Here is a 57671-nt window from a genome sequence, read left to right as displayed (position 1 = left end):
TAGATTCTGATATTCTGGTTTTAAATAGGGCTTAAGATTGGTAACACGGCTACGAATGGACTTGATACCCTTAGAAGCAATCTTATCAGCAGGCACATTCAGCGCTTCCGTTAGAACATCAAGATCCACATCATATGAAAGGGTTCCGTGACTGAAAGTCTTTCCGTTTTTAGTATACATGGCATTACCCGAAAACTTCTTATTATCGACCAAAATATCATTACGGCCACTGACTTCTGCACTAGTCGCACCCATTTCATGTAAGGCGTCAACAATGGGTTGGGTAAATGACTTGAAATCGCCAAACTCTTCGCTGTCAGCTTTGACTACAAAGCTGAAACAAAGATTTCCTAGATCTTGATAGACAGCACCGCCACCAGAAAGCCGGCGTGTGACTGTAATGTGATGATCTTCAACATATTTTTGATTGATTTCTTCAAATGTATTTTGATTCCGACCTACAATAATACAAGGACCTTCTATATAAAATAACAATAAAGGTTCGTCAAAATTTTTATTGTTCATTAAATAAGTTTCTGTTGCCAAATTTTCCCGAATATCATTAGACTTCATAATTACGTAACGCATTATAAAACCCCTTTCATCAATATATTCAAAGTATACAATTTATTTGTAAAAAAGGGAATCATTCCGATGAGATGAATTTGCCAAATAAACGTATAAAAACTATATTAGAAAGCGTAATATAGTTTTTATGAGGTGAGTGTAAGTGAAAAAGGAAAAAGAAGCTAAACATGAAGCAATTATTGATATGAATGAATTTTTGATCAAGTATGGTAATCAAAAATTGCCTGAAGATCGTAACGTTGTCCACACTATTTATGATGCAGCTAGCAAGGGTCTGGAAAACCTAGACGACTTATTCCAAGATAATGGGTTTGGCCGTACTGAAAATTTTCTTGATGTTGCTAAGGGATTCATTGTTGACTATTATGGCGAAGACCCAGCAAAGACCGATCGCAAAGCTAACGAGTTAGCAAAAGAAGCCATCAATTATCTTGGTAGACATCTTGATGACTTCGTCAAATGGGAAAAATAGGTTTTAATTAAAACTCTGCCAATCTCGCGCCCAAATCATGGCCATGGCACCTTGCCCTGTATGCACCCCAATTACCGGACCAATGATACTTTCATCGACAACAATATTGGGAAAGCTTTGCTGTAAGTCAGTTATCCATTGCTGCTTGACTGTTTCATCTGCCGCATCGAACACGGTTACTCGAACAGGGTAGTCTACTTGAGCTATGGCTTGACTAAAAGCTGTTTTAATATGTTCATAAGCTTTCTTAGCTTGTCGTTCTTTGGCGATGGCAGAAATTTTACCTTCATCCTGGATATCCATTGAAAGAATCGGTTTGATTTTGAGTAACCCCCCGATAAAGCTGGAGGCATTGCTCAAACGGCCGGTTCTTTTTAAATGGCTCAAATCATCAACCATAAAATAGACACCCATTGTTGCTTTTTCCTGATCTAGCGCCTGAATGATATCTGCTGGCGTTTTACCAGCTTGGGCCAATTTTCCTGCTAACAAGGCCATATCCGCTAAACCGGCACAAGTGATATGAGAATCATAGACATGGACCTTAATATTAGAAACTTCTTTAGCATAGGCCGCTAAATTGGGTACAAAAGAACTTATGCCGCTTGATAACAGAATACAAATCACATCTGTATACCCAGCTGCCGCTAAGCGGTCAAAGTATACTTGAACTTCCCCAAGAGCAGGTGTCGAAGTTGTCGGCAGCTCTTGATCTTTATCTAAGCGTGAGTAAAATTCGTCTGAAGTTATATCTTTCGTATCATAATACGTGTGATTACCCCAAATAATTGGAATTGGTACGACTTGTATTTGATATTTATCCTGTTGTGCTTGTGTAAGGTAAGCCGTACTATCCGTTAACACAGCTGTTTTCATAATGTTTCACTCCAAAATACATTTAGTTTGTTTTATTATAACGTAATTACACTGGATTCCAAATAATTTGAAAAAGTCCTTTACTAACGTAAAGTAAGTTGGTATACTTTTAAGCATGCAATAAATAATTAAAGGTGGTTAAAAACTTTATGTCTTCTCAATACTTGGATTTAGTCGAAAAACGTCGTACAATTTATGCTTTGGGTAAAAAGGTAACACAAACACCTGATGAAATCGTTGAATTAGCAGAGCGTGCAATTGAATTGTCACCATCTGCATTCAATAACCAAACGACGCGTGCCGTTTTCTTATTTAACGAAAACCACGATAAACTCTGGGATCTTACTTTGGAACGTCTTCGTCCTGAAGTACCTACTGAAGAAGCATTTAAGAGCACACAAGCTAAAATTGAAGGCTTCAAGGCTGCCTTTGGTACAATCTTATTCTACACGGATACTGATGTTGTTAAAGAATTTGAAAACAACTTTGCTTTGTATGCTGATAACTTTGCTGATTGGGCTGAACAAGGTCAAGGGAATGCACAATTCAACGTTTGGACTGCTTTTGCTAACGAAGGCATTGGTGCAAATTTACAGCATTATAACCCCTTGATTGACGATGAAGTTAAAGCCGCTTTCAACATTCCAGATAACTGGAAATTACGCGCACAATTGCCTTTTGGTTCAATTGAACAACCAGCTGGCGAAAAAGAATTTATGGATCGCGAAGATCGTTTCAAGGTCTTAAAATAATTAGTTTTTTCTAATTGATATTTAAAATAACGTGAGTTCCGAGACAGTTTCTTACATTGTCTTAGGGCCCACGTTATTTTTTAACAAAAGCCCATTGTTGACTGGCTTTTATCTTTACTTAATCAGTTAGTAATTTTGTAACTCGCTTAAAGCAAGGGAATGGGCGCCACCGTTTGCACGTTCGGGGATCCATTCATTCAAAACTAAGGTAAACTGGCTTTGCAGTACTAATAACTGTTTCAATACAGATGCAAAGTGCTTTGCATAATGTTTCGTCAAACTATCGATCAGTAGTTTGCTATCGGCATAAAACGCAACAACTTCATCGGTAGAGAAATTTTCTGTTAGATAAGTGAAAGCCCAAATTGCAGCCCTAAATTCGGCTTCATGGTTATTCATCGTGCCCAGGTAGGTTTTGAGTTGGATTTGCTTATGTGCCTGAATAATTAAAGCACCGCCCGTTGCCGGTCCTGGATTACCACGCACAGCGGCGTCGGTATATAATTTTAGCATGTGAACACCTCGAACAAATCAACATTGATTTAAAAGTTATGTTAACATATATTTCATGGAAATATAACCTTGGAGGCCTCTATATGGATCAACAACATAAATTTCGCGTCCAGCCAGCAATGACTAACACCATTATTTATTGGTGTATCATGTTAATTTTTTTGTTTTTAGGTCTGATTATTCAATTTGAAACGACGGGTTTCAGCTGGATAGGTATGATTTTTTGGCTAATTGCTATCGGTTTAACAATTTATGGTGTGCTAGGCTTCAAGATCGAGCTGCTATACACCAAAAAATCGTTAGTTGCCTTAAAGTATCATCGTGCGTTTGGACGAACGAAATTAGTTACTGTTAAAAATATTAAAAAAATTACAGTCCTGAACCACAATGTTCGGATTAAAATGATCAAACCCAGCTATTTACATTATGACATCCTAATGAGCCACAAAAAAATGAACAAATTCTTAGAAACAATGAATAAAAATCGTGTTACAATAGTGGACGTCGATAAAGTGTTAATTGACAACTAATTCTTTTTCAGGAGGCATTGCATGAAGCGCGATATTGAAATTGCACAAACGGTTGAAGCAACCACAATGAAACCAATTAATGAGATTGGTGCAAAAATAGGTCTACAAGCTAACGATTTAGAAAACTACGGTCAATATAAGGCTAAACTTACTTATAATGCAATCAAACAAGTTAAGAGCAAGTCCCAAGGGAAACTCGTTTTGGTTACCTCGATTAATCCAACACCAGCAGGTGAGGGAAAATCGACGATTTCAATTGGACTAGCAGATGCCCTAAACAAAATTGGTCAAAAAACAGTCATTGCTTTGCGTGAGCCTTCTTTAGGTCCTGTCATGGGTATGAAAGGTGGTGCAACTGGTGGCGGTCAAGCTCAAGTGATTCCAATGGAAGATATTAATTTGCACTTCACTGGCGATATGCATGCGCTGACGACGGCGAATGATACTTTAGCAGCTTTGATTGACAATCATATTCAACAAGGTAATGAACTAAACATTGATCCGCGCCGGATCCAATGGAAACGTGCTTTGGATATTAATGACCGTGCCTTACGTCAAATTGTGATTGGTCTAGGTGGTCCAACTTCAGGCACGCCACGTCAAGATGGGTTTGATATTACCGTGGCCAGTGAATTGATGGCTATTTTATGCCTTGCTGAAGATATTAGTGATTTGAAGCAGCGCATCGCTAACATTACCGTTGCTTATACTTACGACCGGCAACCAGTCACTGTGGCTGATTTAAAAGTCCAAGGTGCAATTACAATGTTGTTAAAAGATGCTTTAAAACCAAATTTGGTACAGACACTGGAACAAACACCCGCTTTTATCCATGGGGGACCATTTGCAAATATTGCACATGGCTGCAATAGCATTTTAGCCACTAAGATGGCCTTAGGTCTGGGAGACATTGCCGTAACCGAAGCTGGATTTGGTGCAGACCTTGGCGGTGAGAAGTTTATGGATATTGCCGCACCAGCTATTGGCCATACACCAGATGCTACCGTTATTGTTGCGACTGTACGTGCCTTAAAATATAACGGTGGCGTTCCCGTAGCTGAATTAACTAACGAAAATTTGACCGCTTTGAAGAAAGGCTTTGCAAATTTACGGCGGCATATTAAAAATATGCAACAGTATCACGTCCCGGTCGTTGTAGCCATCAATGCCTTTTCTGCAGATACGGCGGCTGAAATTAAATTACTTCAAGATTTATGTGCTGAGTTAGGTGTCCAAGCCATTAATACTGAAGTTTGGGCCAAGGGCAGTGCCGGTGGCATTGATTTAGCAAAGGCTGTTACTGAAGCTTTAAAACAGCCTGCTGAATTCACACCACTTTACGATCGCCAGGACTCAGTTGAAAATAAAATCAATGCAATCGTTCAAAAAATTTATGGCGGTAAACACGTTGAATTTTCCAACAAAGCATTACAAAACCTGAAATTAATCAACAAAAATCAATGGCAAGATTTAGCAATTTGTATGGCAAAGACGCAGTATTCATTTACCGATGATCAACATGTGCTAGGTGCGCCGGAAGACTTTACGATCCATGTTCGTGAAATCATCCCTAAAACGGGGTCAGGTTTCTTAGTCGTTTTAACAGGCTCTGTCTTAACAATGCCAGGATTACCTAAAAAACCGGCAGCATTAAATATGGACGTTGATGAGAATGGTGTTATTTCAGGTTTATTTTAAATAATAGTGAAGGTGAATTATGTTTTTTCTCTGGCTCGGCTTAGCGGCCATCATCGTAATTATTGACCAGCTTGTCAAACATTGGGTGCTCACAAATCTTACGCTTGGGGCAGGTCATGTACTTTTACCACATGTTTTTTCACTTTTCTACGTTCGTAATTATGGGGCTGCTTGGAGTATCTTGCAGGGAAAAACCTGGTTCTTTTATATTGTTACGACAGTTGCTAGTGTTGTGATCATCTATCTATTGTATCGAAAACAACATGATCACATCTTGTTAAAACTCGGGTTAAGTTTTATTTTGGGCGGCGCCATCGGTAACTTTATTGACCGACTTCATCTAACTTATGTTGTTGACATGTTTCGACTAGATTTCATCAATTTTCCCATCTTTAATGTGGCTGATACCTTTGTGACGGTTGGTGTTGTTTTATTGTTTATTTATTTACTATTTTTTGATAAGGATGATGTCAAAGCATGAGTGAAGTTATCAGCTACCAATCTGAAGTTGAAAAACAACGAATCGATCGAGCTATCAGTGCCCATTTTACGAAATACTCTCGGTCCCGAGTACAGCATTGGTTAAAAAATGATCGCATAACCGTCAATGGTCAAGTTGTTAAAGCAAACTATCAAGTCCAAATTGGCGATCATATTCAGATTGACATTCCTGAACCGACCCCATTAGAGGCTATTCCTGAAAAGATACCTTTGGACATTATTTTTGAAGATCAAGACGTCATGGTCGTTAACAAACCTCAAGGTATGGTCGTGCATCCTTCCCCAGGACATCCTGATCATACATTGGTTAATGCTTTGTTGTACCATACTCATTTCAAAGGAATCAATGACAAACTTCGCCCTGGTATTGTACATCGAATTGACAAGGATACTTCAGGCTTATTAATGATTGCCAAAAATGAAATGGCAGTTCAATCGCTGACGGCCCAACTCAAAGCTAAAACCAATGAACGCGCATATTTAGCCATCGTCCACGGCATTATTCAAGAACCAGCGGGTACGATCAATGCCCCAATTGGCCGTGACCCTAAAGACCGTAAACGCCAAGCAATTGTCCGCGATGGGCGGCCGGCCGTCACCCATTTTACAATATTGGAGCGTTTCCCTAAGAGCCAATATACATTGATCAAATGCGTCTTAGAAACAGGGCGAACACATCAAATTCGTGTCCATCTGAAATATATCGGTCATCCTTTGGCCGGAGATCCGGTGTATGGGCCTAAAAAGACACTTCCGGGAAATGGACAATTTTTACATGCCGAGACCTTAGGCTTCAAACATCCACGTACCAATGAGGAATTGCAGTTCAGTATTGAGCCACCTAAGATTTTTCAACAAACACTCAAAAAACTTAGAACAATTGGTTGACAGTTACAGTGTTATTCGATATAGTTTAATCAATCAAATAAAAGCACCTTTAAATTTAGTCCAGAGAGGCTAAGAAGGTATACACGTTAAAACATAACCACTTTCAAGCAGTGATTAACTGCATTGAATTAAGTTGGTAGTTTAGGCATTATGTGTTGTCTTGTATAGCGCTCTATCCACTCTGGATCGGGCGCTTTTTTTATGCATTAATACATATCTATAAAGGAGCGAATCATTATGACCAAGGAAGTAGTTGACAGCGCAACAATGAAAAGAGCCCTGACACGAATCACTTATGAAATTATTGAACAAAATAAGGGTGTCGAAAACATTGCCCTTGTTGGCATTAAAACTCGTGGTATCTATGTTGCGAAAAGAATCGCAAGTCGTTTACAACAGCTTGAAGACATCAGCGTTCCAGTAGGTGCTTTAGATATTACCCTCTATCGTGACGATATCCACGACGCTTCTAAAAAAAGAGAACCTGAGGTTAATAGTACTGAAATTGACTTTTCGATTGATGATAAGAACATTATTTTAGTGGATGACGTGTTGTTCACAGGGCGTACCATTCGTGCCGCTTTAGATGCCTTAATGGATATTGGCCGGCCTAAAAAGATTTCATTAGCTGTGCTAGTTGACCGCGGTCACCGCGAACTACCGATCCGTCCAGATTTTGTTGGCAAGAATATACCAACGGCCTTAGATGAACAGATCCATGTTAATGTTGAAGAAATCGACGGTCGGGATGGTATTGATATTTCCGATTTACAAACCAAAGCATAATATTTGATATAAGGAAGGGTGTCCGGCTTGTCAGATCAAAAGCCATTTCGCAATAAAGAAGCTATTTTAGATATTCAAGATCGACCAACCTTTGGTCACTGGTTGGGATTGTCGATTCAGCATCTATTCGCCATGTTTGGTTCTACTGTATTGGTTCCAATTTTAGTAGGTTTGAATCCGGGAATCGCTTTATTCAGTTCCGGCGTTGGCACATTGATGTATATCTTGATCACCAATCGACGTATTCCCGCTTATATGGGTTCCAGTTTTTCTTTCATCGTACCTATGTTGGCCCTCATGAAAACGACGGGTTATCCTGGCATCGCTCAAGGAACGGTTGGCGTTGGTATTGTTTATCTGATTGTGAGTTTGATCGTTGCAAAGATCGGTTACAGCTGGATTGACAAAGCATTACCACCAATTGTGGTTGGGCCAATCGTAATGGTCATTGGATTATCTTTAGCTGGAACTGCGGCTAAAGATGCAACAATGAATGGTACACACTATGATATTCGTTTCTTTATCGTTGCCATGGCTACCGTATTGATCGCAATTTTTCTAAATATGTTCCTTAAAGGATTTTTAAGTCAAATCGCGATCTTACTAGGCATCATCGCTGGATACTTGTTGGCTGTTTTAGTTGGTATCGTAAATTTCAAACCCGTTATAGCAGCGGCTTGGCTACAACTGCCAAATTTCCAGGTACCTTTTCTTTCTTACCACCCACACTTATACTGGGGTGCGATTTTAAGTATGGTTCCGATTGCCTTTGTGACCATGACCGAACATATGGGCCATATCATGGTTCTAAATGGTTTAACCCATCGAAACTTTTTCAAAAAGCCAGGATTAAACCGGACCTTAGCTGGCGATGGGACAGCTTCAATCATTGCCGGTTTCGTTGGTGGCCCACCAGTCACTTCTTATGGTGAAAATATTGGTGTATTGGCAATTACAAAGGTTCATAGTGTTTATGTACTCATGGGTGCTGGCCTGTTTGCTGTATTATTCAGTTTTGTAGGTAAACTGAGTGCCTTGATTCAAAGTATTCCATCACCAGTCATTGGTGGTATCAGCTTTCTACTTTTTGGCGTAATTGCTTCAAGTGGGTTACGTGTATTAATTGATAACCACATTGATTTCAACAAAAAGCGTAACTTAATGATTGGTTCATCGATCTTAGTAATTGGTATCGGCAATGCTTATCTACAACTTGGTGAATTTCAGTTTTCTGGCTTAGCAATTGCAACTGTACTAGGTATTGTTTTGAATCTCGTTTTACCAGAGCAAGCAGCAAGTGAAAGGGAAGTGGCGTAAGTGATACGCAAACATGATTTTGTCACGGTGGCGGATTTATCTAACGATCAAGTTTTAGAATTAGTTCAACGAGCAGAGGCATTCAAGCATGGCGCTAGCATTCAGCTAAAACGGCCTGTTTATGCCATCAACTTATTCTTTGAAAATTCAACCCGGACTCATACAAGTTTTGAAATGGCTGAACGTAAATTAGGTATGCAAGTTTTGAACTTTGAAGCCCAAACAAGCTCCATCCAAAAGGGTGAAACGCTTTATGACACCGTTAAAACAGTCAGTTCGATTGGTGCTGATATTGCCGTGATTCGTCATCCAAAAGATGCGTACTATCAACCGTTGTTACAAGCAAATTTACCGATTAGTATCGCCAATGCGGGGGATGGTGCCGGCCAACATCCATCTCAATGTTTGTTAGATATGATGACAATTTATGAAGAATTTCATCATTTTGCAGGTTTGAAAGTTGCTATTGTTGGTGATTTGCTACATTCTCGTGTCGCAAAATCCAATATGATGTTGCTCAAAGATTTAGGTGCTGAGGTTGTTTTTGGTGGCCCTGATGCTTGGTATAGCGATGAATTTGCGGCATACGGCCCCCATTTGTCGATGGGCGAGATTGTCGATCAAGTCGATGTCTTGATGTTGCTCCGCGTTCAACATGAACGTTTAAACCAAACGGATAATCAAAGCTTTTCACAAGCGGACTATCACAAAAAATATGGTTTAACACTTGAAAGAGCCACTCATCTGCAAAAACAGGCAATTATTATGCATCCTGCACCTGTCAATCGAGGTGTTGAAATTGCCTCTGAATTAGTTGAATGCCCACAATCCCGTATTTTTCAACAAATGACTAACGGCGTCTTTACGAGAATGGCCATTTTAGAAACTTTGTTACGAGCCAAAAACCTGATTCAACCAACAAGTAATTTATCTGCAGGAGCTGATAAACATGTCATTAATTATTAAAAATGGAACAGTCTACTACCAAGGCAAACTAACAAAACTAGATATTTTGGTTGCTGATGGCAAAGTTAAACAAATCGCACCTCATATCGTAGCTCCAGCTGATTCGAAGGTATATGATGCAAACGGTCAATTAGTAACACCAGGCTTAGTTGATATTCATGTACACTTCCGTGATCCAGGCTTAACTTATAAAGAAACCATTGCTACAGGCAGTCTTGCTGCAGCTCATGGTGGCTTTACAACTGTTTGTGCCATGCCAAATGTCGATCCGGTCCCAAACACACCGGAACTATTACATAATCAAATCAAACGAAATCAAACTGACGGTCACGTTAAAGTATTTCAATATGCCCCCATTACCAAAAATCTAACAAGTACAGACCTTGTGGATGCTCAAGCAATGGCTGACGCTGGGGCTGTTGCGTTTACCAATGATGGTAAGGGTGTGCAAGAAGCTGGTACAATGTATGACGCTATGAAAGCGGCCAAAACAGTTCAAAAAGCTATTGTTGCCCATGTTGAAGATAACTCTTTAGTCCGTGGCGGGGTTATGAATGCCGGTCCGATAGCTGACAAGTTGAACTTACCGGGTATTCTATCTGTTTCAGAATCCGCCCAGGTTGCGCGCGATATTGAACTTGCTCAAGCCACTGGTGTTCATTATCATATTTGCCATATTTCAACTGCTGAGAGTATTCGCCAAGTGCGTGCTGCTAAAGCTGCCGGAATCCACGTAACTTGTGAAGTTAGTCCCCATCATTTAGTCCTCGATGACACAATGATCACGAAAGACGATCCTATGATGAAAATGAATCCACCGCTACGTAGCTTTGCCGATCGACAAGCATTAATTGCTGGGTTGATGGATGGGACAATTGATTGCATTGCAACCGATCATGCGCCGCATAGTATTGAAGAAAAGAGTGGTTCTATGCTAACAGCGCCTTTTGGAATTACCGGCTCTGAAACGGCTTTTGCCATCTTATATACAAACTTGGTTAAAACTAGAATAATTTCTTTAGAACAGCTTTTAGCGGCCATGACAGCTAAAGCCGCAGCTATCTTTAATCTAAATGCAGGTGTTTTAGCTGAAAATAAAGCTGCCGATATTGCCGTCTTTGATTTACACCAAGAACATCAAATTCAAACAGCTGACTTTGTTTCAAAAGGTAAAAATTCACCATTTGTTAACGATGTAGTTTATGGCTGGCCAAAAGCAACTTTTGTAGATGGCCAACAAGTACAATTTCCCCAATTAGGAGGTCAAGCATGAAGCGCTATTTAATATTAGAAGATGGTAGTGTCTTTGCCGGTGAAGGTTTCGGTGCGCCATTTACAACTACCGGTGAGATTGTCTTTAATACCGGTATGAGTGGTTATCAAGAAACAATTACAGATCAATCTTATAATGGTCAAATTGTGACATTTACTTACCCATTAATTGGCAACTACGGCATCAATCGTGATGACTATGAATCTATTATCCCAACTTGTAAGGGGGTCGTTGTTCATGAGGTCGCCCGTCGAGCTAGTAATTGGCGCAATCAAATGTCCCTAGACGAATTTCTTAAAGCAAAACGGATTCCCGGTATCACCGGTATTGATACCCGAGCATTGACCAAACGCATTCGTTCAGAAGGTACCATGAAAGCAAGTATTATGGATACTGCGGATGAACATGCTTTTGATCAGTTAAAGGCTTTAGTCTTACCTAAAAATCAAGTACAACAAGTTTCTACAAGTCAAGCCTATCCAAGTCCGGATTTAGGTCGGAATATTGTGGTCGTTGATTTTGGCTTGAAGCACTCGATCTTAAGAGAGCTGTCACGTCATAACTGCAATGTTACTGTCGTGCCTTACAATACGACTGCTGAAGAAATCTTAACCTTAAATCCTGACGGTGTCATGCTGACGAATGGTCCTGGTGATCCAACGGAGGTCCCTGAAGCCATCAAAATGATTCAAGGCATTCAAGGTAAAATTCCAATTTTTGGTATTTGTTTAGGCCATCAGCTTTTCGCTTTGGCAAACGGTTGCCGCACTTTCAAAATGAAATTTGGTCACCGTGGCTTCAATCATCCCGTCCGTGAAATTGCGACTGGTCGAATTGACTTCACCTCACAAAATCATGGCTACGCTGTTGATCGTGATTCAGTCAACAAGGATCAATTGATGGTGACTCATGAAGAAATTAATGACCATACAGTGGAAGGCCTACGTCATCGTTTTTATCCTGCTTTTACCGTTCAATACCACCCAGACGCTGCGCCTGGTCCACATGATGCTGTTCATTTATTCGATGAATTTATGGAAATGATCGATGCTTTTCAACAAAAGCAACGCCAAAACTAACAGGGGGCTTTTAAGTAATGCCAAAACGTCAAGACTTAAAGAAAATTTTAGTGATCGGTTCTGGCCCAATTGTCATTGGCCAAGCGGCAGAATTTGATTATTCCGGGACGCAAGCCTGCCTTGCATTAAAAGAAGAGGGTTATGAAGTTGTTCTGATCAACTCTAATCCAGCAACCATTATGACGGATAAAGAAATTGCCGACAAAGTTTATCTTGAACCAATTACGCTAGAATTTGTATCACAGATTTTACGTAAAGAACTACCAGACGCGATCTTACCAACTTTAGGTGGTCAAACTGGCCTAAATATGGCCATGTCCCTATCTGAGTCCGGTATTTTAGATGAATTAAATATTGAATTATTAGGTACCAAGCTTTCGGCAATTGATCAAGCTGAAGACCGTGAACAGTTCAAAGAATTAATGCAAAAGTTAGATGAACCAATTCCTGAATCACAAATTGCTTATTCTTTGAAAGACGCCCAAGAGTTTGTAGCTCAAATTGGTTATCCAGTCATTATCCGTCCGGCATTCACTTTAGGTGGCACTGGCGGCGGCATTGCTAATAATGATGCTGAACTTAAAGAAATCGTTGAAAATGGTTTGGCCTTATCACCGGTAACACAGGTCCTCGTTGAACGCAGTATTGCTGGCTATAAAGAGATTGAATTTGAAGTCATGCGGGATGCAGATGATAACGCCATGGTTGTCTGCAATATGGAGAACTTCGATCCTGTTGGTATTCATACTGGTGATTCAGTCGTTTTTGCACCAGTACAAACACTTTCAGACAAGGAAGTCCAAATGCTGCGGGACGCTTCCCTAAAAATTATTCGTGCCTTAAAAATCGAAGGTGGGTGTAACGTTCAATTGGCTCTAGATCCTAATAGTTTTAACTATTACATCATTGAAGTCAATCCACGTGTAAGCCGTTCTTCAGCGCTAGCTTCCAAAGCAACTGGTTATCCAATCGCAAAAATGGCCGCTAAAATTGCTGTCGGGTTAACATTAGATGAAATTAAAAACCCAGTGACAGAAACAACTTATGCAGAATTTGAACCTGCTTTAGATTACGTTGTTGCAAAAATTCCACGCTGGCCATTTGATAAGTTCGAAAAGGGCGATCGTAACTTAGGCACCCAGATGAAAGCGACTGGGGAAGTTATGGCAATTGGTCGAAATATCGAAGAAAGTTTACTAAAAGCGGTACGTTCATTAGAAATCGGGACGATTCATTTGGAAATGCCTGAATTAAGTGAGGTCCCTGATGATGACCTTTCTGAACGAATTATTCATCCCCAAGATGATCGGTTATTCTATTTAGCTGAAGCCTTACGCCGAGGCTACACTGTCGAAGAATTAGCTGAGTTGTCTAAAATTGACATTTTCTTCCTTGATAAATTACAACATATCATTGAAATTGAAAAAGAACTTGCCCAAAATAAAAACGATCTGGCTAGTTTGGAGCTTGCAAAGAAAAACGGATTTGCGGATCAAGAAATTGCCCACATTTGGCAGGAATCTGCTGATGACGTCCGGCAATTGCGCAAAGCAAATAAACTCGTTCCCGTATATAAGATGGTAGATACTTGTGCCGGTGAGTTTGAATCTCAGACGCCTTATTTCTATAGTACTTATGAAATGGAAAATGAAAGCCACGTGACTAATAAACCTTCTGTTCTAGTCCTGGGTTCCGGACCAATTCGTATCGGTCAAGGGGTAGAATTTGATTATGCGACGGTTCATTCGGTTGAGGCGATTCAAAAGGCTGGTTATGAAGCAATCATTATGAATAGCAATCCTGAAACTGTTTCAACTGATTTTTCAATCTCTGACAAATTGTATTTTGAACCATTGACAGCTGAAGATGTTTTGAATGTAATTGACTTGGAAAACCCAATCGGCGTTATTGTGCAATTCGGGGGTCAAACTGCCATCAACTTGGCTGCCCCATTAGTCGCTCACGGTGTTAAAATCTTAGGCACTCAATTAGCAGATCTAGACCGGGCTGAAGATCGGGACCAATTTGAACAGGTCATCAAAGCTGAAAATATTGCACATCCAATCGGTGATACTGTTACTGATGCGGCTAAAGCTCCGGAAGTTGCGGCACGTATCGGTTATCCTGTACTTGTGCGCCCTAGTTATGTCTTAGGTGGCCGAGCAATGGAAATCGTTCACAACGAGAAAGAGCTTAGCAATTATATGCAGAACGCGGTCAAGGCATCCAATGAACATCCTGTATTGATTGATAGTTATTTGGTTGGTAAGGAATGTGAAGTTGATGCAATCTGTGATGGTGAGACTGTTCTGATTCCTGGCATCATGGAACATATCGAGCGGGCGGGAGTCCATTCTGGTGATTCAATGGCCGTTTATCCACCACAAAATATGTCACAAACTGTCATTGACACAATTGTTACCTACACACAAAAGCTAGCCTTAAGTATGAATTGCATTGGCATGATGAACGTTCAATTTGTCATCCATGATGAAAAGCCTTATGTGATCGAGGTTAACCCACGGGCTAGTCGGACAGTGCCATTCTTAAGCAAAGTTACTGGTATTTCCATGGCTCAAGTTGCTACTCAAGTTGTTCTAGGCAAGAAATTAAAAGATTTAGGGTATGAAAATGGACTTGCAAAACCAAGTAAATTAATTCATGTCAAAGCGCCCGTGTTCTCATTTTCAAAACTTGCTAAAGTCGATAGTCTCTTAGGCCCAGAAATGAAATCAACTGGTGAAGTTATGGGTTCCGATCAAACTTTAGAAAAAGCACTTTATAAGGCATTTGAGGCAGCAAAAATGCATTTACCTGAATTCGGTAATATTTTATTTACCGTTGCTGATGCCGACAAACAAGAAGCGCTAGATTTAGCAAAGCGTTTCCGCCAAGTAGGTTACCAAATTTGGGCAACCAAAGGTACTGAAAGCTACTTTGAAGAAAATGGGCTTGATGTCAAAAGCGTTGAAAAGATTCATGAGTCCGAAAATAATTTACTGCAGAATTTGGAAAACGGTGAAATTCAAGCTGTTGTCAATACGATCGGTCAAGACAGCAAGAGTGCAAATGATGGGATCGAAATTAGAGAAATGGCAATTATGCATGGTATTCCACTCTTTACTTCATTAGACACCGCTGCTGCAATTGTTAAAGTATTAGAGTCTAAGAGTTTTGTAACAAATCCGCTTTAATTGTTAGATAAAATGTAACTATTTTCAAGGAGGCCGACCATGATCAAAGATTATACGGTTACGGTGGAGCAACAGGTTGAACTAGCACCAACTATTTTTGAACTGACACTCAATGGTGCTATCGCAACTGCAGGAATCACAGCGGGACAATTTGTAAATGTTAAAATTCCTGATGATCAGTATATTTTAAGACGGCCATTTGGCGTTGCTGAAGTCAACGAAACAAAAGCACAGATCAAATTGATCTACCGTGTTGTTGGTGAGGGGACAGAAATCATGGCTAAAGTACAACCTGATGATCAGTTAAAGGTATTGGGTCCTTTAGGTCACGGGTTCCCGATTGATTTTCTACAACCTAAAGATCGGGTGCTAATTGTTGGTGGTGGTACTGGCTTACCACCGTTATACGAATTAGGTCGCCGACTCCAACAAAAACAAGTACAAATGGAAATGGCCTTAGGGTTTCCAACTCGGGAACGCGTTTTTTATGAACATGAATTTGCGGCCTTCGGTGAAACTTATGTTAGTACAGATGACGGCACTTATGGAATCCAAGGAACAATCATTGACTTACTGAATCAAAAATTCAAAGCCCATGAATATCAAGCAATTTATGCTTGTGGCCCAAGAGGCTTAGAAATTGCCGTTAGTAATTACTTCGCTGGTCACCCCAACGCTTACATCTCTGCAGAAGCACGCATGGCTTGTGGTATTGGTATCTGTAATGCCTGTGTCTTGCATACAAAAGCAGATCCCAACGGCCCCTCAGAAAAAAAAGTTTGTGTTGATGGTCCTGTCTTTCATATTGATGAGGTGTTGCTATAATGACAAATGAAAACGCGCGCTTAAACGTTGATTTACCAGGATTGACACTTAAAAATCCGATTATGCCTGCAAGTGGTTGTTGTGGTTTTGGTGAAGAATTGGGCAATCTTTATGATTTAAATCAGCTCGGCGCCATCATGATCAAAGCAGCTACATCGCGACCAAGATTTGGTAACGAAACACCTAGAGTTTCAGAAACACCTAGTGGCATGCTGAATGCTATTGGCTTACAAAACCCTGGCGTAGATGAGATCGTTGCTGAAAAAATTCCTAATTTAAAAGCAAAATTTAATCAGTTACCAATCATTGCCAACGTCGCAGGTTCATCAGAAAGTGATTATGTTGCTGTTTGTCGCCAAATCGGACAGCCAGAGAAGATTGCAGCTATCGAATTAAACATTTCGTGCCCCAATGTAGCTCACGGCGGTATGGAATTTGGCGTGGATCCTGAGGCAGCTTATTCATTGACTAAGGCTTGTGTGGCTGCTGCTAATGTGCCGGTGTATGTCAAACTTTCACCCAATGTCACGGATATCCGAGAAATCGCACAAGCAGTAGCTAAAGCTAACCCAGCTGGATTTACACTGATCAATACTTTGGTAGGTATGCGTTTTGACCTAAATACCAAACAGCCAATTTTAGCTAATCGCACTGGGGGTTTGTCAGGTCCTGCCGTATTGCCGGTTGCTTTACGGTTGATTAATCAAGTTAAATCAGTTTGCGATTTACCAATTATTGGTATGGGTGGTGTAAACTGTGCAAAAGACGTTTTAGAAATGATGATTGCCGGTGCTGATGCAGTGGCGATCGGTACCGCCAATTTAACAGATCCTTTTGTTTGTCCGAAAATCATTGCAGACTTACCAAACGTCATGGACCAATACCACATCACTTCATTAAAAGATTTGATTGCACAACGAAATGGGGTAAGCGTATGAGTCTGCCAATTATTGCATTGGACTTTGAAACTAAAACTAAGGCATTACAATTTTTACACGAATTTCCTAAAGATGAACACTTATTCGTAAAAATTGGGATGGAACTTTTCTATCAAACTGGACCAAGTATTATTTCTGAAATCAGTAGTTTGGGTCATGATATCTTTTTAGATCTCAAATTGCATGATATTCCTAACACCGTACAGCGCGCAATGCATATTATTGCTGAAATGGGTAACATCAAGTTAACCACGATCCATGCTGCTGGTGGCTCACATATGATTGCTGCTGCTAGAGCAGGGCTAGATACGACAGCTTCTGGTCAAAAGATTCAATTATTAGCTATCACTCAATTAACATCCACTGCTCAGACACAATTGAATGAAGAACAAAAAATTCCTGGGTCGATTCGTGACTCTGTCTTGAATTATGCCAAATTGGCACAAAATAACGGCGCAAATGGTGTTGTTGCTTCAGGGCTTGAAGTTCATGATATCAAACAAGCTACCGATTCAAAGTTTTTATGTGTTACACCAGGCATTCGTCTGCAAGCTGGTCCTGATAAAGATCAGACTCGAGTTGTGACACCGGAAACTGCCCGGCAAAATGGCAGTGATTTTATTGTGGTTGGCCGGCCAATTACTCAAGCCGTTGATCACGTTGCAGCATATCAAGAAATTAAAAAGAGATGGCAGGGATAAGATGAATCAAGAAGTTGCTAAACAAGTTGCTAAGGATCTATTAAGTGTGCAAGCCGTATTCTTGCAGCCAGAAAAACCCTTTACCTGGGCTTCGGGCTTACATAGTCCAATTTATTGTGACAATCGAATTACTTTGGCTTATCCAATTGTAAGAAAACACATCGCCCAAGGACTAGCCGATATGATTGCTCAAGACTATTCCAGTGTTGAAGTGATTGCTGGTACCGCGACCGCAGGCATTCCCCATGCAGCTTGGGTTGCTGATTTACTAGGTTTACCAATGGTTTATATTCGTTCTAAGCCCAAAGATCATGGTAAGGGCAATCAAATCGAAGGCCATTTGATCCAAGGTCAAAAAATGGTTGTGATCGATGATTTATTGTCTACCGGTGGTAGTGTTCTTGCCGCTGCTAATGCTGCTAAAAAAGAGGGCGCTGAAGTTATTGGTGTAGCGGGTATTTTTAGCTATCAATTAAGAGCTGTTTACGATAATTTTAAAGCAGCAGGCATTCCTTTTGAAACATTGACAAATTATGAAACCTTAATTGATGTCGCGGTTAAAGAAAACTATATTGGTGATCACTTACTAACATCATTGAAACAATGGCGTGAGGACCCTGAAACTTGGTCACATCAATTTGATTAATTTTTTAAAGATAATTATGAATGAAATATAACAAAAGTGGCTGAAAACAAAAATAATGTTTTGTTTTCAGCCACTTTGTGTTTACGAACAATTAAATTTTAAACGTATATTCCAAAAGGGAACACCCTCACCTAACCAAGAGTAGCTCAGGTGCTGGACGCCTTTTGTCTCACTTCCTTTTACAAACGCATTTTGTTGATATCAGTCACTGATGGTGTCACGAACAAAGTCTTTTGCCCTTCATAGATAACAAAACCAGGCTTAGCACCGTTAGGCTTATGAACTTTTTTAACTTGAACATAGTCTACCGGTACAGTCCCAGATAATCTAGATTTAGAGTAGTAGGCAGCTAAAGTAGCGGCTTGAACTAGCGTTTCATCACTGGGCTGATCAGAAGCAATAATCACGTGAGAGCCGGGGACGTTTTTCGCATGAAGCCAAGTATCCGTCTTTTTAGCTTTTTTCAAAGTCAATTCGTCATTTTGTAAATTATTTTTACCCACCAGAATCTTTGTACCATCTGCTGCATGAAAGATTTCCGGCTGACTAACTTTGGCTGGCTTGCCTTTCTGCTTTTTCTTAATGTGTAAGTAACCTTCTCGTTGCAACTCTAGTTTGATATCAGCCAAATCTTTGGGTTCGGCCAGATCAATTTGTGCGAGAATACCCTCGAAATAATCGATTTCAGCTTGGGTTAATCGCATTTGTTCAGTTACATACGCCACTGAATTTTTCAACTTTTGATAGCGAGAAAAGTACTTTTGCGCATTTTCTGAGGGGGTCAACTGATTAGATAATCCAATTTTTAAGGGCGCTTCATTATCATAAAAATTAGGCAAAGAAACCTCAGTCATTCCTTTGTGTAGTTCATGTAAATAAGTCGTTAGAATCTCACCCTTAATGCGCAACTCATCTGCATTCTCAGAAACAGCTAATGTTTGCTGCAATTTCTTGAGTTTTTTCCGATCCTTATGCAACTCAGTATTGATAAAATGAATCAATTCACTGCCTTGCTGCTTAACACGATCTTTTTGGGCTTTTTGTGCATAATAAGCATCCAACAATTCACTCAAACTGCCAAAGGTATGAGCCTCTAAATTAGTCTGCACTTCAAAACTTGTAAAGGTAAAGGGAGTAAAATAAGACTTCTTACTATTTTCATAGAGCGTTGGTCGTGGTTGATGATATTGATGAAAAAAATCAGACCAAATTGATATATTCTTTTCTTTGATTTGATATATCAATTCACTAGCAGTATCGTGTCCCAAGCCTTGAAATTTATGCTGTAATAATTGCACCGGCCGATCAGTCTGCTGTAATTCAATAGCCAACCGTTCTAAAGTTGCAGGTTCAATCTGAAAAGGATCAAGTTTATCTTGATAGGGCGGTTGCTGATAAATCGCCCCTGGCATCAAACCCCGAAAACTGTTTTCACTAGCTGGCACATGCTTTACCAGATCAATAATATGATGATCCTTTAAGTCGATTAAGAAAATATTACTGTGCCGTCCCATTAGTTCTACGATCAATTGTAAATTCTGAAGGTCTCCCAATTCATTCCGTGAAGTGAAAGTGAAATGTATAATTCGATCATTGTGCTGCTGTGTAATTGATTTGATGACGGCGCCATCTAAATATTTCCGCAACGTCATCACAAACTTAGTTGGTACAGCTGGATTACTATAAGGAATTTTAGTAGTTTGAATCCGAGCATAACTTGGGTGTGCCGACAGAAGTAGCATTTGATTTTTACGATTTTTACGAACTGTCAAAATTACTTCGTTTTCATATGGCTGTTGAATTTTATTCAGCTTACCATCTTGAATAGTTGAAACTAATTCAGCAACCATCGCATGTGTAAAAGCACCATCAAAGGACATGAAAGAACCTCCTTAAAATATAAAAATATTGACTTGATTTTTTGGTTCACCGTTACATTGGCGTTCAATTGTACAGTACATTTTTAAAAATGTATACTACATATTGGGTGGTAAAATGGGAAAAGATCTCTTCAATCAACTATATAACGCCAACAAAATTGTTCAATCAAGATTGGCAGATGAATTGAATCAAATTTCACTGTCATATCGCGAATATACAATACTAAAAGCAATTCATGCTAATACCCAGTTAACGCCGATTTTAGCGCAAATGTTAAATCTAAAAAAATCAACTTTATCACGACAATTGAATCAGCTACAAAAAAAGAACTTACTGACGCTTCAAGGGTTCACAGACAGACACGAGAAGAAATTTAAACTAACGACACTCGGCTTAGAACGCCTCACTAAAGCTGAAATCTTTCAAAAAACACTTTATCATGATTACTTCAATCATTGGTCCGATACAGAACTGCGCATGCTGCAAATTCTTTTAGAGCGCTTAATAACTGAAAATTAGTTTCTTGATCAACGCCTCAATAAATATAAAATGCAACTGTTTAGCTGCATTCAAAAACCTATCATATCATAATCTTAAAAAACTTGGTTCATTTCTAAATATCATTCTGTGAGTTTGCTATCGCTGTTACTGTAATTTCAAGGTTATGCTATAATTTATTAGCATTAGGGGGTTTTATCATGTCAGAAAAAATGATTATTATATCGCTGGATGCAATGGGCGCTGACGATTTAACCGCAGATAAATTAAAATGGTTACCAAACTTAGCCAATTTGATTCGCACCGGAACCCATGTCAAAACAGTAGAACCCATTCTCCCCACCTTGACTTACCCATCACATACATCAATTATTACTGGGACTTATCCCAACAAGCATGGTATTATCAACAACGTTAAATTGGAAAGTTTACGCCAATCTCCCGATTGGTATTGGTACCGGAAGGCTGTTCAGGTCAAACCACTTTACGATATTGCCAAAGAAGCGGGGCTGACCACGGCCGCATTTCTTTGGCCAGTTACGGCACGGGCAAAAATCGATTATAACATTGCTGAAATTTTTCCTAATCGCTTTTGGAATAATCAAATCATGGTGTCACTATGGGCAAGTTCGCCTTTATTTGCAATTCAAATGAATACAAAGTTCGGCTATTTACGTCGGGGTATTCGTCAGCCTTACCTTGATAATTTTATAACCGCAGCTGCCGTAGATACTATTAAACATAAACGACCTGATCTAACAATGATTCACTTGGTTGACATGGATGCACATCGCCATCGTTACGGTGTCCGCTCTAAAGAAGCATATCAAGCTTTAAAACGGCTTGATCTAAGAGTTGGACAAATTATCCAAGCCACCAAAGACGCTCATACTTTTGCTAATACAACTTTTGCTATTTTAGGTGACCATTATCAAATTGACGTTACTCATATGATTCGTTTGAATTCACTGTTTCGTGAAAAAGGCTGGCTCCAGCTTTCACCTGATGGGCTAGTTGACTCAGATTGGCAAGTATTTGCCAATTCCTGTGATGGCACCACCTATGTCTATACAAGACCAGGTTTTGACAAAACATCAGAGTTATTTGAAATTTTACAAAACCGTCCAGAAATTGATCATGTTTATACTCAGCAAGAAGCGGCAGAAAAGGGTGCTGATCCTAAATGTACTTTTATGTGTGACGCGAAATCTGGTTATTACTTCATTAATAACGCTACCGGTTCCATCATTGAAACCGTGACAGCTGATCAAATCGGTCGTCCTGACAGATATCGTGCAGTTCATGGTTATGCACCTGACAAACCTGATTACCAAACTACTTTAATTTTGAACGGTCCTAAGATCAAAGCAGGGCAGGCAATTCCAAAAGCTAAACTAGTTGACGAAGCACCTACCTTTGCAAAAATCATGGGTTTAACAATGCCAGACACTATCGACGGTAAGCCTATCGAAGCCGCAATACTTTAAAGTTTTTTAATATTGTAATTTTTCATTTGTGCATCAAAGCCTTTAATGCTATCATTCTCTTTATGCGTTTTATAGCATCTACATTAGTCACTTTAATCACTTATAATTACCTATGCGTAACCTACGATAACTATTAAAAAAATAGAGGAAAGATAGCCCTATGAAACTTGCCATCGTTACTGATAGCACTGCTTACTTGTCAGATGAGCTTATAAAAGCCTATGGTATTCATATCATACCCATTCCCTTTATTGTTAATGGTAAGCAATATCAAGAAGGCGTTGACATCTCAACATCTGAATTTTACCATTTGCTAAAAACATCTAGCACCTTTCCATCGACTTCACAGCCACCATTAGGCAAAGTTGCAGCACTTTATCATGAATTAGCTCAGGCTGGCTATGACACCGTTTTGTCTATTCATTTAGCTAGCACGATATCTGGATTTGTTAACAATCTCCAAATGTTGGCTGAAGAAACCAAAGAGATTAAAATAATCCCGTATGATTCACAAATAACGGTTATGTTAATGGGCTCTTTAGTTTTAGAAGCAGCAAAGTTGGCACAAAAGGGGATTGCACTCGATAGAATTATCGCTCGATTAGATGAAATGCGTCAGACCATGAATGAAGTGTTTATTGTCAATGACTTACAGAACCTAGTTCGCGGTGGACGCTTGTCAAATGCCGGTGCATTTGTTGGGACCATGCTCAAAATTAAGCCATTATTGACGTTTGATGATCAAACTCACAAAATTGTTGCCTTTGATAAAGTCAGATCAATTAAGCGAGCTTATAAACACACTGAATCGATTTTTTCAGATGCTCTTGCCAAAGTTGACTATCCAATTCAGGCTTTTATTATTCACGGTGATGATTTATCTGAAGCCCAGCGCTGGCAAACTGATTTACAGCAAAAGTTCCCACAAGTATCATTTCAAATTAGTTATTTTGGACCTGTTGTTGGGACGCATTTAGGGGATAAAGCTATTGCGTTGGCGTGGATACGTAAATATCCAGATTAAGCCTATTTGTTATATCAAACTATTATACTAAAACTCGAGTATCTGAAAAGCTCGAGTTTTTTATTGGCAAATTACAAAAATGAAACCCAATCTAAATTTTTCACTATATATTGACTTTTACAAAAAAATGAATCAATATATAGTATGTTGTCTGTGTGACAGCCGCTATAAATAAAATTTATATGGATTGAGGGATCTATTTTGCAAATCATTACTGGTTTAACATCACTTCCAAAGAAATTTAAGGAACATATCTTATTAGATTGGCATGGCTGGGCACTTCAAAGTTATTTGTTATTCGCTTTTGGGGTCGGTTTTCTGATTGGAATGCAGCTGATCAACCCCAAAGCAAGTTGGATTTCAACTATTGCTGGTGTTTTAGGTATGGCCTGTGTCCATTTGATCACATCGCGTAAATGGCTAAATGGCTTGTTTGGCTTAGCATCAGCCGTAATGATTATTTTGACGGCTATTCCTAATACAAATTATATGGAAATTGTACTTCAAGGTACCTACATCATTATGTTGGATTTACCAATCCTATTAGGTACAGAATGGGATAAAGATGCAAAGTTACGTCATTTCAGCGATAGTAATAAAACAATTATGGTAATAAAATATGCCGTCTTAACATTGCTTGTTTGGGGCATCGGTTATCTATTGATTGCCAACTTTACAAATGATGCGCGCCCAGCAGTAGACGCACTCAGCACAGCGATTGGTTTAGTCGCAACATGGCTTTGTGTTCGGCGTTTTCCAGAGCAATATTATTTCTGGTTTGCTCAAGGTGTAATGTCCTTGATTCTTTGGACAATGACGGCTCTACATAGTGGATCCGGCGATTGGGCATTGGCCGTTACTTATAGCATCTATGTAGCCAATGATTTAATTGCCTTCTTTAAATCCAACTGGTTTGAACATCGTAGCAAAGTGACAGCAACAACTACAGCTAACTTAACTGAAGAATAGACAATGACCAGAATAACTCACAGGCAAATCATAGCGCAAAGGAAGGCAGATGAATGACAGTGCTTGTATTAAGTGGCGTAATTGGTTCAGGTAAGAGCTCATTAACGCGTATTTTATCGAAACATTTGGGTACTCAAGCTTTTTACGAAAAAGTAGATAACAATCCAGTATTACCGCTATTTTATAAGGGTAATGCAATTGCTGAAAAGAAAAGGGCAGCTGGACAATTAGACGCTACGAATCCGTACACCTTTTTATTGCAGATATATTTTTTAAATACCCGGTTCCATTCAATCAAAGCGGCACTCACAGACGATAATAATGTATTAGATCGTTCCATTTATGAAGATCAGATCTTTATGAAGATGAATACTGATCAGGGTAATGCGACCAAAGAAGAATATGCAATCTATTCCGATCTGTTAAATAATATGATGGAAGAACTAGCTGGCATGCCAAAAAAACACCCGGATTTATTGATCAACATTAATGTGTCGTATGAAACTATGATTCAACGTATTCAAAAACGCGGCCGTACTTATGAACAATTAAATCAAGATCCAAGTTTAGCTGGTTATTACAAAACATTGATTCAATATTATGAAAAATGGTACCAACAATATGACGCCTCAGACAAAATTCAGATTGATGGTGATCAACTAGATTTTGTCGATAATCAAAGTGATCAAGAACAAGTTTTAAAATTGATCGATGACAAATTGCGAGACTTAGATCGATTACCAAAAAATATTATTGAACCGATACAAGTTCAAGCAGCTGAATAATCATCAAAAAAATAGATAGACTAGAAATATAAATTTCTGATCTATCTATTTTTTATTTTAGTGCCCAATTTTTAATGCTAAATCACCAAATGATGTTGACCTCATTCAAAACCAAGTGGGGTGGCATCATTAGGATGCTAAAAGTACAAAATAATAATTTTAGTTTACATAATATATATTAAGCGAAGTTAAGCAAAAACAACAAAAATGCTGTTTTTTACAGCTATTTTTGTTGTGCAATCAACTGCACTAGATAATTGCCATAGTCACTGGTACTTAATTCATGAGCGTCGGCAATTTTCTGTGCAAAATCCCACGTAACTTGTTTGTGCTCTATAGCTTTGGCAACTGCAGCTCGTATATGCAGACTGACTTCTGGCCAACCTAAATAATCAAACATCATTGCACCTGATAAAATAAGCGATGTTGGATTTAATTTATTCTGACCAACAAATTCAGGCGCTGTACCGTGAGTTGCTTCAAATAAACCATAACCAGTTTGATAATTGATATTTGCACTTGGCGCAATGCCAATACCGCCAACTTCAGCCGCTAAATCATCAGAAATATAATCACCATTTAAGTTACAAGTCGCTATCACGTCAAATTGCTTTGGATCAATCAAGGCTTGCTGAAAGAAATTATCGGCAATTATATCATCGATGTAAATTTTACCTTGTGCCTGTGCTTGCTTTAATGCCTTATTCGCAGCATCTAAGGACTCAGTTGCCTTAAGCTGCTGCCACACTTGCTTAGTAAAAACCTTATCAGCATAGTTTTCACTAGCAATTTCATAGCCCCAATTTTTAAAAGCACCTTCAGTATATTTCATAATATTTCCCTTATGTACTAACGTGATTTTATGGCGTCCATGACTTAGCGTATAATCAATTGCTGCCGCAACAAAACGTTGACTGCCTTCTTTTGAAATCGGTTTAATACCAAAATTACTCGTCTCAGGAAAGCGAACTTTAGCTAATTGCTTTGTTTTAGCCAAAAAATCTTTCAATGCTGCTGTTTGATATTCATATTCGATCCCAGCATAAATATCTTCGGTATTCTCCCTAAAAACGACCATATTAACGTTCTCAGGATGTTTTAGTGGTGACGGTGTCCCTGGATAATATTGAATTGGGCGCACACAAACATATAAATCTAGTGCTTGACGCAATTTTACGTTGATTGAACGATGACCTGTACCTACCGGTGTTGTTAATGGGCCTTTAATGCCGACATGAGCCTGTTTCAATGCCTTCAAAGTATCGTCAGGTAACCATGAACCGGTTTGCTTAAACGCGGTTTCACCAGCACCTATGCCCCACCACGCTACCCTTTTTTGCCCTTTAAACGTGGCTTTAACGGCAGCATCAAAAACTGGACGGGCAGCTTGCCAGATTTCTGGCCCAATGCCATCTCCTTCAATATATGGAATAATCGGTTGATTTGGCACATTCAAATGTCCAGCCGAAAACGTAATATAATCTCCAGTCACGCTTTATGCCCCCTTCTGTTTATTTTTTGCGTTACGAATAATCACTGCTTTTGCATCAAATTCACCTGGCTTAAATGTCGGTTTAATCACTTGATTTCTCTTACCAATATATTCAGAACTTGGCCGAATCAGCTTATGTACCGTCCGTTGTTCATGAATATGCGAATATGCGCTAACCAACCACCAGTACGGCAAACGGCAAATAGTAGCGTAAAAACATTTGCTGGCAACCCTAAACAGTGGTAAATTGTGGCGGTATAAAAATCAACATTTGGCTTTAAATTTAAACGATCCGCGACTACTTGACATACCTGTTCAGAAAGCTCAAACCATACCCTTTGATGGTTTAATTTGGTAATCTTTTCAGCACTCTGTTTTAAATAGGTTGCCCGTGGATCGCCATTTTTATAAATTCGATGACCAAAGCCCGGAATTTTCTCTTTGCGATTTAATTTCAGTTGAATAAAATCTGCAACCGTCGTTTCGGTATCGGTTACTGCTTGCTTCAATTCTGAGAGCATTTCAAAAACTGCTTCATTAGCCCCACCATGTAATGGACCCTTAAGCGCACAAACAGCAGCTGTCAAACAACTTACCGTATCTGACTCCGTACTGGCCACAACCCGACTTGTAAAAGTTGACGCATTTAGATCATGATCGGCATGCAAAACCAAAACACGATTCATGATTTGTGTCTGTTCAAGTGTTGGTAACGCACCAGTCAATAAGTAATAAAAGTTCTGTGCAACGTTTAGTTCAGGTTTCGCAGCCAATGGCGTACGCTGTTGTAAAAAAGCAATAATTGTCGTCACTGTCTTCAACATGTGACCCTGTAACCAAGCATTTTGCGCTTCAAATTGGTTCATTTGATCGCCCGGGGTAAACCATAGAAACTGCCGTTCTTAAAAGTGCCATTGGGTGTGCTGTTGGATGATTGTGACATAGCTGATGTAGTTCATTGATAAAACTTGGCGTCAAGTGCATGCCTTGATACAGCTCATGCTTAAGGTTTTGTAGCTGCTGCTGATTTGGCAGTCCTTGATGCCACAGTAAATATAAGACAGCTTCATAGGAAATCCCTTGAGCGATCAAATCATCGATGGCATAACCACTATAAGCTAAATTATTGTGTTTGATCAGTGTGATCTTAGTTTGAGCGCAAACAACATTTGTTAAACTACTAGGTACGGTTATACGCATAGACCTAACCTCCTATAGGTGACATGTCTGCCGAATAATCATTGGTAGAATACCATCATTTTCATAATAGGTCGCATCACTTGGTGTATCAAAACGGATTCGGGTATTAAAAGCCTTACTAGACTGCGATTCAAACGTATCCGTTGCGATGACATGTGCTAAGTGATGCGCATTATCTAAAGTTATTTGAAATGATTCACGGCCAGTCAAGCCTAATGTTGTCGCATCTTCATCAGGCATAAATTCAAGTGGCAAAACACCCATCATTACTAAATTTGACCGGTGGATTCGCTCAAAGCTCTTGGCAATGACCGCTTTGACCCCAAGTAGTTTGACACCTTTAGCTGCCCAATCTCGTGATGAACCCATGCCGTAATCCTTACCCGCCAAAATCACCAAACCATTACATTGCTGTGGTGACAATTGTTGATACCGCTGAGCAGCATCATAGATATCTAAAACTTCTCCAGTTGGCCAGTACTTGGTATAGCCACCTTCTTTGCCAGGCACAAGCTGGTTTTTGATACGAATATTTGCTAATGTGCCGCGAATCATCACTTCATGATTGCCGCGGCGTGAACCGTAAGAGTTAAACTCACTTGGTTGGACCCCTTTAGCTAATAAATAGCGTCCAGCGGCTGTTTGTTGACCAATAAATCCAGCTGGAGATATGTGATCTGTTGTGATCGAATCGCCTAGTTTTGCTAGTGCTCGCAAATTTGTTAGCATATCTGAAGTGCCCTGTGTTGCAGTATCCGAGTTCAAATGATCGAAGAACGGTGGTGCTGCAATATAGGTGGAATCCTTCTGCCAAGGAAAAGTTTTAGTCGGTGCAATTTTCAACTGCTGCCAAAGTTGATTGCCTTGTAAAATATGCGCATAGTTCTTTTGAAAAATAGCCGGCTTCATAACTTGTTTTACAAGTAAGCTAATTTCAGTTGGTGTCGGCCAAATATCTCGCAAATAAATCGGTTGCTGTTGTTGATTCGTACCAATCGGCTCTTGAGTCAAGTCAATCGCTAATGTCCCTGCTAACGCAAAGGCAATAACTAACGGTGGTGAAGCTAGATAAGTATCTTTGATCAACGGATTTACTCGGCCTTCAAAATTACGATTACCACTTAAAATACCCGCCATAGGAAACGTACTCGTCTGCAGCGCTTGTATCAATTCTGGTTTCAAATCGCCTGAATTACCAATACAAGTCGTACAACCATAACCAACGAGCTGAAATCCAAGTTGATCTAAATAAGGTGTCAAACCAGCTTTAGCCAAATAATCTGTTACGGCACGTGATCCTGGTGCTAATGAAGTTTTAACATAATCAGGAACCGTTAAACCAGCTTTGACGGCATTCCGTGCTAAAAGGCCAGTTGTGATCATCAATGCAGGATTAGAGGTATTCGTACAGCTGGTAATTGCAGCGATGCCAATTGCACCATACTTCAGTCGTTGTTTGCCCTGTTTTGTCTCAACCGTTAACGTGTCGTGCGGCTCGGTTTTAAATTGCTGTTTAAGTTGCTTTAAAGGCACCAAATCTTGTGGTCGCTTAGGGCCCGCCAAACTAGCCCCAATTTGACTCAAATCAATCGTCAGAACTTGACTATATTGCTGTGTTAAATCACCTGTATCCCATAAATGATTTTGCTGTGCATACGCTGCAACTAAGTCAATCTGGGCTTGTTCTCGCCCCGTTAGTGTCAAATAATCAATGGTTTGCTGATCAATCGGAAAATAACCACAAGTTGCCCCATATTCAGGTGCCATATTGGCAATTGTAGCTCGATCAGCAACCGGTAGGTGCCGCAGCCCATCCCCAAAAAACTCTATAAACTTACCCACCACATTTTCCTGGCGCAATCGTTGCGTGACGGTTAATGCAAGGTCAGTAGCTGTACTTCCAGCTGGTAACTGACCTTTTAAATATACGCCAATGACTTCAGGAATAGGATAATAAGTTATTTCTCCTAACATACTTGCCTCAGCTTCAATACCGCCAACGCCCCATCCTAATACACCTAACCCATTCGTCATTGTCGTATGTGAATCTGTCCCTACAACCGTGTCAGGATAAACTAAAGTTTCGCTATGATTTGTTTGTGTCATAATTACTTGAGCAATATGTTCTAGATTAACTTGATGAATAATACCGTTATCCGGTGGAATGATCGTTAAATTGTCAAAGGCTTGCTGAGCCCATTTTAAAAATTGGTAACGTTCTTGATTGATCTGAAATTCTCGCCGCTGATTTTTTGAAAATGCTGCGGTTGAACCGGAAAAATTGACCTGAACAGAATGATCAATAATCAGATGGACTGGCACTTCTGGATCAATTACAGCCCCATTGCCCTTCAAAGCTTGAACCTTGTCCCGCATGGCAGCTATATCTACTAATGCTGGGACACCGGTAAAATCTTGAAGTAAGACACGCTGAGCTTTGAATGGGACGTCCGCCTTATGGTTTTGATCCCAGTTCAGCAAATTAAGTGCCGCCTGTTGATTGTTGGCATCATGCCGTAATACCATCTCTAATAATATTCTAATCGTATAAGGTAATTTGCCATGGTCAGATGCGAACTGTTCAATATTCCAATAAGTCATTACTTGATCATGCCACGGAAAAGTATCTTTATATGATTTCATGTAAAGCCACCTCCATAAATTAAAATTAGAGATTGATTATATTGTTATAAATATATAACCATGTTCACATCTTTTTAACATTTGTCAAGTTGTTTTTAAATAATATGTTAGTAAACATTACATGCCATTATTTGAACTGGTACTTTCAACAATCAGTTCCGATTGTTTAGATAAAAAGTGACGCGTAAATTTTTCAATTTCTTCTAAAAGCCTTTTATTTCTCTAATCTAGAATTAATTTCAAAAACAATTGTTAACAATAATAACATTAATTTTGGTAAAAAAATAAGTATCCTAAAAACGAATAAATGCTTTTAGGATACTTATTAAGATTCTAAATCAAAATACTTAGTTAAAAGCTTCAGTTAACGGTGGGACAACTTGTTTTTTCCGTGAAACCACACCTGGTAGACTAGCTTTGTCATCTTGTAACTGTGTTTTAAATGCTTTGGCAACCACAGCTTTATTAGTCTCATCACCAATAGCCAATAATTCAGAGTCACTATTCAAAATGTTCGTGATCAACAAAATAAAAAGATCATAACCTTTGTTCATGCTTTCTGTAGTCATAGCTTGGCGTAGTTCAGCCTCACGCGTTAAAACATCTTTGATATCTACCGTATTCACTTGAGCAACACGTACTTGGTGACCATTCATATCAAAGCTTTTAGCATCCAAATCAACAAGCTCTTCAGCCGATTTTTTGCTTAAATCAGTCCCTGCCTTCAGCATCTCCAAACCATAATGCTCATAGTCGTCCATACCAGCTAGTTTAGCCAAGTCCTCAATAGCTTTCTTGTCATCAGGCATTGTTGTTGGCGATTTTAACAGCAATGTATCAGAAATGATTGCTGAAACCATTAAACCAGCAATTTTGGCTGGGATCTTAACTTTTTGTTCGGCGTACATTTTCCACAAGATCGTGCTCGTGCACCCCATTGGTTCAGCCCGATAATATAAGGGATCTGTAGTATTAAAATCATCGATTCGATGATGATCAACAACATGAGTTACTTTCACATCCGCAATATCAACTGCACTTTGTTGTGGTTCATTATGGTCTACCAACATGACCTGATCTACTTCTGAACTCACTTTAGAAACTACTCGAGGGGCCTTTTGATCAAAATGTGCTAAAACATATTTAGTTTCGTCATTAGGTTCTCCTAATGCAACAGCTTCCGTATCATAACCTAATTGATTTTGGAAATAGCTGTATGAAATTGCTGCTACAATTGCATCAGTATCTGGATTTTGATGTCCAAAAATTAATTGCTTTACCATGAAAACGCTCCTTTATACCTTTGTCATTCACAACTACCATTATAAGACTTAACGCCCTTGCAAGCGAGTATAATAGTCACTTTCACTAAAATAATTATCCCATTCCTTGAAGAATTGTTGAATTCTAGGAATAGCAGTTTTATCTTTTCGAAAAACAAACTGCATCTGGAAAGTAATTGGCGGTTCAAATGGCAGTGCTGACTTTTCAAACTCAGAACGGTGTGCTTTAAAGAAACTATCTGGCAAAGCAGTATTCACATCAATTGCCTGACTAAATTTCATCAACTGAAATGGTGTGGTAAATTGTGCGGCACTACGTGGTCGGTCCACTAATTCATTCTTGTAAGCTTCAGCAACAATGTGTGATAGATAGTAATCGTCTGGATAAGTGACCCATTGCTTATCCAAGGTATCTTGATAATGAACAGTTTTTTGTCGGCTGCTAATGTCTGGATTGTTATGCACAAAAAGCAGTTGCTCTTCAATGATTTTCTTAGTCGCATAAGGCTTCCAGTTTTTTATAGAGTCATCAGGCAGGTACATCACAGCTAGATCCACTAAATTATTCTCCAACGAATCCCAGATCTCTTTACGTGTCATTAACCTAAATGAAATTTCAATATTAGGATTTTGTTTAATATAATGAATAATAAAGTCTTCAAAAACAGAGCTCTCCATAGAAGACAAAAAGCCAATACTGATTTTGCCATTCGTTGCAGTTGTCGTCTGTTGAATCGCATCTGCAGCATCATTCAACACGTCATAAATTTGATGTGTTGCTGCCAGCATCGTCTTGCCTGCCTCGGATAAATGTAATTTCTTGCCAACAGAATAAAATAATGGGGCGCCTACAGTACGTTCTAGCTTTTTAATCTGTTGTGTCAGTGCTGGTTGTGTAATACCTAGAATTTGTGCTGCTTGCGTATAATTCATAGTTTCTGCAAGTTGCAAAAAATAAGTTAAAGTTTTAGAAGAAAAAATACTTTCTTGCTTACTTTTCAAAACGGTAAACTCCCTTCAAGAAGACGGCTAATAGTCAATCATTATCAAGCAGAATTAAATTTTGTTGTCTATTTACTCGATAATCTAATCATAATGAAATCAATAAAAAAGAGCAACCTATTCGTTGTTCTTTTTTATAACTTTATAATTTTTCAATATATCAAACTCAATCAACGAACTTTATAACCAGTGTAAGATTTAGTATCTAATAATTTCTCCGCATTAGCAACGCGTTCAGCCGTTGGTGGTTCGATGCCTTCTAAAGGATAATGAATCCCCAAATTTTGATATTTACTAACACCCATTGTGTGGTAAGGTAACACTTCAACTTTATCGACTGTCTTAATTGTTTTAATATAGGCACCTAATTGCCGCAAATAGTCATCATAGTCCGTTCGTTCTGGTAAAAGTACGTGCCGTATCCACATATGATAACCGTTATCTGACATGTATTGAATCATACCCAAAATATTTTCATTAGTCCAACCTGTCAATTTTTTGTGTTCTGCAGCATTAATATGCTTAATATCAACTAAAGAAACATCGGTGTATTGCATTAATTCTTGAAACTTACTAAAGAAAGGTTCTTTATAAGAAAATGGCTGGCCACAAGTATCTAGACAAGTATTGACGCCTAATGCTTTCGCCTTTTTAAATAAATCCAAAATGAAGTCGATTTGAAGCAAAGATTCACCACCGGATACAGTAATACCCCCTTTTTTACCCCAAAAAGCCTTATACTTCATAGCCTCTTTCAACAGATCATCGGCCGTCCATTCAGTCCCAACGCCAATATTCCAAGTATCTGGGTTATGACAAAATTGACAACGCATTCGACAGCCCTGTAAGAAGGCCACGAAACGAACACCAGGTCCATCAACAGAGCCAAATGTTTCGATAGAATGTACATAGCCTAAAACCGGTTGTGCTTTATCAGTTGTCATTTGAATATCTTTTTCAGCTAACATCTTAATTTCCTCCTTAATGAGGCTTCCTACTAAAGCAGACGACTTGGCTGAATTCAAACGAGTGTCATCTGTTTTAGTAGAAAGCGGATAAGTCCCCTTATCCGCCCTCTCAAACTAATTTTATGCTGCTAATTACATAGATTCGAAGAATGTTCTAGAAATAACGTCATCTTGTTGTTCCTTAGTTAAATCAGCAAAGTAGACACAGTAGCCAGAAACACGAACGGTTAATGTTGGATATTCTTCTGGGTGTTTTTGAGCATCAATCAAAGTGTCGCGGTTAAAGACATTAATGTTCAAATGCATCCCATTATTTTCCATATAACCATCAACCATGTTTACCAAAGCATCTTTACGATCTTCATCGTCGTGACCTAATGTGTTTGGTGTGACACCAAATGTATTAGAAATACCATCAGTGGCATATTTATAAGGAATTTTAGCGGTTGAAAGTAGTGATGCCAAAGCGCCGTTCTTTTCAGCACCATAAGCAGGATTCGCACCAGGAGAGAATGGTTCACCGGCTTGACGACCATTAGGTGTTGTCCCAGTGTTTTTACCATAAACAACGTTAGAAGTAATGGTCAAAACTGACGTAGATAACTTAGACCCACGATAGAGATGATGTTGATTCATCTTGCTGTAGAATGTCTTAACTAACCATTTTGCAATATCGTCAGCGCGGTCATCGTTGTTCCCATAACGTGGGAAGTCGCCTTCAGCTTTGAAGTCGACAGCAACGCCATTTTCGTCACGAATAACTTTAACTTTACCGTACTTAATAGCAGAAATTGAGTCAACAGCATGAGATAAACCAGAAATACCTGTAGCAAAGGTACGATCTAGGCGAGTATCCTTAAGTGCTAATTGAGCTGATTCATAATAGTATTTGTCATGCATATAATGAATGGTATTCAACGCATTGACATAAACATCGGCTAACCAGTCCATCATCTTGTCGAATTTACTGATAAATTCATCATAATCAATGTATTCTGACGTAATTGGTTCATAAGCAGGGCCAACCTGAGCATCTGCAATTTCGTCTTTACCACCATTAATGGCATAAAGAACGGTTTTTGCCAAATTTGCCCGTGCCCCGAAGTACTGAACCCCATCAGCGATAGGTTGTGCTGAAACACAGCAGGCAATGCCATAGTAGTCTGTACCCCATTGATTACGCATCAATTCGTCATTTTCATATTGAATCGTCGAGCTCTTGATAGATACTTCTGTGGCATAGCGCTTGAAGCCTTCTGGCAACCGATCTGACCACAATAATGTGATATTTGGTTCTGGTGCGGCACCCATATTATCTAACGTCTTTAAGAAGCGGAAGGCTGTCCGTGTCACATGATGGCGACCATCCATACCGATACCAGCCATAGACAATGTTGCCCAAATTGGATCACCAGAGAATAAATCATTGTATTCTGTTGTTCTGATGAAACGAACCATCCGCAATTTCATTGTAAAGTGATCAACTAATTCTTGAGCTTGTTCCTCGGTTAAAATACCACGATCCATATCTCTTTGAATATAAGCATCGATCACCGTATCGATCCGACCAACAGACATAGCCGCACCATTTTGCGTCTTAATAGCAGCTAAGTAACCAAAATAGATCCATTGAATGGCTTCTTGTGCATTGGCAGCTGGCCGTGAAATATCATAGCCGTAAGCAGCAGCCATTTCTTTCATTTCGTTCAAAGCTCGATATTGTTCTTGAACTTCTTCCCGCAATTGGATCACATCATCAGTCATCTCACCGTCACCAATGTGGGCAAAATCGTTAGCTTTTTCAGCCATTAAACGGTCGATCCCATAAATCGAGATACGCGGAAAGTCAGATACGATCCGGCCACGACCATAAGCATCAGGTAAACCAGTAACAATCTTATAATGACGTGCTTTACGCATTGCTGGTGTGTAAGCATCGAAAACACCTTGGTTATGTGTTTTACGATCTTCGGTGAAGATTTTATGCATTTCTGGATCGGTCTTAAAACCATAAGCCTTTAAAGCATCTTCGGCCATCCGAATACCACCAAAAGGCATAAAGGCACGTTTTAAAGGTTTGTCAGTTTGTAAACCAACAATTTTTTCTAAGTCTTTATTTAAATAGCCAGGGCCATGAGAGGTAATCGTGCTAACCACATTATTGTCAGCATCGAGTACACCGCCCACTTCCCGTTCTTTTTTCTTGAGCGCTAATAATTGATCATTCAACTCAGTTGTTGCTTCAGTTGGACCAGCTAAGAATGATTCATCACCATCATATTGATTCAAGTTCTGTTGGATAAAATCGCGGACATTGATCTCATCTTGCCAGTCGCCACCATTAAACCCTTCCCAGTAGTTCTTGATTTCGTTTTTTTCTAATTGTTTCATATTTTGATACCCTCCATTTTGTGGAATCATAAACAGCAACATATTCACAAGGAACAGCTTTAACGATTAAAGTATAACACATCACAAGTTCTTTGCAAGCCCTTTCTTTGCTTTTGCATAAATATTTATAGCGCTTTCTTGTAAAAGACTGTTAAATCAACTAAAACACCAAATTAACTATCGCTATCATTTAATTGTAAGCAACTAATCTAGCGCATGTCTTCTGTGTTAATACAGAAGACACTTCGTTACTCTTTTACTATAACAGAATAAAAAATAAGTCGTCTTTGTTCTGTTTTTCACAGTTATATTCAAAATAAATTTCTTTATAGCATTAAATTCCCTCCAATTATTATACACAACAAAAAACATCAATAACTACCCGGTCGAATTTAACCTAGTAATCTTGATGTCTTCGCTAGTTTTATTTTAATAACACCTTATATTATTTTATTTACTATCTTTATCTGCTGACTCTGTTTCCAATAAATTATACTGAATATCTATATGCGCTGGTACGCCTTGTGTCTCGGTATCTAAAATGAATGACCCATTAGAGTAACGATCACCAAAACTATGTTTTTTCGGATCAATAGTCACTTCTGTTTGTGTGTCTGTTGTTAAGACGATTTTTTCAATTTGCTGCCCACTCTGTTTTGGTTCAGTAAAAATTCGGAATATCCGGTGTGGATTTCGCTTGAGTTCATGTAAAATCAACAACCCTCGACGTGCGCGATTGGATACCGGCAACTCTGATAGGTGCATTTGTTTGTAAGCACCCCGCTGGGTTAACACGCCTAAATCGTCTTGAGGGTCAAATACTAGTGTGTAAGCAGCCACAAAGTCATCGTCTTTCAAGTCCACTGCTTTAACACCAGCAGCTTTAGCCCCAACTTCTGGTACCTCTGACAAAGGATATCGTAGACCATAGCCTTTATAGGTTGCGACAACAACATCAGTGTGTAAAACGTCAATAGCGTCTATTTGAGCTACTAATAAAACTTCATCTTGGATATCTTTAAGTTTGACAGCCATCTGCGGCTTCGATTTATACGTTCGATTTGGCTGCAAATTTGCTAAAGTGACTTGCTTAATTTGTCCCAATTTTGTCGCAAAAATAAAGTTGAGTGGCTCTTTTAAAGTATTGATAACTTTGGCAGCTATAATCACTTCATCCACATCTAATCCCACACTCTGAGAAACGTGCTCGCCCACTTCTTTCCAGCGAACCTCGGTGATCTCATGAATCGGTCGATAAATAAGATTACCCTTATTGGTAAACATAAATAGGTGCTGCAAGGTCCGCGCAGTCGTATTTAAAACGAAGTAGTCACCCTCACGCACGCCATTATCTTTAGCATCTTTGCCACCCTTAGAAGCCTGAAATGAGCGAATACTGCTACGTTTATAATACCCATCTTTGGTAACCGCTACTCGAACCTCTTCATCGGCAACAACGACGCGTGTACTGATCTTTATTGTTTCGATTTCTTTTTGAATCGTTGTTAGCCGTGGCGAAGCATAAGCTTTTTTGACGGCTAATGCCTCTTTTTTAATCAATTTGGCTAATACTTTAGGATTCTGTAAAATCTCTTGATAGTCATTGATTGACTTAGAAAGTGCCTCATTTTCTTGACGCAATTCAGTGACATCCGTATTAGTTAAGCGGTATAACTGCAAGATCACAATTGCTTCCGCTTGTTTTTCAGTAAATTGGAATTGATGAATCAAGTTTAATTTAGCATCTTTCTTATTTTTACTGCTACGAATAACTTGAATCACTTGATCTAGGATTGATAAGGCCTTGATCAAACCTTCAACAATGTGCTGTCGATCTTGGGCTTTCTTTAAATTAAATTTGGTCCGTCTAGTCACCACATCTTGTTGATGCGCTAAATAGCTCTGTAAAATTTCAACTAACCCAACTTGCTTTGGACGCATATCAGCAATGGCGACAACGTTAAAATTGTAAGTAATTTGTAAATCAGTATTCTTATACAGATAATTCAAAATACCTTTGGCATCAGCATCTTTTTTTAATTCGATCACAATAGATAGGCCCATTCGGTCACTTTCATCACGAACTTCAGCAATGCCATCGACTTTTTTAAGCAAACGCATCTCATCAATGCGTTTAACTAATTGGGCTTTATTGACTTCATATGGAATCTCAGTGATCACAATTTGAGCTTTATGTCCACGCAAGGGTTCAATATTGGTTTTAGCTCGCAACACTGCCTTGCCTCGACCAGTTTGATAGGCTTCTTTAATACCAGCTAAACCTTGTAAAATACCACCCGTTGGAAAATCTGGGCCTTTGATAAACTGCATCAAGTCATCTAAAGTCGCTGCAGGATGGTCAACTAAATAGACCATTGCATCAATAACTTCTCCCAAGTTATGGGGGGGTATTTCAGTGGCATAACCTGCCGAAATACCCGTAGCACCATTAACTAACAAATTGGGAAAACGAGCCGGTAATACCGTTGGTTCTTGTTCTGTGTCGTCAAAGTTCAAGACCATGTCAACGGTATCTTTATCAATATCCCGTAATAATTCAGCTGAAATCTTACTTAACCTTGCTTCGGTATAACGCATGGCAGCTGGTGGATCACCGTCCATCGAACCATTATTACCGTGCATTTCAATTAATGGTTCGCGCAATTTCCAATTCTGGCTTAACCGAACCATCGCATCATAAATTGAACTATCTCCATGGGGATGAAAATTACCCATAATATTACCCACGGATTTAGCTGATTTCCGAAATGGTTTATCAGAGGTGTTGCCGTCCAAATACATGGCATAAAGAATTCGCCGTTGAACTGGTTTTAAGCCATCTCGAATATCTGGTAAGGCACGTTCTTGAATAATATATTTTGAATAGCGTCCAAATCGATCGCCCATAACTTCTTCTAAAGATAATTCTTGAATTTTTTGTGCTGCTTTAGCCAACTATTTCACTCACTTCTTTTGTTGATCTAATTGTTCCAATAAATGTTCATTATCTGCATGCCGATTGACTTCTGTCTCAGCGGCGACATTATGATCCAAGATACTGCCATCTTCTTCCAGAGAAAAGCGAACATTGTCTTCGATCCATCGCCGTCGAGGTGCCACTTTATCACCCATTAATGTGGTCACACGACGCTCTGCTAATTGAGCATCATTAATTTTAACTCGAATCAATGTTCGTGACTCAGGGTTCATTGTGGTGTCCCAAAGCTGGTCGGCATTCATTTCACCCAAACCTTTGAATCGTTGCAGACTGTAGCCACGCCCCATTTGCTTGATCTCATGTTCTAACTCTTCATCTGTCCACGCATAAACAATTTTAGTCTTATGTCCTTGTCCCTTTTGTAATTTGTACAATGGTGGTAAAGCAATATAAACACGACCATCCTCGATAAGCGGTCGCATATAGCGATAAAAGAATGTTAATAGCAAAATTTGAATGTGAGCACCGTCTGTATCTGCATCAGTCATAATAATGATCTTGTCGTAATTAGCGTCTGCCAATGTGAATTCAGGACCAACCCCAGCTCCGACGGTATGGATCATTGTATTGATTTCTTCATTATTTAAAATATCAGCAAGCTTTGCTTTTTGGGTATTCAAGACTTTCCCACGTAAAGGTAAAATTGCCTGAAATTTACGATCGCGGCCAGACTTAGCCGAACCACCGGCAGAATCACCCTCCACTAGATATAATTCATTACGACTCGCATCTTTGGACTGGGCTGGCGTTAACTTACCTGATAAGAGACTCTCACCCTTTTTTCGGCGTTTCCCATTTCGGCTCTCTTCCCGCGCTTTACGGGCTGCTTCACGTGCATCTCGAGCTTTAATGGCTTTTTTGACGAGCATTTGGCCGAAATCACCGTTCTCCATCAAATAATAGCTCATTTGTTCGGAAATGATCGTGTCCGTTGCCGTCCGAGCTTGTGGTGTACCTAGCTTACCCTTTGTTTGACCTTCAAATTGTAAGATTTCTTCGGGAATCCTAATTGACAAAACACCTGATAGACCTTCACGAACATCCGAGCCTTCTAAATTTTTGTCGCGCTCTTTAAGTAAATTAACTTTACGAGCATAATCGTTAAATGCCTTCGTCAGACCCGATTTCATCCCGGCTTCATGAGTGCCGCCGTCACCGGTCCGAACGTTATTCACGAAAGAGATAATATTTTCTGAATAACCATCATTATATTGGCCGGCGAATTCAATTTCCATGCCATCTTTTTGGCCTTCAAAGTAAAAAACTTTTCCAAGAGTATCTTTATCTTCATTTAGATAATTTACAAAAGCTTTAATACCATCTTCGTAGTGATAGACTTCAGCCTTATCAGTGCGTTCATCCGTAAGTGTGATCTTTACACCCTTTAAAAGAAAAGCAGATTCTCGTAAGCGTTCCGATAACGTATCAAAGCTAAAGTTAGTTGTTGTAAAAATTTCAGCATCTGGTTTAAATGTAATAGTTGTCCCATTAGGTGCATTAACTTTACCTAATTTTTTCAATGTTCCGACTGGATGGCCGCCATTTTCAAAACGTTCTTCAAAAGCCTGTTTATCACGCACTACGCGAACCGTCAGCCATTCAGATAAAGCATTGACAACAGAAGCCCCAACACCATGTAATCCACCAGAAGTTTTGTAAGTATTTTGCGTAAATTTACCACCCGCATGTAAAACCGTTAAAATCACTTCGATGGTGGGTACACCAGATTTGTGCATTCCCGTCGGCATACCGCGGCCGAAATCTTGGACTGTCAAACTACCATCCTTATGAATCGTTACGTTGATCTCATTACCAAAACCGGCGAGAGCTTCATCAACTGAGTTATCAACGATCTCATAAACCAAGTGGTGTAGGCCGCGGACATCTGTCGATCCAATATACATCCCGGGCCGTTTGCGGACAGCTTCAAGGCCTTCTAAGACCTGAATGGATTTATCATTATATTCATTGCTCTGAGCCATTAAATTCTACTCCTTCTCAAAAAGGGAACATATATTCCCGTAACATTAATAGCTTACGTAAATATCTTTAAAAATTCAAGTCTAAATTTATTTTCAGAAAAGTACATGCTACAATATAGCAGAACACTAGGAGGTAACGATGAAAATTGCACTGTTGTTTATTCTATCATATTTGTTAGGTTCAATCCCATCGGGTGTGATAATCGGTAAACTTTTCTATCAAAAGGATATTCGCCAGTATGGCAGCGGAAATATTGGTACAACTAATACTTTTCGCGTACTAGGTAAAATACCCGGCACAATTGTTTTAATACTGGATATTTTAAAAGGCACTCTGGGTACATTATTGCCTATTTTCGGCGGCTACCACGCACATTATTTGTTACTGATCTCCGGCATTTTAGCAGTTATTGGCCATTGCTACTCTATTTACTTGAGATTTAGCGGTGGTAAGGCTGTGGCAACAAGCGCTGGCGTTTTATTAGGCTATAATCCCAAATTCTTTTTGATCGCTATTTTAATTTTTTTAATTATTGTTTTGCTTAGCAGCATGGTTTCTGTTGCTAGTATTGTGGGCTCGGTTTTTGTTGTATTAACGTCATTATTGTTTAAAGACTATCTAATGACCGGCTTTCTTGCTTTATTAGCCGCTTTATTGATTTATCGGCATCGAGCTAACATCATTCGAATCAAAAATGGTAACGAAAGCATTGTCCCCTTTGGTCTAGTTTACCTATTAAGAAAACGTCATAGTGAACCTTGACTTGAATAAAGCATATCAAAATAAAGAAGCTGATCTAAGGTGTGGCTACCTTAAACTTATCAGCTTCTTTATTTATATCATTCTAATTATTTTCAAAATAAAGCAATGCGATAACGAGCAGTATAGTGCTCGTGCGGTGTTAATTTTCGAATCCCAACTTTATGCGTCAAATCGCCATCACTATTCACGCCGTCAGCAATGCCCCACCAAGGTTCAATACAAACAAAATCACCTTGCGTAGGGTACGCTGACCACACACCAACATAGGGGCCCTCGTTAACCATCAACTCCAAATAATGCTCGGATTGCTCCGTTTTAATCCGGAAAGTATCTCCCTTGCCCAATAATTCATAAATTAGCGCATCATCTTTGAATAAATCATGCGATAAAGCAATATCAGCATCCGTCGCAGCCAAGGTACGTGCTGAAAAATCGATCAAACCAGAAGCACCTAATGGTACTCGAATTCGAGATTTACGAGGTGAAAAATTCAAAAAATAATCCGTAAATTTAGTATCGGCTATAAAAGGGACTTTAAACCCGGGATGACCACCAACTGAATAATACAGTAAAGCATCATCGCTCGGGTTCTCAACCCGATAGCGTACCTTCAATAAGTTGTTGATCAGTGCATAGCGGATCGTTAGTTTAAAAGCAAATGGATACATTTTTCGAGTTTCAGCATTATCACGTAATTCAAAAATGATTTCTGTATCAGATTTAGCAACAATTTCAAAATCTTGATCGCGGGCAAAGCCATGCTGTGTCATATGATAAGTTTGTCCTTGATAAGTATACTGATCATCTTTTAACTTACCAACAATTGGAAAAAGCACTGGCGCTTTTCGGCCCCATATTTTAGGGTCACCTTGCCATAGATGTTCTATCTCTGCTGTTTTATTCCATAAACTCTGTAATTCCGCACCGTGTTCACTAACCTCAGCACGAATGAAATCATTTTCGATCGTGACCATACAAACCCCTCCGAAACATTAACAACACGTTTACTTTAAAGAATATAACGCGTCATATCTTTATTCTTGATAATATCACCAATTCGATCATCAACATACTTTTCAGTAATTGTAATGTCACCCATTTGCATATCAGGGCCCTCAAACAACACTTCTTCAAGAAGTTTTTCAAGAATTGTTGCCAAGCGACGTGCCCCAATATTGTCCGTCCCATGATTGACTTCAAATGCCGTAGCGGCAATTTTTTGAACAGCTTCTTTGGTGAAGGTCAACTTAACACCATCTACGCCTGTTAATGCCATATATTGTTTTAATAAGGCATTATCTGGTTCAGTTAAGATTCGGACAAAGTCAGCTTCTGTTAAATCATTTAATTCAACTCGAATTGGGAAACGGCCCTGTAATTCGGCAATTAAATCGCTTGGTTTAGATTCCGCAAAAGCGCCAGAAGCAATAAACAGAATATGATCGGTATTGATGGCACCATATTTCGTACTGATCTGAGAACCCTCCACGATTGGCAAAATGTCCCGTTGGACACCTTCACGTGAAACTTCACCAGAACTTTGTTTTTGTCCAGCAGTAATTTTATCGATTTCATCAATAAAAATAATTCCTGAAGCTTCTGCACGCTCAATCGCATCTTGATAAATATCATCGTGATTGACTAATTTATCAGCCTCTTGCTGAATCAAAATCTCTCGAGCCTCTTTAACTGGCAATGTTCGTTGAATTTGACGTTTCGGCATCATTGAGCCCAACATGTCACCCATATCTACGCCCATTTGCCCCATCATATCATTCATCGGACTAACTTTTTTAGGCTCATCCATGGTAATCGTAACATCACGATCTTCTAACAATCCCTTGTCCAATTGTTCTTTAACGGATAAGCGCTGATCGCGAATCTCATCAGTAACTTCTTCTTCAGGTTCTTGCGGCACTTGTTCATTACCCGATTGCAAGTTATTGAACATATTCATCATTTCTTGAAAGCCGTTTTGACGTTGTTCTTTTTTAATGCCGGGTACGAGTAATTTCACTAAACGCTTATCGGCTGCAGCTGCAGCAGTGGCACGAACTCTTTTGAACTGAATATCTTCTTCAATACGTACTGCCACATCCACCAAATCACGGACCATAGATTCGACATCTCGGCCGACATAACCGACTTCTGTAAATTTGGTTGCTTCAACCTTAACAAAGGGCGCGTTGACAATTTTAGCCAAACGACGTGCAATCTCAGTTTTACCAACACCGGTTGGGCCGATCATTAAAAGATTTTTAGGGGTGATCTCTTGTTGCATGTCCGCTGGTAACTGCATACGACGATAACGATTATATAAGGCAATAGCAACCGCTTTTTTGGCTTCGTTTTGGCCCACGATGTAATGGTCTAATTCAGCAACTATTTCTTTAGGTGTTTTATTTAATTCGTCCAACTTTTTCACTACTCCTCAAAATCATCCGCGATGACATTATGATTGGTAAAAATATCGATATCAGCAGCAATGTTAATAGCTTCAATAGCAATTTCTTTAGCAGACATGTCTTTAGCATGATGATTCATTGCAATTGCTGCTGCCTGAGCAAAATTGCCACCAGAACCAATAGCCACAACATTATCATCAGGGTCAATCACTTCACCATTACCAGAAATTACCAGCAAATTTTCCTTATCCATCGCGATCATCAAAGCTTCTAATTTTTGTAAGGTGGGATCCTTACGCCAATCTTGTGCCAATTCCACTGCGGAACGTTTTAAATCTCCAGAATAAGACTCTAACTTTTTTTCAAACCAGTCAGTCAACGTAAAAGCATCGGCCACACCACCTGCAAATCCAATGATTACTTGATTATTGTAAATTCGCCGTACCTTTTGCGCCGTACCCTTCATAATAAACTTTTCAGCCATAGTTACTTGACCATCACCTGCAATAGCTGTCTTATTGTCATGTCTTACTGCAACAATTGTTGTCATAATGAACCTCCGTCGTTATTATCGTTAATTTTTATTCAGTCCGTTGCTCGGGGAAAATATTTACGGTAGTCCTTTTGTAGATGCGTCATTGTCACATGCGTATAAATTTGAGTCGTTGCCAAACTTGCATGTCCTAACAACTCTTGAACCGTTCGCATATCTGCACCATTTTCTAACATCTGTGTCGCAAATGTATGCCGAATCATGTGTGGATGGATTCCAGATGTCAACGAGGTATGTTTGATCCGCTGATCTAAAATATATTCTAAACCACGCGTCGTTAAAGGTTGCCCACGTTGATTAATGAAAACAAAGTCATGCGTTGTTTCAAGATTAGCCACTTTACTATCTCTAACAGTTCGATAAGTCAGCAAAGCAGCTTTCGCATATCTTCCAAAGGGCACATAACGATCCTTATTGCCTTTACCGTGGATGAGTACGATCTGATTCTGCCAATCAAGCTGTGGTAAAGTTAATTGAACACATTCACTCGCACGCATACCTGTTGCGTAAAGCAGTTCAATTAAAGCGCGGTCACGCTTGTCCGCAAAAGTTTCTCCTTGAGTAGACTGTAATAATACCATCATTTCTTTGGGATAAAAGAATTCAGGTAAGCGTTTTTGCTTCTTTTTTGTGATGATGCCTGTAAATGGCGTCAGCTGAGTATAATCGTTTTCGTTTAGAAAATGATAAAATGTTCTCAAGCTAGATACCTTACGGGCAATACTATTTGGTGAAAGTTGTTTCTGATCTAATGTTTCTAAATAACTAGTCACGTCTAAACCATCGATTTTTTTGAATGATTTGGCGTGATCATTGATCGTTACAATTTGCATAAATTGTTTAATATCCAGCTGATAAGCCGCTATTGTTTTATCTGAATAATGGCGTTCAAATTGGAGAAAACCAACAAATTTTTCCAGCCAAGATAGTTCAAACATAAAAAGTCCCCCTCAGCTTGTCTAATTAAGCTTACCACAAGCTAAGCGGGGATGAAAAGGACTTCAGACGGATATTGACTGATCTAAATGTACTTGAATAAAGTCATCCAAATGATCCAATGCACGGTTAGCTAAGGCTAAATTACGTTCCTTTTTATCTCGAATCTTCTGCGCGAGTGGTGGCATGATACCAAAGTTAGCATTGATGGGTTGAAAATGCTTGGCAGCTGTATGGGTAATATAATAAGCCATTGCCCCCATCATTGTTTCTTCTGGAAAAATTTGGAGGTCTTTTCCAAGGGCTAAATTAGCAGCATTGATACCGGCAACTAAGCCACTTGCAGTTGATTCAACGTAGCCTTCCACACCTGTCATTTGGCCGGCAAAAAATAGACCAGCTTGTTTTTTAGATTGATAACTTTGCTGTAATACTTCCGGTGACTTCATAAAAGTATTACGATGCATGACCCCATAACGCACAATTTGAACGTTCTCTAACCCTGGAATCATTCGGAAAACACGTTTTTGCTCTCCCCATTTTAGATGGGTTTGAAAACCAACAATATTATATAGGCTCGCAGCGGCATTATCCTGCCGTAATTGAATCACAGCATATGGCCGCTTACCAGTTTTGGGATCCTCCAGACCAACTGGTTTCATGGGCCCAAAGAGCATTGTTTTAATACCGCGCTTAGCCATTACTTCAATCGGCATGCAACCCTCAAAATAGTTTTCTTTTTCAAAGTCATGACTCTCAGCTACTTCCGCATGGATCAAAGCGTCATAGAAAGCTTCAAACTCGGCTTTATCCATTGGACAATTTAGATAAGCAGCTTCGCCCTTGTCATAACGTGATTTTAAGTAAACTTTGTCCCGGTCGATCGTCTGGCCATCTAAGATTGGTGCAGCGGCATCATAAAAGTACAAACCATCTGACCCGTTTAGCGTTTCAATTCTATGGGCTAGACCACTTGCAGTCAACGGACCAGTTGCGACAACAGTGATGCCTTCAGGAAAATCATTTAATTCTTCATTAATAACCTCAATGTTAGGCAAACTTCTTAATTTAGCTGTGATCTCTTGTGAAAAAGGCTCTCGATCAACGGCCAATGCGCCACCAGCAGGGACACTATTATGATCTGCAGACTGCATCACAATGGAGTTCAAATGTCGCATTTCTTCTTTTAATAGACCGGATGCATTACTAATTTGATTTGCGCGCAGTGAGTTGGTACAAACTAACTCCGCAAAATTTCCCGTATGATGGGCTGGCGTCGTTGTTACTGGACGCATTTCATACAATTTAACATTAACGCCACGGCTCGCAATTTGCCAAGCAGCTTCACTACCTGCTAAGCCAGCACCGATAACGTTCACAAAAGGTTTTGCTGTCATACGAATCCCCGCCTAACTCTCTTTTTTTATGAATATATCTCCGTGAAATTATATCATATCAAAAATATTTAGAGAATGCATGCGATTACAAATATACTTTTTTAAGTAAAAAAACTAACCTTAGGCTAGATCACCTAACATTAGTTCGTTGTTGATACTGATTTGATTATTTTTGTAATTGCTCTTCGTAATCCCCATTTGGACAGAGGACTTGATGCCCACCTTTAACTTTCTTATCTACCAAGAAGTGCCCACATTTTGGACAATCACGCCCAACCGGTTTATCCCATGATACAAAATCACAATCGGGATAGCGGGAGCAGCCATAAAAAATCCGGTTTTTCTTAGACTTACGTTCAATAACCTGACCTTCATGGCATTTAGGACAAATCACACCGATTTCCTTGGTAATCGCTTTAGTATTCCGACAATCTGGAAAACGGCTGCAGGCATAAAATTTACCATAGCGGCCCATCTTGATCACCATCGGTGCGCCACAGATATCACAGTCAAAACCCGCTGGTTCATCTTTAATTTGGATTTTTTCAATTTTATCTTCTGCTTGTGCAACTTCTTTAGAAAACGGTTGATAATACTGGTCGACAACTTTGACCCATTGTTGCTGGCCTTCCTCGATCTCGTCCAGTTCATCCTCCAACTTAGCGGTAAAATCAACGTTAACGATGTCAGGGAAAAAGTCCTCGATCAATTCATCAACGATCTCACCTAATTCTGTCGGTTCAAAACTTTTACCATTCAAACGCACGTAATACCGGCGCTGTATGGTATCAATGGTTGGTGCATAAGTAGATGGCCGCCCAACACCATTTTCTTCCAACGATTTGACAAGACTTGCTTCACTATATCGAGCTGGTGGCTGCGTAAAATGCTGGGCTGGATCAGTTTTGGTCAGCTTGACTTTATCGCCCTCATTTAAATCAGGCAGTTCGTTGTCTTTAGATTCATCTCCTGTTTGGACATATAGCTTTGTAAAACCAGGAAATTTCATTTTTGACCCATTTGCTCTAAAGGTGACTTCATTTTGCATAATAGTTACAGTCATTGTATCTAGAACTGCCGGTGTCATTTGACTGGCAACGAATCTTGACCAAATTAATCGATACAATTTCATTTGGTCTTTGCTCAATACATCTTTCAGACTTTCTGGTGTCCGCATGACGGAGCTTGGTCGAATCGCTTCATGGGCATCTTGTGCCCCTTCAGGATTTTTAGTCTTACGGATTTTCACCGCCGCATAGGCTTCACCATAGGCCTCATGAATATACTGAGAAGCTTCATGTTTCGCTACAGTGGAAATCCGCGTTGAATCTGTCCGCATATAGGTAATTAAACCTACCGTGCCTTGACGGCCGCCCAAGTTGATACCTTCATATAATTGCTGGGCAACCATCATTGTTTTCCGCGTTTTGAAGTTTAATCGTCGATTAGCTTCTTGCTGCAGCGAACTCGTCGTAAAGGGCGCTGCCGGATAACGTTTTCGTTCTCTACGCAAAACCTTAGTAATATCAAAGTCCGCTTTTCGATCGATCTGTCCTAAAATTTCTTGGACAGTGTCATTATTAGGTAAAGCTTTTTTCTTATTTTTCAAGCCGTAAAAAGCAGCTTTAAACTTCTTTTGACCCTTTTTGAATTCACTATCAATCGTCCAATATTCTTCTGGTACAAAGGCTTTAATTGCTTTTTCACGATCTAAAATAAGTTTCAAAGCAATTGACTGGACTCGACCAGCACTTAAGCCTTTTTTAACTTTCTTCCATAGAATAGGACTGATCGAATAGCCTACAAGCCGATCTAAAATTCTCCGAGCTTGCTGCGCATCTACTAAGTTCATATCAATACTGCGTGGTTCTTTAAATGCATTTTTAACAGTGTCTTTAGTAATTTCATTAAAGACGACTCGATTTTTGCCTTTAGGATCTAAGTCTAATAGGTGTGATAAATGCCAAGCAATCGCTTCGCCTTCACGATCTGGATCGGCCGCTAAATAGACATGATCCGCTTTTTTTGCTTCTTTTTTTAATCCCTTGATAACATCGCCCTTGCCACGAATAGAGATATACTTAGGCTCGTAGTTATTTTCAATGTTAACACCCATTTGGCTTTTCGGCAGATCCCGAATATGTCCTAGGCTGGCAACAACTTTATAATTTTTCCCTAAATATTTTTCTATCGTTTTGGCTTTTGAGGGTGATTCTACAATGACCAAATTTTTAGCCATAGGTAAACTCCTCTCTCCTGTGTAACTAAACCGTAACACATCATATGCTATTCAATTTTGATTTGTCAAATCTTACCTATAATAAAAAAGATAGTTTACAAGGACCACACGATACACGCTTAAGGATAATAGGTCAAGTGCGATATGATGTCGGTGCTTTGGTGTACGGGAATGGCCCCTGCAGCTATTAAAGCATTAGCACCAGCGGATAAAGGCGAAAAAATACTCCCGGGCACTGCCAAAACATTACGATTAAATTCCAAAGCTAAATTGGCTGTGATCAAACTGCCGCTTTTTTCTTTAGCTTCGATCACTAATAACGCGTGACTCAAACCCGCGATAATCCGATTCCGCTGGGGAAAATAGTAACGCTTCGGCGCCCATAAATTATCATATTCCGATAATAATAATTGTTCTTTAGCCATTCTTTCCTGCAACGATTGGTTTTGTTTAGGATAATAATAATCTAGTCCGTTACCGATCACACCAGTCGTACTGAAATGATATTGTAAAGCTGTCTCATGCGCCAATCGGTCGATACCCTGTGCTAATCCAGAAATAACATTTATTGGGGATGCCAATGACCGTAGCAAACGCCGCAGTGCTTGCAACCCATATTCTGAATTATTGCGGGCACCAACCACACCCAAAGTTGGCTGCTGTAATTGTGCTAAATTGCCGCGGAAAAACAAAATAACCGGTGGATCATAAATTTCTTTCAACCGCTGAGGGTAATTTCTATCCGTCAATGCTAAAAAATCCTGGCGGTGCAAATGCTGCGCCACACTATCAATGATTTTCGGATCATTTAATTTTGCGGCTAATAATTGTTGCTTCGCAACATTGAAGTGTAAACACTCAGAAATCTCACTTAACGTCATATTTCTTTTAAAAAATTGCTGACTTAGTAAGTGTAATTTATAGAGTTGCAAATTGGTAAAACAATTTGTTAGTTTTAGTAATAAAAGGTAATCTGTTGTCAAAAAAAGAGCCTCCACGTTTTAATTAAATTACGCGAAGACAGCATTTCTTAATGTTTTAAATTACGCACCATTGATTTGATTGGCTCAAATGACTGGCGGTGAATTGGCGTGACACCCCTTTGTGCCAAACCTTGTAAATGTGCTTTGGTACCATAACCCATGTTTTTTTCAAAATCGTAACCTGGGTAAACACGGCCATATAGACCCATCAAATCATCACGAACGACTTTGGCCACAATACTGGCAGCCGCAATACTAATACTGCGTGCATCACCATGAATCAATTTTGTCTGTGGCACATCAACCGGCACATTCATGGCGTCCACCAATAGATGATCTGGCTGTGGTTTTAATTGAGATACCGCCCGGGCCATAGCCACCCGAGTTGCTTCATAAATATTTAGCCGGTCAATCAACTGATTATCTACATAACCGATTCGGACGCTTTTAGCTTGCGCCAAAATCTTAGGATATAAAGCTAGTCTTTTAGCATGACTTAATTGTTTAGAATCATTAACTTCATATAGGTCAAAACTGGGCATTAACTCAAGCGCACATGTGACCACCGGACCAGCTAATGGCCCTCGACCAACTTCGTCAATACCAGCCACGATTTGACCTTGTCGCCAAAAGCTTTGTTCCAATTGCGTGCGTTTCAGAAATTCGGTATATTGCAAAGCTGCTTTCTCTTGCTGCTGTTGATATTGCTTCAATGCAGCTTGAACGCCCTTGCGGGGATCATTGCGTAACATTTTTAGCACTTCAGGCGTTAGTGTGTGCCCTTTTAAATGGGCCTTAATCGCTTGCACTGATTGCTGCTGCCAGTCAATCATCTGTTGGCACCTCAGTTTCAGACGTTGGCGTCGGTATAACGTCCAATGTAACGCCACCGAAACGCCCTTTACGTAAATCATTGATCATTTTTTCAGAAAATTGATCATAATCATCTTTAAACCCATTTTTCTTTGTAAGTGTCAATAATAGGCCAGCATTGTCGCGCTCAAAATCAGCTGCCTGCAAATGATAGGTTTGCTGTAATTGGGCTTGATAACGTTGCCGCAAAAGATCCAACCCAAACAAAGCCACATCGTCAGCATGAAAAATACTATCTTTAATCGAGCCTAACAAAGCCAATTTCATCCCAGTATCAGGATCCTCAAATTTGGGCCAAAGAATCCCTGGCGTATCAAGTACTTCAAAACTATCACTGACTTTAAGCCACTGCTGATTTTTAGTCACTCCAGGTTTATTCCCGGTCTTGGCAATATTTTTTTGGACTAAACGATTCAAAACTGTCGATTTTCCGACGTTAGGAATACCAATACACATGGCGCGTAATTTAACGATTTTTAAGCCCTTTGCTTGTTGCCGGGTAATTTTTGTTGCCAAGATCTGTCGCACTGTTTTTTCAATTTGTGGCAGCCTGGACTTGTGCTGCGCATCGATGGCAATAGCTGGTAAATCATGCTTTTGATAATAGTCTAACCAAGCGGCTGTTTGCTTTTTATCGGCCAAATCAGCTTTATTCAAAACTAACAACCTGGGCTTGTCTGCTATGATTTCATCCATCATTGGGTTTCGGGAACTTTCCGGGATACGCGCATCAACAATTTCCAATACGATATCTACTAATTTTAATTTTTCCTGCACTTGATTACGTGCCTTTGCCATGTGGCCGGGGAACCATTGAATTGTCATGTTTGCAACTTCCTTATATATTAATATATTTATTCAACGAAACATTTTACGAACGTATAAATTTAAGACGTCGTAAAACATTATCTGTGAATCCTGCATGATATGCAAGTATATGTGGATTATGATTTACATTCTAATACATTCTAAATATTTTCAAAAAGGGGGCCGGGACAAAACTAATGTTTTGTCTACGGCCCCGATTATTTCACGAACGATTGTATCTTAAACGTGTTCCAAAAGGCAACAACCTCACTCAACGACGAATGACTCAAATGGAAAGTCCACCATTTTTCGTAATTCTTGTTGGTGCTCAGGCGCTGGACGCCTTTTGTCCCACTCTCCTTCTATCACATTAAAAGTGTTATTAAATTAGCTTAACTCTCATTTCAGCTTTGCAGTTAGTGTTGCTATTGCCTGTTTATAAGCATTATCATTTTTGCCTATCAACTGGCTTAATGCCTCAGTCAAACGCCGATTAGTCGTGGGATCCATTTCACCAGATACTGGTATTTGATAATCGTTTTGGAATTGTTTCACCGCATCCAACGTACTCTGATCATAAACGCCATTTGTTTGGTCCAATGGATAACCTAATGCTTGCAAACTCTTCTGAATTGTAATGATTGTTCGCGAACTATCTCCCGACTTGTACGTTTTTTCAACATCAAAAGTTGATAAATAAGCATAATCTGGATACTTAGCCACAATTGTTGGCTGCACACCCTTCTTGTTGATCCAATGACCATCCGGTGTTAACCAGCGCGCGGTGGTAATTTTCATTTCACTATCATGGCCTAAATCACTAACAGTTTGGACTGTCCCTTTCCCAAAAGAAGTTGTCCCGATGATTTGATCTCCGGCTGACTCTTTCAAAGCACTTGCAAAAATCTCAGAAGCGCTGGCAGAATCTTCATCAACCAGTACGACGGTTGGCTCCGTGACCTTAAATCCATCATCATACGTCTTACCAGCGGTGAATCGTTCAGGCTTACTATCTCGTTGTTGGACTTGCATGATTGTCTGCCCGTTCTTTAAAAACATACTAGCTGAAGCTAAAGCCGTTGGCAAAGTTCCACCAGGATTGCCACGCAAGTCGATTACAAAAGATTTAGCACCTTGAGTACGCAGCTTTTTAATCGTTTGCTTTAATTCTTTAGCCGTTGGTTCAGAGAAAGTGCTGATCTGAATGTTCCCGATTTGTTTATTATCTGAATCAAGCTTACCAGAAACTGTTTTAACTGGAATCTTAGCTCGCGTTAAAGTCACGTCAAATTGCCGGTCGTCACGCTTGAGCGTTAATTTAACTTTAGTTCCGATCTTACCGCGAATTTTACTAACGACTTTAGAAACACCAAGATTTTTAGCTGACTGACCATCGATTGCCAGAATAATATCGCCGGTCTTTAATCCCGCCTTCTTTGCTGGTGTATCTTTGACCGGTGCATCCACGGCCACATAATTGCCAGATTGTTTCACGGAAGCTCCAATACCACCAAAGCTCGCTGAAATAGTCGTATTCAAATCACTGGCATCCTCTTTAGGTAAATACTCAGAAAATTGATCGCCCAAACTTTGAACCATGCCATTGACCGCACCATCGATCAACTTTTCACTATTGACCGGGCGATAATAATTCTGCTTGATGGTTTGATAAACAGTACTGATTTTATTAAAGCCACTGCTGTTCTGGCCAGTTGGCGCCATTAAAGTTCGACTTATTAGAAAAAAGCCTACAATGATCGTTAAAAAGACCCCGATCAAAAAGGCAAGTATCCCTACGAAAATCGGCACAAATCTGGATACCGTCTTCTTTTGCTTTTTTTGGTTATTTTGTTTTGGTTCGTCAGCCAATATATTCGCCTCATCAATTAAAGTTTATTTAATGCTTGATATTCTGTAAAAGCTTGGTCAAAAACAGCCATATTGGGCAGATAATTGCCATTTAATTCTAAATAATCGGAAATCTCATGATAATCCTCTGACTGTTTTGGAAAACTCTGATCAAAAAAAGCACTGTTGGCAAAATGAGCTAATTCATCTTTACCATTTGGATTACGCTGTGTCATTAGCCACTGATAAAAGCTGCGTTTCATCTATTGCTACACCCCTAATCATTGTTGGGAAAGAAAACGTTAAATTCAATTTTATCCTGTTTCAAATCAATCCTTTTAGCAGTGAATTGCATGCCATTCTCCAGCTTAAATTGATTCAATCGTAAATTGATCGTCTGCTTATTTTGATTGACTACGACCCACTTCGGCAGTTTAAAATTATGGGCAATATAGCCCATGACAAAACTTAACGGCAAATCTAGTTGCCCCACAGCTAGACTGCGGGCTTTGAGCTGTACATCACCATTTGTCAGTACATAAGGGTCACACACCAACGAAAAGCTTACTGGCCGACCTAAAAATTCAATCGTACTACGAACTGTGGCGTGATCATCCAACTGAAAGGCGTACTTCATTTTCTGATCTTTTAACTGGTTATTTAAATAATATTTGACAAAACCATTCATTTGCTTTTTATTGAAAGTCACTGAAAAGGCTTCGTTATTTTGAATCAACTGTTCTCGAGCAGGTGGTTGCACTGGCCTCAGGGCTTTAAAAGTCACAAAAAGACCGCCACAAATCAATAAAATGACCAATGTAAAAAATGCAATCATCCAAAAATTATGCCGCCGCGGTTGTTTTACGCTCATACTTACTTCAAACTCCTACTGTTCTTGATATAACCATTGAGACTCATGTTTATCCATAACTTTATATAAAGCATTGGTCATCAATTCATAACCAACATGATTGGGATGAAAATGATCTTTTTTATATAAATACGGATTCAAAAGTTCCTGGTCTTTTTTCTTTTCACTAGCTTTAACAGTTGTGTGCTGATTAGCGTCTTTAATACGTCGTGCCACTGCCTTTTGGGTTTTTTTACTGCCTTTTGACAGCAATTGATCCACCGAAACAAAATAAACATCCTCTTGGGCTTTAATTGCTGTTTTGGTGATGTCATTCCAATCCCCAACGACCGCTTGCATCGTTGTCACTGTTGGCAGTAAAACATAAAAAGGATTATAGATCCCGAAAACAAAAATAGGCGCATGAGCATTGCTTTGCCGCAATTGATCAATAATTTGTGTCAGATTGCTAGCTGCTAACTGAGCTTGCTGTAAAACTGCCTTTTTTGTCACATTAAGCGGATCTTTTTGCACCACATGCATAATATCATTGCCGCCTAAGGTCAAAATAATGGCATCTGCTTGAGCAGCATCAGCCGCAATTTTAGGATCACTTTTAACTCGGGTCAATATTTGCGTGCTTGTATTGCCACCAACACCAAAATTACGCGTCGCCACTTTAACTTTCGGATGATGCTTTTTAATTGTCTGCTTAATTAACCCGACGTAGCCTTGATTCTTGGTGCCATCGCCCACACCTTGGGTCAAAGAGTCCCCAATTGCTGTAATGTGGATATTTTGCTTAATTACCGACTTGGCTTTTTTGGCAGCCATTACTGTGCTATTAGTACAATTGTTACTAGGTGTCGTCACAAAACTGGCGATGCCTACTAAAAAGGCAGCCAAAGCAGTAATTAAAATCGAACTGATATTGAATTTTTTCATAGTGACATCACCTCCTAAGTAAATGAAACGTCAGTCTGTGTAATACATCAGTGCAAAAGCCCCAGGCCCAGCATGCGTTGCAATGACAGGATCAGTACTGCGAATTAGAATATGAACTTGTGGTAGTTCCGCTTTGATCTTCGCCTCAATTTCTTGGGCAACGTCCAAGCCAGCCGCATGAGAGATACCAATGCCCTTGATGTGCGGCACTTGTTTCAATTTGGCGATCACCTTATCAATATATTTCATAATTGTCTTCATCCCGCGGCCCTTGCTGACAACTTCAAGCTGACCGTCTTTTAAGGTTAAAACAATTTTGATATTCAACAAACCTGAGATCATCCCAGACACGCGGGAAATACGTCCACCCTTAACTAGATTCGTCAAGTCACGGACACCCATGATCAACTCAGTCTTTGTCTTGATTTGTTCAATTGCTGGTATGATCTCTTGAACTGAAGCACCAGATTCAGCCATTTGCGCAGCCTCAAGAACTTGAAAGGCCATCGCCCGATCTGTATATTGACTATCTATGACCGTGACATCTGCGCGCGAAATCTGAGCTGCTTGCCGTGCGGCATTAACTGTCCCACTTATCGTTTCCGTCATATGAATCGCCAAAATTGGACTACCATCTACTGCCAACCGATCAAAAGTGTCAATAAAAGTGCCAACAGAGGGCTGACTGGTTGTTGGCAGATTATCTGCTTGAGCCATTCTTTTCATAAATTCTTCTCGGGTGATATCTTTATCATCAATATAAGACTGACCATCAATTTCAATCGTCAGTGGTACCACCGTGATTTGATACTTTTCAATTTCTTCTGGAGTTAACTGAACAGATGAGTCTGTTACAACTTTAACTGTGCTCATACAAACACTGCCTTTCAACAATCATATCATCAATTTTTTTATGGTTAATATTAAAATATTCGCTCTTTATTTAATTTTAACATGTGCTTCTAAGTTTATCCGCCTAAAAGCCATCGAGCAACTATATTTTAGGTTTTTTTTGAGGAAACAGCCTTTTATTTTATAATGGTGTTAAGATAAATATAACTTAAATAGATTATGATTTTTATTTTAAAAATAATTATCTACTAGGAGGTTGCTTATGCGCCAACCAATTTTCCGTGAAAGAACCAATTGGAGTAAAAAATATCAAATCGTTAATGAAGTCCTAAATGCCGTGACTCACGGAATTGCTGTCGGCCTTGCCATCTTTGGCCTAATTGTACTATTACTCAAAGGCATCCGCGAAAGCAGCCCTTTAGCCATTGTATCGTACGCAATCTATGGCGGGTCTATGATCATTTTATACCTATCTTCAACCCTTTTTCACAGCTTGATCTTTACTAAAGCCAAACATGTCTTCCAAATATTCGATCACTCTAGCATCTTTTTATTGATTGCAGGTACCTACACCCCGTATTGTTTACTTGCCATTAAGGGTGCTTTGGGGTGGAGCCTTTTCGGTGTCATTTGGACAATTGGGATTGCTGGCATCCTGTACAAAATCTTCAACGTTGGCCGTTTTAAAAACGCTGAAACAGTAATTTATATCGTGATGGGCTGGTTAGTTGTCCTTGCCATGCGACCATTATATTTGGCCATGGGCTTTCAGGGTGTTTTACTCTTGATTCTCGGCGGCTTAGCGTTTACTGTTGGTGCTTTAATTTATAGTTTAAGAGGATTGCCTTTTATCCACGTAATCTGGCATTTGTTTGTAATCCTGGGTAGCGGGTTAATGTATTTTTCAATTTTGCTATATATCAAGTAAATATTTTTCACAATACAAGGAGGAGGCTGGGACATAAGCCACGCAAAATAAAATAATCGTAGTTTTCAGACTGATATTGAATCTGAAAACCACGATTATTTTTTTAACGATTGATTTTCTAAAAATAACATTGACTTTGAGGGTCA

At 39.5% G+C, this 57671-nt stretch carries 51 protein-coding genes (1 of these 51 running past the window's edge); 23 read left to right on the top strand and 28 right to left on the bottom strand.

Features of this window, described 5'->3' with window-relative positions; all coding sequences use genetic code 11:
* On the bottom strand, nucleotides 1-588 hold the 5' portion of the coding sequence (locus FHQ08_RS07670) for a lipoate--protein ligase (RefSeq protein ID WP_230913820.1). 426 nt of this gene lie to the left of the window's left edge; 588 of the gene's 1014 nt are visible here — the first part of the coding sequence; the start codon lies at nucleotides 586-588; its stop codon lies off the left edge, out of view.
* A gap of 142 nt (nucleotides 589-730) precedes the next feature.
* Here FHQ08_RS07670 and FHQ08_RS07665 point away from each other — a divergent pair, with 142 nt between their 5' ends.
* Nucleotides 731-1060: a hypothetical protein gene (locus FHQ08_RS07665; RefSeq protein WP_230913819.1), complete on the top strand. Its 330-nt coding sequence runs from the start codon at nucleotides 731-733 to the stop codon at nucleotides 1058-1060.
* Nucleotides 1061-1063: 3 nt separating this feature from the next.
* Here FHQ08_RS07665 and FHQ08_RS07660 read toward each other — a convergent pair whose 3' ends face one another.
* Nucleotides 1064-1936, bottom strand: a complete 873-nt coding sequence (locus FHQ08_RS07660; protein ID WP_230913818.1) for a DegV family protein — start codon at nucleotides 1934-1936, stop codon at nucleotides 1064-1066.
* 149 nt (nucleotides 1937-2085) lie between these two features.
* Here FHQ08_RS07660 and FHQ08_RS07655 point away from each other — a divergent pair, with 149 nt between their 5' ends.
* A complete protein-coding gene (locus tag FHQ08_RS07655; RefSeq protein WP_230913817.1) occupies nucleotides 2086-2688 on the top strand; it encodes a nitroreductase family protein in 603 nt (200 codons plus the stop codon).
* Between the two features lie 126 nt (nucleotides 2689-2814).
* Here FHQ08_RS07655 and FHQ08_RS07650 read toward each other — a convergent pair whose 3' ends face one another.
* On the bottom strand, nucleotides 2815-3201 hold the full coding sequence (locus FHQ08_RS07650; RefSeq protein ID WP_230913816.1) for a ribonuclease HI family protein: 387 nt from the start codon (nucleotides 3199-3201) through the stop codon (nucleotides 2815-2817).
* 83 nt (nucleotides 3202-3284) lie between these two features.
* Here FHQ08_RS07650 and FHQ08_RS07645 point away from each other — a divergent pair, with 83 nt between their 5' ends.
* The 14 genes from FHQ08_RS07645 (at nucleotide 3285) to pyrE (ending at nucleotide 18543) form a co-directional block, all read left to right on the top strand.
* Nucleotides 3285-3731, top strand: coding sequence for an EbsA family protein (locus FHQ08_RS07645; RefSeq protein ID WP_230913815.1), 447 nt, complete (start codon nucleotides 3285-3287; stop codon nucleotides 3729-3731).
* A gap of 21 nt (nucleotides 3732-3752) precedes the next feature.
* Complete coding sequence (locus FHQ08_RS07640; RefSeq protein WP_230913814.1) at nucleotides 3753-5429, top strand: formate--tetrahydrofolate ligase; 1677 nt, start codon at nucleotides 3753-3755, stop codon at nucleotides 5427-5429.
* Between the two features lie 19 nt (nucleotides 5430-5448).
* Nucleotides 5449-5910: a signal peptidase II gene (gene lspA / locus FHQ08_RS07635; RefSeq protein WP_230913813.1), complete on the top strand. Its 462-nt coding sequence runs from the start codon at nucleotides 5449-5451 to the stop codon at nucleotides 5908-5910.
* Nucleotides 5907-6818: an RluA family pseudouridine synthase gene (locus FHQ08_RS07630; RefSeq protein ID WP_230913812.1), complete on the top strand. Its 912-nt coding sequence runs from the start codon at nucleotides 5907-5909 to the stop codon at nucleotides 6816-6818. Before lspA ends, FHQ08_RS07630 begins: the two co-directional genes overlap by 4 nt.
* A 237-nt stretch (nucleotides 6819-7055) precedes the next feature.
* Nucleotides 7056-7604, top strand: coding sequence for a bifunctional pyr operon transcriptional regulator/uracil phosphoribosyltransferase PyrR (gene pyrR, locus FHQ08_RS07625; protein ID WP_230913811.1), 549 nt, complete (start codon nucleotides 7056-7058; stop codon nucleotides 7602-7604).
* Nucleotides 7605-7631: 27 nt separating this feature from the next.
* Nucleotides 7632-8921: a solute carrier family 23 protein gene (locus tag FHQ08_RS07620; protein WP_230913810.1), complete on the top strand. Its 1290-nt coding sequence runs from the start codon at nucleotides 7632-7634 to the stop codon at nucleotides 8919-8921.
* Nucleotides 8922-9887: an aspartate carbamoyltransferase catalytic subunit gene (locus FHQ08_RS07615; protein ID WP_407929192.1), complete on the top strand. Its 966-nt coding sequence runs from the start codon at nucleotides 8922-8924 to the stop codon at nucleotides 9885-9887.
* A complete protein-coding gene (locus tag FHQ08_RS07610; RefSeq protein WP_230913809.1) occupies nucleotides 9871-11160 on the top strand; it encodes a dihydroorotase in 1290 nt (429 codons plus the stop codon). Before FHQ08_RS07615 ends, FHQ08_RS07610 begins: the two co-directional genes overlap by 17 nt.
* Nucleotides 11157-12239, top strand: a complete 1083-nt coding sequence (locus FHQ08_RS07605; RefSeq protein WP_230913808.1) for a carbamoyl phosphate synthase small subunit — start codon at nucleotides 11157-11159, stop codon at nucleotides 12237-12239. Before FHQ08_RS07610 ends, FHQ08_RS07605 begins: the two co-directional genes overlap by 4 nt.
* A 17-nt stretch (nucleotides 12240-12256) precedes the next feature.
* A complete protein-coding gene (gene carB, locus FHQ08_RS07600) occupies nucleotides 12257-15433 on the top strand; it encodes a carbamoyl-phosphate synthase large subunit (RefSeq protein WP_230913807.1) in 3177 nt (1058 codons plus the stop codon).
* Nucleotides 15434-15472: 39 nt separating this feature from the next.
* Complete coding sequence (locus FHQ08_RS07595; protein ID WP_230913806.1) at nucleotides 15473-16258, top strand: dihydroorotate dehydrogenase electron transfer subunit; 786 nt, start codon at nucleotides 15473-15475, stop codon at nucleotides 16256-16258.
* Nucleotides 16258-17196: a dihydroorotate dehydrogenase gene (locus FHQ08_RS07590; RefSeq protein ID WP_230913805.1), complete on the top strand. Its 939-nt coding sequence runs from the start codon at nucleotides 16258-16260 to the stop codon at nucleotides 17194-17196. Before FHQ08_RS07595 ends, FHQ08_RS07590 begins: the two co-directional genes overlap by 1 nt.
* Complete coding sequence (gene pyrF / locus FHQ08_RS07585) at nucleotides 17193-17897, top strand: orotidine-5'-phosphate decarboxylase (protein WP_230913804.1); 705 nt, start codon at nucleotides 17193-17195, stop codon at nucleotides 17895-17897. Before FHQ08_RS07590 ends, pyrF begins: the two co-directional genes overlap by 4 nt.
* 1 nt (nucleotide 17898) lies before the next feature.
* Nucleotides 17899-18543, top strand: coding sequence for an orotate phosphoribosyltransferase (gene pyrE, locus FHQ08_RS07580; protein WP_230913803.1), 645 nt, complete (start codon nucleotides 17899-17901; stop codon nucleotides 18541-18543).
* A gap of 179 nt (nucleotides 18544-18722) precedes the next feature.
* Here the strand turns inward: pyrE and FHQ08_RS07575 are convergent, their stop codons facing one another.
* Nucleotides 18723-20423, bottom strand: a complete 1701-nt coding sequence (locus tag FHQ08_RS07575) for an NFACT RNA binding domain-containing protein (protein ID WP_230913802.1) — start codon at nucleotides 20421-20423, stop codon at nucleotides 18723-18725.
* 115 nt (nucleotides 20424-20538) lie between these two features.
* Here FHQ08_RS07575 and FHQ08_RS07570 point away from each other — a divergent pair, with 115 nt between their 5' ends.
* The 5 genes from FHQ08_RS07570 (at nucleotide 20539) to FHQ08_RS07550 (ending at nucleotide 25187) form a co-directional block, all read left to right on the top strand.
* Nucleotides 20539-20943: a MarR family winged helix-turn-helix transcriptional regulator gene (locus FHQ08_RS07570; protein WP_230913801.1), complete on the top strand. Its 405-nt coding sequence runs from the start codon at nucleotides 20539-20541 to the stop codon at nucleotides 20941-20943.
* 179 nt (nucleotides 20944-21122) lie between these two features.
* The gene (locus tag FHQ08_RS07565; RefSeq protein WP_230913800.1) at nucleotides 21123-22409 is read left to right on the top strand and encodes an alkaline phosphatase family protein; all 1287 of its coding nucleotides are present in this window, start codon (nucleotides 21123-21125) and stop codon (nucleotides 22407-22409) included.
* Nucleotides 22410-22569: 160 nt separating this feature from the next.
* Complete coding sequence (locus tag FHQ08_RS07560) at nucleotides 22570-23433, top strand: DegV family protein (protein ID WP_230913799.1); 864 nt, start codon at nucleotides 22570-22572, stop codon at nucleotides 23431-23433.
* Between the two features lie 201 nt (nucleotides 23434-23634).
* On the top strand, nucleotides 23635-24402 hold the full coding sequence (gene pnuC / locus FHQ08_RS07555; protein ID WP_230913798.1) for a nicotinamide riboside transporter PnuC: 768 nt from the start codon (nucleotides 23635-23637) through the stop codon (nucleotides 24400-24402).
* 53 nt (nucleotides 24403-24455) lie between these two features.
* A complete protein-coding gene (locus FHQ08_RS07550) occupies nucleotides 24456-25187 on the top strand; it encodes a deoxynucleoside kinase (protein WP_230913797.1) in 732 nt (243 codons plus the stop codon).
* Nucleotides 25188-25410: 223 nt separating this feature from the next.
* On the opposite strand, the gene icd is transcribed toward FHQ08_RS07550, so the two are convergent.
* The 10 genes from icd to parE form a co-directional block, all read right to left on the bottom strand.
* Nucleotides 25411-26679: an NADP-dependent isocitrate dehydrogenase gene (gene icd, locus FHQ08_RS07545; RefSeq protein WP_230913796.1), complete on the bottom strand. Its 1269-nt coding sequence runs from the start codon at nucleotides 26677-26679 to the stop codon at nucleotides 25411-25413.
* Nucleotides 26680-26807: 128 nt separating this feature from the next.
* Nucleotides 26808-27545, bottom strand: a complete 738-nt coding sequence (locus FHQ08_RS07540; RefSeq protein WP_269073904.1) for a citrate/2-methylcitrate synthase — start codon at nucleotides 27543-27545, stop codon at nucleotides 26808-26810.
* A complete protein-coding gene (locus FHQ08_RS13005; RefSeq protein ID WP_269073903.1) occupies nucleotides 27532-27879 on the bottom strand; it encodes a citrate/2-methylcitrate synthase in 348 nt (115 codons plus the stop codon). The genes FHQ08_RS07540 and FHQ08_RS13005 overlap by 14 nt, the downstream gene beginning before the upstream one ends.
* Before the next feature lie 12 nt (nucleotides 27880-27891).
* A complete protein-coding gene (gene acnA / locus FHQ08_RS07535; protein ID WP_230913795.1) occupies nucleotides 27892-30522 on the bottom strand; it encodes an aconitate hydratase AcnA in 2631 nt (876 codons plus the stop codon).
* A 347-nt stretch (nucleotides 30523-30869) separates the two neighbouring features.
* The gene (locus FHQ08_RS07530; RefSeq protein WP_230913794.1) at nucleotides 30870-31805 is read right to left on the bottom strand and encodes a manganese-dependent inorganic pyrophosphatase; all 936 of its coding nucleotides are present in this window, start codon (nucleotides 31803-31805) and stop codon (nucleotides 30870-30872) included.
* Nucleotides 31806-31853: 48 nt separating this feature from the next.
* Nucleotides 31854-32807, bottom strand: a complete 954-nt coding sequence (locus FHQ08_RS07525; RefSeq protein ID WP_230913793.1) for a LysR family transcriptional regulator — start codon at nucleotides 32805-32807, stop codon at nucleotides 31854-31856.
* A gap of 170 nt (nucleotides 32808-32977) precedes the next feature.
* Nucleotides 32978-33775: a pyruvate formate-lyase-activating protein gene (gene pflA, locus FHQ08_RS07520; protein WP_230913792.1), complete on the bottom strand. Its 798-nt coding sequence runs from the start codon at nucleotides 33773-33775 to the stop codon at nucleotides 32978-32980.
* Nucleotides 33776-33907: 132 nt separating this feature from the next.
* Nucleotides 33908-36166: a formate C-acetyltransferase gene (pflB, locus tag FHQ08_RS07515; protein WP_230913791.1), complete on the bottom strand. Its 2259-nt coding sequence runs from the start codon at nucleotides 36164-36166 to the stop codon at nucleotides 33908-33910.
* Between the two features lie 450 nt (nucleotides 36167-36616).
* Nucleotides 36617-39121 (bottom strand): DNA topoisomerase IV subunit A, encoded by a 2505-nt coding sequence (gene parC, locus FHQ08_RS07510; RefSeq protein WP_269073902.1) that lies wholly within the window; start codon nucleotides 39119-39121, stop codon nucleotides 36617-36619.
* A gap of 9 nt (nucleotides 39122-39130) precedes the next feature.
* Nucleotides 39131-41146, bottom strand: coding sequence for a DNA topoisomerase IV subunit B (gene parE / locus FHQ08_RS07505; RefSeq protein ID WP_230913790.1), 2016 nt, complete (start codon nucleotides 41144-41146; stop codon nucleotides 39131-39133).
* Nucleotides 41147-41285: 139 nt separating this feature from the next.
* Between parE and plsY the strand changes: the two genes are divergently transcribed.
* Entirely contained in the window at nucleotides 41286-41909 is a 624-nt protein-coding gene (gene plsY, locus FHQ08_RS07500; RefSeq protein ID WP_230913789.1) for a glycerol-3-phosphate 1-O-acyltransferase PlsY, read from the top strand.
* Between the two features lie 92 nt (nucleotides 41910-42001).
* Here the strand turns inward: plsY and FHQ08_RS07495 are convergent, their stop codons facing one another.
* The 14 genes from FHQ08_RS07495 to FHQ08_RS07430 form a co-directional block, all read right to left on the bottom strand.
* A complete protein-coding gene (locus FHQ08_RS07495) occupies nucleotides 42002-42883 on the bottom strand; it encodes an aldose 1-epimerase family protein (RefSeq protein ID WP_230913788.1) in 882 nt (293 codons plus the stop codon).
* Nucleotides 42884-42918: 35 nt separating this feature from the next.
* A complete protein-coding gene (gene hslU, locus FHQ08_RS07490) occupies nucleotides 42919-44325 on the bottom strand; it encodes an ATP-dependent protease ATPase subunit HslU (protein ID WP_230913787.1) in 1407 nt (468 codons plus the stop codon).
* Between the two features lie 8 nt (nucleotides 44326-44333).
* Nucleotides 44334-44864, bottom strand: coding sequence for an ATP-dependent protease subunit HslV (gene hslV, locus FHQ08_RS07485; RefSeq protein ID WP_230913786.1), 531 nt, complete (start codon nucleotides 44862-44864; stop codon nucleotides 44334-44336).
* A gap of 35 nt (nucleotides 44865-44899) precedes the next feature.
* A complete protein-coding gene (locus FHQ08_RS07480; RefSeq protein WP_230913785.1) occupies nucleotides 44900-45805 on the bottom strand; it encodes a tyrosine recombinase XerC in 906 nt (301 codons plus the stop codon).
* 63 nt (nucleotides 45806-45868) lie between these two features.
* Nucleotides 45869-47200, bottom strand: coding sequence for a methylenetetrahydrofolate--tRNA-(uracil(54)-C(5))-methyltransferase (FADH(2)-oxidizing) TrmFO (gene trmFO / locus FHQ08_RS07475; RefSeq protein ID WP_230913784.1), 1332 nt, complete (start codon nucleotides 47198-47200; stop codon nucleotides 45869-45871).
* A gap of 166 nt (nucleotides 47201-47366) precedes the next feature.
* Nucleotides 47367-49439, bottom strand: coding sequence for a type I DNA topoisomerase (gene topA / locus FHQ08_RS07470; RefSeq protein WP_230913783.1), 2073 nt, complete (start codon nucleotides 49437-49439; stop codon nucleotides 47367-47369).
* A gap of 119 nt (nucleotides 49440-49558) precedes the next feature.
* Nucleotides 49559-50422, bottom strand: coding sequence for a DNA-processing protein DprA (gene dprA / locus FHQ08_RS07465; RefSeq protein ID WP_230913782.1), 864 nt, complete (start codon nucleotides 50420-50422; stop codon nucleotides 49559-49561).
* A 47-nt stretch (nucleotides 50423-50469) separates the two neighbouring features.
* Complete coding sequence (locus FHQ08_RS07460) at nucleotides 50470-51255, bottom strand: ribonuclease HII (RefSeq protein ID WP_230913781.1); 786 nt, start codon at nucleotides 51253-51255, stop codon at nucleotides 50470-50472.
* Complete coding sequence (gene ylqF / locus FHQ08_RS07455; protein WP_230913780.1) at nucleotides 51248-52120, bottom strand: ribosome biogenesis GTPase YlqF; 873 nt, start codon at nucleotides 52118-52120, stop codon at nucleotides 51248-51250. The genes FHQ08_RS07460 and ylqF overlap by 8 nt, the downstream gene beginning before the upstream one ends.
* Nucleotides 52121-52501: 381 nt before the next feature.
* A complete protein-coding gene (locus FHQ08_RS07450; RefSeq protein WP_230913779.1) occupies nucleotides 52502-53971 on the bottom strand; it encodes a S41 family peptidase in 1470 nt (489 codons plus the stop codon).
* A 17-nt stretch (nucleotides 53972-53988) separates the two neighbouring features.
* The gene (locus FHQ08_RS07445; RefSeq protein WP_230913778.1) at nucleotides 53989-54213 is read right to left on the bottom strand and encodes a YozE family protein; all 225 of its coding nucleotides are present in this window, start codon (nucleotides 54211-54213) and stop codon (nucleotides 53989-53991) included.
* A 14-nt stretch (nucleotides 54214-54227) separates the two neighbouring features.
* Nucleotides 54228-54821 carry a YpmS family protein gene (locus FHQ08_RS07440; RefSeq protein WP_230913777.1) on the bottom strand — a complete coding sequence of 198 codons (594 nt, stop codon included), beginning with the start codon at nucleotides 54819-54821 and terminating at the stop codon, nucleotides 54228-54230.
* Nucleotides 54822-54836: 15 nt separating this feature from the next.
* Nucleotides 54837-55745: a GDSL-type esterase/lipase family protein gene (locus FHQ08_RS07435; RefSeq protein WP_230913776.1), complete on the bottom strand. Its 909-nt coding sequence runs from the start codon at nucleotides 55743-55745 to the stop codon at nucleotides 54837-54839.
* A 30-nt stretch (nucleotides 55746-55775) separates the two neighbouring features.
* On the bottom strand, nucleotides 55776-56618 hold the full coding sequence (locus FHQ08_RS07430) for a DegV family protein (protein WP_230913775.1): 843 nt from the start codon (nucleotides 56616-56618) through the stop codon (nucleotides 55776-55778).
* Between the two features lie 241 nt (nucleotides 56619-56859).
* On the opposite strand from FHQ08_RS07430, the gene trhA reads away from it, so the two are divergent.
* Nucleotides 56860-57525: a PAQR family membrane homeostasis protein TrhA gene (gene trhA / locus FHQ08_RS07425; RefSeq protein ID WP_230913774.1), complete on the top strand. Its 666-nt coding sequence runs from the start codon at nucleotides 56860-56862 to the stop codon at nucleotides 57523-57525.
* Nucleotides 57526-57671 lie beyond the last annotated feature (146 nt).

The organism is Agrilactobacillus fermenti, assembly GCF_021030645.1.
In the GTDB taxonomy this organism is placed as follows: Bacteria; Bacillota; Bacilli; order Lactobacillales; family Lactobacillaceae; genus Agrilactobacillus; species Agrilactobacillus fermenti.
This window is presented reverse-complemented; position numbering and strand designations above follow the sequence as displayed.

What these genes read in the sequence shown, in the direction of transcription:
- ylqF (WP_230913780.1), bottom strand. Translation starts at nt 52,120, where the DNA reads ATGACAATTCAATGGTTCCCCGGCCACATGGCAAAGGCACGTAATCAA.
- trhA (WP_230913774.1), top strand. Translation starts at nt 56,860, where the DNA reads ATGCGCCAACCAATTTTCCGTGAAAGAACCAATTGGAGTAAAAAATAT.
- FHQ08_RS07590 (WP_230913805.1), top strand. Translation starts at nt 16,258, where the DNA reads ATGACAAATGAAAACGCGCGCTTAAACGTTGATTTACCAGGATTGACA.
- FHQ08_RS07650 (WP_230913816.1), bottom strand. Translation starts at nt 3,201, where the DNA reads ATGCTAAAATTATATACCGACGCCGCTGTGCGTGGTAATCCAGGACCG.
- FHQ08_RS07565 (WP_230913800.1), top strand. Translation starts at nt 21,123, where the DNA reads ATGTCAGAAAAAATGATTATTATATCGCTGGATGCAATGGGCGCTGAC.
- hslV (WP_230913786.1), bottom strand. Translation starts at nt 44,864, where the DNA reads ATGACAACAATTGTTGCAGTAAGACATGACAATAAGACAGCTATTGCA.
- topA (WP_230913783.1), bottom strand. Translation starts at nt 49,439, where the DNA reads ATGGCTAAAAATTTGGTCATTGTAGAATCACCCTCAAAAGCCAAAACG.
- plsY (WP_230913789.1), top strand. Translation starts at nt 41,286, where the DNA reads ATGAAAATTGCACTGTTGTTTATTCTATCATATTTGTTAGGTTCAATC.
- pyrE (WP_230913803.1), top strand. Translation starts at nt 17,899, where the DNA reads ATGAATCAAGAAGTTGCTAAACAAGTTGCTAAGGATCTATTAAGTGTG.
- FHQ08_RS07540 (WP_269073904.1), bottom strand. Translation starts at nt 27,545, where the DNA reads ATGAACCAATTTGAAGCGCAAAATGCTTGGTTACAGGGTCACATGTTG.
- trmFO (WP_230913784.1), bottom strand. Translation starts at nt 47,200, where the DNA reads ATGACAGCAAAACCTTTTGTGAACGTTATCGGTGCTGGCTTAGCAGGT.
- FHQ08_RS07530 (WP_230913794.1), bottom strand. Translation starts at nt 31,805, where the DNA reads ATGGTAAAGCAATTAATTTTTGGACATCAAAATCCAGATACTGATGCA.
- FHQ08_RS07655 (WP_230913817.1), top strand. Translation starts at nt 2,086, where the DNA reads ATGTCTTCTCAATACTTGGATTTAGTCGAAAAACGTCGTACAATTTAT.
- FHQ08_RS07570 (WP_230913801.1), top strand. Translation starts at nt 20,539, where the DNA reads ATGGGAAAAGATCTCTTCAATCAACTATATAACGCCAACAAAATTGTT.
- FHQ08_RS07630 (WP_230913812.1), top strand. Translation starts at nt 5,907, where the DNA reads ATGAGTGAAGTTATCAGCTACCAATCTGAAGTTGAAAAACAACGAATC.
- FHQ08_RS07660 (WP_230913818.1), bottom strand. Translation starts at nt 1,936, where the DNA reads ATGAAAACAGCTGTGTTAACGGATAGTACGGCTTACCTTACACAAGCA.
- FHQ08_RS07445 (WP_230913778.1), bottom strand. Translation starts at nt 54,213, where the DNA reads ATGAAACGCAGCTTTTATCAGTGGCTAATGACACAGCGTAATCCAAAT.
- FHQ08_RS13005 (WP_269073903.1), bottom strand. Translation starts at nt 27,879, where the DNA reads ATGCGTATAACCGTACCTAGTAGTTTAACAAATGTTGTTTGCGCTCAA.
- pflA (WP_230913792.1), bottom strand. Translation starts at nt 33,775, where the DNA reads ATGTTAGCTGAAAAAGATATTCAAATGACAACTGATAAAGCACAACCG.
- FHQ08_RS07550 (WP_230913797.1), top strand. Translation starts at nt 24,456, where the DNA reads ATGACAGTGCTTGTATTAAGTGGCGTAATTGGTTCAGGTAAGAGCTCA.
- FHQ08_RS07605 (WP_230913808.1), top strand. Translation starts at nt 11,157, where the DNA reads ATGAAGCGCTATTTAATATTAGAAGATGGTAGTGTCTTTGCCGGTGAA.
- FHQ08_RS07560 (WP_230913799.1), top strand. Translation starts at nt 22,570, where the DNA reads ATGAAACTTGCCATCGTTACTGATAGCACTGCTTACTTGTCAGATGAG.
- FHQ08_RS07440 (WP_230913777.1), bottom strand. Translation starts at nt 54,821, where the DNA reads ATGAGCGTAAAACAACCGCGGCGGCATAATTTTTGGATGATTGCATTT.
- pyrR (WP_230913811.1), top strand. Translation starts at nt 7,056, where the DNA reads ATGACCAAGGAAGTAGTTGACAGCGCAACAATGAAAAGAGCCCTGACA.
- lspA (WP_230913813.1), top strand. Translation starts at nt 5,449, where the DNA reads ATGTTTTTTCTCTGGCTCGGCTTAGCGGCCATCATCGTAATTATTGAC.
- pflB (WP_230913791.1), bottom strand. Translation starts at nt 36,166, where the DNA reads ATGAAACAATTAGAAAAAAACGAAATCAAGAACTACTGGGAAGGGTTT.
- FHQ08_RS07495 (WP_230913788.1), bottom strand. Translation starts at nt 42,883, where the DNA reads ATGGTCACGATCGAAAATGATTTCATTCGTGCTGAGGTTAGTGAACAC.
- parE (WP_230913790.1), bottom strand. Translation starts at nt 41,146, where the DNA reads ATGGCTCAGAGCAATGAATATAATGATAAATCCATTCAGGTCTTAGAA.
- FHQ08_RS07430 (WP_230913775.1), bottom strand. Translation starts at nt 56,618, where the DNA reads ATGAGCACAGTTAAAGTTGTAACAGACTCATCTGTTCAGTTAACTCCA.
- FHQ08_RS07645 (WP_230913815.1), top strand. Translation starts at nt 3,285, where the DNA reads ATGGATCAACAACATAAATTTCGCGTCCAGCCAGCAATGACTAACACC.
- FHQ08_RS07575 (WP_230913802.1), bottom strand. Translation starts at nt 20,423, where the DNA reads ATGTCCTTTGATGGTGCTTTTACACATGCGATGGTTGCTGAATTAGTT.
- FHQ08_RS07610 (WP_230913809.1), top strand. Translation starts at nt 9,871, where the DNA reads ATGTCATTAATTATTAAAAATGGAACAGTCTACTACCAAGGCAAACTA.
- FHQ08_RS07595 (WP_230913806.1), top strand. Translation starts at nt 15,473, where the DNA reads ATGATCAAAGATTATACGGTTACGGTGGAGCAACAGGTTGAACTAGCA.
- acnA (WP_230913795.1), bottom strand. Translation starts at nt 30,522, where the DNA reads ATGAAATCATATAAAGATACTTTTCCGTGGCATGATCAAGTAATGACT.
- FHQ08_RS07640 (WP_230913814.1), top strand. Translation starts at nt 3,753, where the DNA reads ATGAAGCGCGATATTGAAATTGCACAAACGGTTGAAGCAACCACAATG.
- FHQ08_RS07480 (WP_230913785.1), bottom strand. Translation starts at nt 45,805, where the DNA reads ATGTTTGAACTATCTTGGCTGGAAAAATTTGTTGGTTTTCTCCAATTT.
- carB (WP_230913807.1), top strand. Translation starts at nt 12,257, where the DNA reads ATGCCAAAACGTCAAGACTTAAAGAAAATTTTAGTGATCGGTTCTGGC.
- FHQ08_RS07460 (WP_230913781.1), bottom strand. Translation starts at nt 51,255, where the DNA reads ATGATTGACTGGCAGCAGCAATCAGTGCAAGCGATTAAGGCCCATTTA.
- pyrF (WP_230913804.1), top strand. Translation starts at nt 17,193, where the DNA reads ATGAGTCTGCCAATTATTGCATTGGACTTTGAAACTAAAACTAAGGCA.
- FHQ08_RS07435 (WP_230913776.1), bottom strand. Translation starts at nt 55,745, where the DNA reads ATGAAAAAATTCAATATCAGTTCGATTTTAATTACTGCTTTGGCTGCC.